This window comes from Caulobacter sp. SLTY (assembly GCF_009905535.1).
In the GTDB taxonomy this organism is placed as follows: domain Bacteria; phylum Pseudomonadota; class Alphaproteobacteria; order Caulobacterales; family Caulobacteraceae; genus Caulobacter.
Genome location: NZ_JAAALA010000033.1, coordinates 1 through 48,501 on the forward strand (window position 1 = coordinate 1; position 48,501 = coordinate 48,501).

Here is a 48,501-nt window from a genome sequence, read left to right on the forward strand (position 1 = left end):
CGACAACAGCTCGATGCAGACCGTGGACCGCGCCGGCGTTCAGTTTGACATGTGTCCCACCTGCCGCGGTCGAGCCAGACGCCGCGGCAGGTGGGACACATGTCAAACTGAACGCCGGCGCGGTCCACGGTCTGCATCGAGCTGTTGTCGTTGGGGCAAAGGAGAAGAGGCATCACGATTTCCTTCTGGGCAGAGAGCGAGGGCGTCGGCCGTCTCGCCACGGGGCGATGGAGTACGTCCGACATCATGACCGCCGCAAAGGGTCGGTCACCAGAGGGGCCCGGTCCGCCCCAGGAACATGGGCGCCGGATGGGCGCCCGACAAGGTCTGTCGTTCCGCCGCCTTGACGGGTTACCCTGCCTTCGAACCCGGACGTGAGGGCCGCGGCGCCAGCAGGAGACCAAGGTTGATCGTTGTGCAGGTGTTCAGCGCGGAGGAGGTCCTGGCCATCGGGCAGGGCCTAGCGTCCGCGTCCTTCCGCGACGGGCGGGCGACCGCCGGGGCGGCGGCGGGGTCGGTGAAGCACAATGAGCAGGCAAACGGCGCGGACCCGGTGGTCATCGATCTCGGCCGTCGGGTGCGGCTGGCGCTGGAGACCCACCCCACTGTTCGCGCCCTGGTGCGGCCCGTGCGCTGGTCGAATCTGATGTTCTCCCGCTACGGCCCCGGGCAGCAGTACGGGCTGCACGCCGACAATGCGGGCATGTACGACTCATCCGGACGGCCCCTCCGGACCGACGTCAGCTTCACCCTGTTTCTCTCGGACCCCGACACCTACGGGGGCGGCGCCCTTCTGCTGCAGGACCTGGCCAGTGACCGGGAATTTCGGCCTTTGGCCGGCCATGCGGTCTTCTATGCCACCAGCCAGCTCCACCGGGTCACGCCGGTCACCCATGGGTTCCGCCTGGCCTGCGTGGGTTGGGTGCAGAGCCTGATCCGGCGCGCCGATCAGAGGGAACTCCTGTTCGACCTGGAACGGGCCAGGAGCAGACCCGAGGCCGAGGACTCAGCCCTGCTTCTCGACAAGGCCATCGGCAATCTCCTGCGCATGTGGGGGGAGGACTGATCACCGCCGCCCGCGCCTGACCAGCGCCAGCGGCGGAGCAGTCATGCCAATTGTAATGGGGCTCTCCTCCCGGGCGACCCGCGTTGACTTCCACCCCGCCGCGCCCAGGATGCCCAGCAGGGGGATTTTCGTATGAACATCAGCAAGAGAGCTGTCCTGACCGGCGGCGCGGCCGCGCTCGGCCTCGGCCTGGCTGCCCAGAGCCGACCGCTGCGGATTCGCCGGCCGGTCTCCAGCCTGCGCCGCGACGATCCGAATCTGGAAGCCTTGCGTCGCGCCATCCCCCTGATGAAGCGGGCCGGGGTCTGGGACGCCCAGATCGCCCTGCACGCCGACATGCGCCAGCGGCACCATTCCTCCTGGCGGTTCCTGCCCTGGCACCGGCTGCAGCTGGTCTGGTTCGAGCGCCAGGTGGCCCGCTTCTCAGGGTACGCCGCCTTCGCCCTGCCGTTCTGGGACTGGGACGACGACCGCATCCCCGACATCGTGGCGGACGATCCGGCCTTCGTCATTCCGGGACGGGAAGCGCGCAAGGGCGAGTCGCTGGCCGCCTTCATGCGCAACAGCGGCCAGACCTTCCGCGGCCGCATCACCGACGACTTCAACACCTTCTTCGGCCGGGCCCGCAACGTCGGCGTGGGCGCCGGTCCCGGCTATTCCGGCTCAGCGGAGTGGAGCGGCCACAACCTGATCCACGGCTTCGTGGGCGGTCAGATGGGCATGCTGAACCGGGCGCCGAACGACCCGCTGTTCTGGATGCACCACTGCAATATCGACCGCATCTGGTCCCACTGGCACGCTCGCAAGAACGACCTGATCTATCCCCGCCAATGGCGCGAAGAGGTGATCCAGGGCTTCACCAACACCGCCGGCCGGATCGCGCCCGCGGCCACCGCCGCCTCCACCATCTCCACCGCCGCCTTCGGCTACGACTATGAGCCGGACAGAACACCTCCCATCGTCTTCGCCGCCCGCCCGACCCGGCAGCTGCGCGAAGAAACCCTGGCCTGGGCCGCCGAGGTCACCGCGCCGGACACTGCGAAGCTGATCGTCCCGGCCGACGCCATGGCGGGCAGCAAGGTCTCCGCCGTCGGCTACCTGGAGGTGGCCCCCGATCCTGAGAGCACCTCGGTGGTCAAGATCACCGCCTCGGACCGCAACGGCGAGATCGGCTTCACCGACAGTATTTTCCTTGTGCCCTCGGCCTTCTGCGAATCGCGCCAGGGGTTCCGGATCGCCATGTCGGGTCTTTGGGGTTTCGCCAGCGAAGGGGACGTGACCCTTACCCTGAAGGCCTCGCCCCTCGCCGGCCGGGGCAAGCCGGTGACCGCGACTCGCGTTGAAAGTTTCATCCTCGACGCCGAAATCATCTGGAACGAGTAACGCGACCGCCGGCGGGCGATCCCGCCGCCTGGAAAATCCCCATTCAGGCGAAAGTGGCATACTCTTGTTCGTCAAGGCGCTCTGTTGGGCTACACATGGTTAACGGCCAACCACGAGGGTCGGCCGACCATGGGCCTGAGGGGGCTGTTGATGAATAGGTCGAAACTGTTTGGGGCCGTCGCCGCGGGCGGCCTGCTGCTGTCAGCCTCGGGGGCGCTGGCTGGCGACTATGGGAGCGGCGACTTCCCGCCGAACGCCCAGCCCGGCAAATGCTATGAGAAGGTGCTGATCCAGCCCGTCTACGAAAGCTACACCGAGCAGATCGTCGACATTCCCGGCCGCACCGAGACCCGGGTCATCCCGGCCGTCTATGGCGAAGAGGTCCGCCAGGTTCTCGTGCGCGAGGAGCGGGTCGAGTACATCACTGTGCCGGCCACCTACCGCACCGTCACCGAAACCATCGTGATCAAGGCCGCCTCGGTGCGGACCGAGACCATCCCCGCCGTCTACGAGACGATCACCGAACGAGTGCTGGTCCGGGCCGAGCGATACGAGTGGCGCCGGGGCGTGCCGCCCTCTCAGCGGCCCACCGATCCCACCAAATACAAGGTCCTGGCGACCGGCGAGGTGCTCTGCCTGGTGCTGGTTCCCGCCGAGTATTCCACGGTCACCCGTCAGGTCCTGAAGTCGCCGCCGCGCACCATCCAGATCGACGTGCCGGCCGAGACCCAGGTGGTCACCCGCCAGGTCATCGATCAGGACGCCCGTGTCGAAAAGCGCGTGATCCCAGCCGAGTACAAGACCATGCGGGTCCGGGTGGTGGTTACCGCCGAGCGCACCGAGACCTACACCATCGCCCCGGTCTACAAGACGGTGACCAAGAAGCGGATGGTTACCGACACCCGCTTTGAATGGCGGATGATCGAATGCGAGACGCCGCCCGGCGGCTACCGCCCGGTGTCCGAGCCCGCGCCGTCCTATGCGCCGCCGCCGTCCAAGCGCGCCGCGACCGGCCCTCGCCCCTACGTCCAGGAGGCCCCGGCCCCGCAGGCCGGCTACTCCAGCGGTCCGCGCCCCTACATGGCCGACTCGTCCCAGGACGTTCAGCTGACCCCGCGGGTGATCCGTGACATCCAGGATTCGCTGGGCGTGCGCGGCTATTACAAGGGCAAGCGCGACGGGACCATGAACCACCAGACCAAGCTGGCCCTCTACCGCTTCCAGGAAGACAACAACCTGGATCCGGCCCTGCTGACCAGCCGCACCCTGCTGGCCCTGGGCGTGCCGCTGCCGTGATGACTGAAGGGGACGCCTCTTAGCCGGCGTCCCCACTCAGGGCCCAGGGCGGCCCGCCGATATCCTCATCTGTCGCGACAACTGGATCGGACAGACAGCCTATTAAGCCGACAATCGAACCTTCCGGCGCGGCAAGCGCTGACTCCCGCGCGAGGTGGCGCTAGACCGGGGGCGGCTGGCATTTGAGGAGGCTCCATGGCTGATCCCGCTCCGGTTCTGATCCTGCTCGGCGGTGCGGGCGATCTGTCCATGCGGATGTTGCTCCCCTCCCTCCTGCACCTGGAGGCGGACGGCCTGCTGCCGGAGGGCCTGCGGATCATCGCGGTGGGCCGTGCCGAGGGCGACGCCAAATCCTACCGGCGCGACGTCGCCGCCCGGCTCAAGGAAAAGGACGAACTGGCCGAGGCCTGGAAAGCCCTGTCCGCCCGTCTCGATTATGCTGCGGTGGACGCGGCCACGCCGGACGGCGCCAAGGCCCTGAAGGAGCGGATCGGCGAGGCCAGCCTCACCGTCTTCTACTACGCCCTGTCGCCCAGCCTGTTCGCCCCGGTCACCCAGGCGCTCAGCGACGTCGGCCTGATCGGCGAGACCACCCGCCTAGTGCTCGAAAAGCCGATCGGCCGCGACCTGGAGACCAGCCGCCAGATCAACGCGGTCATCGCCGACGCCGCCAACGAGCGGCAGGTGTTCCGCATCGACCACTACCTGGGCAAGGAAACGGTCCAGAACCTGATCGCCCTGCGCTTCGCCAACGCCCTGTTCGAGCCGCTGTGGAACAACCTGGCCATCGACCATGTCCAGATCACCGTCGCCGAGACCCAGGAGGTCGGCGAGCGCTGGCGCTACTACGATGACTACGGCGCCATCCGCGACATGCTGCAGAATCACATGCTGCAGCTGCTCTGCCTGGTGGCCATGGAGCCGCCGTCGGACCTGGAGCCCGACGCGGTGCGCAACGAGAAGGTCAAGGTGCTGCGCTCGCTGCGCCGCTTCACCGCCGAGGCAGCCCGCGAGGACAGCGTGCGGGGCCAGTACACGGCCGGCACGGTGGAGGGCCAGCCGGCCGAGTCCTACGAGGCCGAGGTCGGCCGCCCGTCCGGCACGGAAACCTTCGTCGCCCTGATCGCCTGGATCGACAACTGGCGCTGGAAGGGCGTGCCCTTCTATCTGCGTACGGGCAAGCGGCTGCCGGCCCGCCGAACGGAGATCGTCATCCAGTTCAAGGCCGTGCCCCACTCGATCTTCGGCCCCTTCGGCGACCGCGATATCCAGGCCAACCGCCTTGTGATCGAACTCCAGCCGCACGAGGACATTTCCCTTACCATCATGAACAAGCGTCCGGGCCTCAACGGCGAGCACATGCGCCTCCAGCCCCTGCCCCTGTCGCTCAGCCTGGCCAAGGCGCTGGGAGAGGAGGGCGGGCGGCGTCGGATCGCCTACGAGCGGCTGTTGCTCGACGTCATCCGGGGCGATCCCACCCTGTTCGTCCGGCGGGATGAGGTGGAGGAGGCCTGGCGCTTCGTCGATGGTGTCGCCGACGCCTGGGCGGAAGCGGGGGTGGAGCCCAAGCCCTACGCCGCCGGCTCGCCCGGGCCGGCCGGGGTCTCAGGCCTGATCGAGCGCAGCAAGCGGCAATGGCATGACTGAGCGCCCCCCCGTCGAGGTCTTCGCCAGTCCCAAAGCCGCGGCGACCGCCGCCGCTGTGGCCATCCTCAAGCATCTACAGACCGCCCTGGTCGAGCGGGGCGAGGCCCGGCTCTGCGTCACCGGTGGAACCTCGCCGGGGCCGGTCTACGACATCCTTTGCGACTTCGAACTTGACTGGCAGCACGTCTCCATCACCCTGTCGGACGAGCGCTGCGTGCCGGAGACCTCCGACTGGTCCAACGCCCGGCTGGTGCGCGAGCGGCTGCTGACCGGCAAGGCCGCCGCCGCCCGCTTCATCCCGCTGCGCGGCGATGGGGAGGATCAGGAGCATGACGCCTGGACTGCCGACCTCGCCATCGCCCCCCTCGTACCCTTCGACGCCGTGCTGCTCGGCATGGGCGAGGATGGCCATATCGCCTCGCTGTTCCCCGGTAATCCGGTCCTAGACCAGGGCCTCGACCCCGCCGGCTCCCGCTTGGTCCTGTCCGTTCCTGCCGGTGATCCCCTGCCGGCGCAGGATCGTATTACCCTGACCCTGCCGGCGCTGATCTACGCCCCCCTGATCCTCATCCTCTGTCGGGGTGAGGCCAAGCGGGCCCTGCTGGAGCGGGACGGGGACGAGCCCGTGCACCACCTGATCCGCGCGGCAAACCGGGGCGAGGTCCGCCTGCTCTGGACCGCCTGAAGGAGGCGCCCATGCATCCCGTCGTTGCCGAAGTCACCGCGGCCATCATCGAACGCAGCAAGGACAGCCGCGCCCGCTATCTCGCGCGCATCGAGGCCATGCGCGAAGAGGGGCCAGGGCGGGGCAAGCTTTCCTGCGCCAACTGGGCCCACGCCTTTGCCGCCTCGCCAGGCGAGGACCGGATGCGGGCGCTGGACCCGAACGCCTCCAACCTCGGCATCGTCTCGGCCTACAACGACATGCTCTCGGCCCACCAGCCGCTGGAGCGCTACCCGGCCATCATCAAGGATGCGGCCCGCGCCGCCGGCGCCACGGCCCAGTTCGCCGGCGGCGTGCCGGCCATGTGTGACGGCGTCACTCAGGGCAAGCCAGGGATGGAGCTGAGCCTGTTCTCCCGCGACGTCATCGCCCTGGCGACAGGAGTGGCGCTCAGCCACGACGCCTTCGATGGGGTCATCATGCTGGGGGTCTGCGACAAGATCGTTCCCGGCCTGGTGATCGGGGGCCTGGCCTATGGCTGGCTGCCGACCATTCTGATGCCGGCCGGGCCGATGACCAGTGGCCTGCCCAATGCCGAGAAGGCCCGCATCCGCGCTCTCTACGCCGAAGGCAAGGTCGGCCGCGACCAGCTGCTGGCCGCCGAACAGGCCAGCTACCACGGCCCAGGGACCTGCACCTTCTACGGCACCGCCAACTCCAACCAGATGCTGATGGAGCTGATGGGCCTGCACCTGCCGGGCTCGGCCTTCGTCACCCCGAACACCCCTCTGCGCGACGCCCTGGTCGGCGAGGCGACCCGCCGGCTGGCGGCCATTGGCCTCAAGGGCGACGACTGGATTCCCATGGGCCACGTCATCGACGAGAAGGCGATCGTCAACGGCGTGGTCGGTCTGATGGCCACCGGCGGCTCGACCAACCACTGCCTGCACCTGCCGGCCATGGCGGCCGCCGCCGGCATCAGGCTGACCCTGGAAGACATGGACGCGCTCAGCCGCGTCACCCCGCTGATGGCGCGGGTCTATCCGAACGGAACGGCCGACGTGAACCACTTCCAGGCCGCCGGGGGCCTGGCCTTCGTGACCCGGGAGCTGCTCGCGGCCGGTCTGCTCCACGAGGACGTGCTGACGGTGATGGGGCCGGGGTTGTCCCGCTATACCCGAGAGCCGACGCTGGAGGGCGACGCCGTGGTCTGGACCGAGGGCGCCGCCGAGTCGCTCGACCGGGACATCCTGCGCCCGGCATCCGATCCGTTCGAAAGGGAAGGGGGGCTGCGCCTGCTACACGGCCCGCTCGGCCGGGCGGTGATCAAGGTCAGCGCGGTCAAGCCCGAGCACCGCGCCATCACCGCCCCTGCCGTGGTGTTCGACAGCCAGGACGACTACATGGCCGCCTTCAAGCGCGGCGAACTCGACAAGGACTGCGTGGCGGTCGTCCGCTTCCAGGGACCGCGGGCTAACGGCATGCCCGAACTGCATAGCCTGACCCCGCCCCTGTCGGTGCTGCAGGACCGTGGCCGCAAAGTGGCCCTGGTGACCGATGGTCGCATGTCCGGCGCCTCCGGCAAGGTTCCGGCCGCCATCCATGTGACGCCGGAAGCCCTGGCCGGGGGGGCTTTGGCGCGAATCCGGGACGGCGACCTGATCACCCTCGACGCCGAGGCCGGAACCCTGACCATCGCGGTGGACGAGGACGAACTGGCCGGCCGTCTGCCGGCGCAGCCCCCAGTTCTCGGCCCCGGCCATGGCCGCGAACTGTTCGCCTCGCTGCGGAGCCTGGCCGGGGCGGCCGACGCGGGAGCGTCCGTACTCTTCGAAAACTGATGGACCGACGTTCCGTGAACGTCAACGTCATGCGTCATCCTGCCGCACGGCCTAAATATCACTGCGGTTTCAAACATGTGACGATCTGAGGTCAGGCCGGTTGACGTAGCGGGAAAACATACCGCATCATCGAACAGTTGTTTGCCGACCGCGTCGGCGAACGGGCGGACTGTTCGAAGGGGGCGTGTTGGCGAGATCGCCGATCCCGCGTGAGATGACCGAACGCCGGACCAGGGTCCGGGCGTGGTGCGGTCGCGACTTCGAATTTTCCCAAATCCTGCTTGCCGCCGCGGCTCCTTTGGCCGGTGCGGCTCCACGGCTGCTCGACGGAGGAGACACCCCCGGAGGCGGATAGATCCAAACCAAACCGGCCACCGACGCTCGACCACAAGAAGCGCGGGGCCACTCAAGATAAACAGGGAGGGAGTATATGCGTAGGATGGCGTATCTGGCCGGCGGTTCACTGCTGGCGATGAGTTTGGCGTTTGGTCTCAGCGGCGTCGCCGCAGCCCAGGACGAGCCGACCGAGGTCGGCGAAGTCGTTGTCACCGGTTCGCTGATCGCCGGCACCCCCGAGGACGCGGCCCTGCCGGTCGAGGTCATCGGCGCCGAAGAGCTTTCGAAGCAGGGCTCGCCCAGCACCGTCGAACTGCTGAAGGCGCTGTCCGTCAGTTCCGGCGTGCTCGGCGACACCAACCAGTTCGACGCCCGCGCCCAAGGGTCGGAAGGCTCCGGCTCGGTCAACCTGCGCGGCCTCGGCGCGACCCGCACCCTGGTGCTGCTGAACGGCCGGCGGTTGACGCCCAACCCGTTCGGCCAGGTCGGCACCGGGATCGTCGACACCAACACCATTCCCGTGGCCGCCGTGGCCCGGATCGAGGTGCTGAAGGACGGCGCCGCGGCCATCTACGGCTCCGACGCCATCGCCGGGGTGGTGAACTTCATCACCCGGAAGAACTATGAGGGCGCCGAGCTGTCCGGCAGCTATACCGCCATCGACGGGTCCGACGGCGACTGGACCGGCAGCATCGTCTACGGCGTCGGTGGCGACCGTTGGAACCTGATGCTGAGCGGCGGCTACCAGCACCGCTCCAAGCTGGTGACGACCGAGCGCGACTGGGCGATCGGCGACTTCGACTACAATCCGCAGGGCGGTTATTCGGGCGGTAACGCCATCAGCCGCTTCCTGCCCGTGTTCAGCCCGGCTCCGGGCGTCTACAGCCCGGCCGCCGGTCTGCAGACCGACTCAGGCTGTGTCCCGCTCGGCGGCACCCTGGTCCTGAACGGCGTCCCGGGGGGCAACCTGGCGACCGGCACCTGCAACTGGAACTACACCGCCTACGACAACCTCACGGAAATCGAGAACCGGTTCCAGCTGTTCGGCTCGTTCGATTTCGAGTTCAACAACGAGCACAGCTTCCACGCTGAAATGCTCTACGCCAAGACCGACGTGCCCGAGTGGAACACCTCGCCGTCCTATCTGGCGCTGCAGGTCCCCACGGCGCTCACCAACCCGACCCGAGGCGCGGGCTCCTCGGCGACTCTGAGCGCCGGCTACTTCGTGCCCTCCACCAACCCAGGCTACCAGCTCTACGCCGCCCAGAACCCGGGGGCCTTCCCGGCCTTCGCGAACGGGGCCTATTTCCCCGGCGTGCTCTATCGGCCGTTCTCCGTTGGCGGCAACCCGCTGTTCGACAACGGGCCGTCGAAGGGCGCCCGGACCTATGAGGCCTTCCGGGTCAACTTCGGCTTCAAGGGCAGCTTCAACGAGTACCTGAACTACGACCTCGCCTACACCTTCTCCGAACAGACCGGCAATCGGACCGGCTACGACACTGTCGTCAGCCGCTTCCAGCTGGCCCTGCGCGGCTTGGGCGGCGCCAACTGCAACGGCATCGTGGCGGGCAATCCGGGCTCGACCTGCGAGTACTTCAACCCGTTCTCCAACTCCACCCAGCGCAACACCATCACCGGGCAAACCAACCCGAACTACAGCGCCGCGGTGTCCAACTCGGCCGAACTGACCCGCTGGTTCTTCCAGAAGCTGGAAACCGATCAGCGGCAGTACATCTGGGTGGTCGATGCGGTGTTGAGCGGCAAGACCGGCATCACCCTTCCCGGCGGTGATCTGGCCTGGGCCCTCGGCGCCCAATACCGGAAGAACGGTTTCCGCGCCCAGTACAACGCGCTGAGCGACCTGACCCGCAATCCCTGCATCGATACGCCGATCAACGGCTCGACCGCCTGCACGGTGCGCAACGGGCCGTTCATGTTCCTGGGTGGCGGCACCCCGTCGCAGCTGAACGGTGACAACTACTCGGTCTTCACCGAGTTCAGCATCCCGGTGCTCGACAACCTGCAACTGCAGCTTGCCGCCCGATACGAGGACTACGGCGGTGAGGTCGGCTCGACCTTCGACCCGAAGCTGTCGGGCCGTTGGCAGGCGACCGATTGGCTGGCCTTCCGCGGGTCGGTCGGCACCACCTTCCGGGCCCCTCCGATCACCAGCCTGGCGCCCGGCCAAGTGACCTCGCTGCAGTTCCTGTTCGGCTCGTTCCGGGCGGTGGACATCGGCGGCAACCCCAACCTCGAACCGGAAAACGCCGTCACCTACAACATCGGCGTGCTGGTCGAGGCGGGCGGCTTCCGCGGCAGCATCGACTACTGGAACTTCGACTTCGAAAATCCGATCGTCGCCGAGCCTGTCGGGCCCATGGTCAACGCCTTGTTCCCGACCGCCGGGGTGGGCAACTGCGGCAATCCGGCCTTTGCCGGCCTGCAGGCTCGCTTCACCTTCCAGGGCGCCTGCAACTCGGCCAACATCAGCCGCGTCTCGACCTTCTCGGTCAACGGCGCGGGGGTGAAGACCTCCGGCATCGACTTCATGGGCGAATATGAATTCGACATGGGCGACGTCGGCAGCCTGACCTTGGGCGTCGGCGGCACCTACACCATCGAGTACGCCCAGGACGCCTTCAGCGTCGAAGGCGTGGTGGTGCAGCCGGCGTTCGACGCGGTCGGGTTCCTGAACTATCAGCAGACGGCGACCCCGCTGCCGCAGCTCAAGGGCCAGGCCTTCGCCGAGTGGAACAGTGGACCGCATAACCTGCGCTTCACCGCCCGCTACTGGGATGGCTACGAGGATCAACGGACGACGATCTTCCCGCCGGCCGTGCCCTATCCGCAAGGCAAGCAGATCGATTCCTGGACCGTCTTCGACCTGGCCTACCGCGCCTACCTGCCGTGGGACATGACCGGGGTGATCGCGGTGACCAACCTGACCGACGAGGACCCGCCGTTCGCCCGGCTGGACCTGAACTACGATCCCTTCACCCACAACGGGCTGGGCCGTACGGTCAAGGTCAGCCTGACCAAGAAGTTCTGATCGGAACGATCCGACCAGACGGAAGGGGCGGCCCTCGGGCCGCCCCTTTTTCGTTGTGGGGACCGGTTGGCCGCGCAGCGGCCGACATGTCCCCGCTACCGCGTAAACAGCCCCAGCATCAGCGGTCGCACGAACAGCTGGCTGGCCTCGGACCTCTCCAGCCCGGTCACCCAGCTCCCCAGCGAGGTGGCGGCGTTGAGCAGGGCGTTCAGCATGTGGGCCGCGACCAGCGGATCGACCGGCCGGATCGAACCCTCGGCGATGCCGTCCGCGACCATCCCGGCGAACCGATCGGAAACGCGGGCGTAGCGGTCGCTCATCTCATGGCGGATATCGACGGGCAGGGCGCCCATCGCCGAACCGCGCAGGAGCGGCCCCTCTTCCGACAGCTGGAACTCGGTCAGGGCCGAGGCGGTGGCGGCCAGCCGGGTCCACTGGTCGACGGGCAGGTCCCGGGCCGCCAACTGAGCTGCCCGCAGCACCGCGAAGGTGCGCTGGAAGCAAGCGACGACCAGCTCATCCTTGTCTTCGTTGTGATGGTAGAAGCTGCCCTTGGTAACGTTCAGCGCCGCCGAGATGTCCTCCACCGATGCGCCGCGATAGCCCTTCTGGTTGATCAGCCGGGTCGCGGCGGTCAGGAAGGTGGCGCGGGACACATCGCCCACCGCCGTCTGGTCGCCATCCTCGGTCAGCGGCCCCAGCGCCGGCGGGGTCCAGGAGCGGCTGCGGGCGGCCAGGCCCCCGGTCAGAATATCACTCATCCGCTCGCGCAGGCGCGGATAGTCCTCGATGTCGTAGCGGCGCAGCCAGGTGAAGGTCCAAAAGGCCTGTTCCAGCAGCAGGTGGGTGCGGGCATTGGCCTCCGCCCGGCTGAGCCCCGCGAACTCCGGGGCGTCGAAGAAGCCGCGCACCCGGCGGAACATGTCGGCGAAGGCGCCGCCGACCTCGGCGCGATGGGGCTCCTTCAGCGAGCGCATCTCGCTGAAGCTGACCATCGGCGGCGCCTCCTTGCGGCGGATCCGGCGCGACAGGTCGAAAAAGAGCTCCAGGAACAGGTCCAGCCTCGCCCGCGCGTCCGGCGCCTTTGCCGACTCCCGCACCAGCCCTTCGAAGGACTCGATCCCGCGCAGGAAGCAGGCGGCGGCAAGGTCTTCCTTGCGGCGGAAATAGTAGGTCACAGAGGTGGTGATCAGCCCGACCTCGGCCGCCACATCGGCCAGGGTCATGCCCTTCACCCCCTGCCGGTTGAGGATGCCGGTGGCGGCCGCCAGAATGGACTCCCGGCGCGCCGCGAAGCGGGTGGTGGCGGGCGTCTCTGGAGCGGCGAGTTCGGTCATTGGCCGGACAGTCTAAAGTGACGCTGGCGTCATCCGCTACTCGGAATTGACCCGAAGGCAACCGGGACCGCCGCTCAGGCCGCCGCCTCGACCCACTCCTGGGCCAGCACCTGGACGATGGCGCGCACCAGGGCGGCCGGCGACAGGGGTTTGGCGACCCAGCCGTTCATCCCGGCCTCCATGTAACTTTCCACCTGGTGGGCCATGGCGTTGGCGGTCATGGCGATGATCGGGGCGGCGGCAGCCGGCCCTTCCAACGCGCGGATGGCGGCGCTGGCCGCCAACCCGTCCATCACCGGCATCTGAATATCCATGAACACCAGGTCGAACACCTGGGCCTGCATGGCCGCGAGGCCCAGCGCCCCGTCGTCGGCCGTGGTCACGCTGGCGCCCAGTTGCTCCAGCATCCGGGTGGCGATCAGCCGGTTGGTGGCGTTGTCCTCGACCACCAGCACCCGCAAGCCGTCGAGCAGGCCCTCGGACGCCTCGTCCTCAGGCGCGGCATGTCCCTCGGCGGCGACCGGCGCCAGGACCTCGACCCAGAAGGTCGAGCCCTCGCCCGGCGTGCTCTCCAGCCCGATGGCGCCGCCCATCTGCTCGGCCAGCCCCCGCGCGATGGCCAGGCCCAGGCCCGAGCCGCCGAACCGCCGCGTGGCCGAGCCGTCGGCCTGGCGGAACCGTTCGAAGAGGCGGCCCTGGGCCTCGGGCTCGATGCCGATGCCGGTGTCGGAAATCTCGAACCGCAGACGGCGATCGGCTGCCTCGCCCAAGGTGGTCATCCGCACGCTGACTCCGCCCCGGGGCGTGAACTTCACGGCATTACCGATCAGGTTGAACAGGATCTGGCGTAGCCGCACCGGGTCGACCATCGCCCAGCCGTCAGCGCCGTGCGCCGTGCGCAGGTACAGGCCCTTGGCCTCGGCCTGGGGGGCGAGCAGGGCGGTGACGCTGTCCAGCAGTTCGGCCGGCTGGATGGCCTCCGGATTGAGGTCCAGCTTGCCGGCTTCCAGCCGCGAGAAGTCGATGACGTCGTTGAGCAGCTCGGCCAGCATCGCCCCGCACCCAAGCGCCTCGTCCAGCAGCCGCCGGCCGTCCGCCGACAGGGCCTCACGCTTGAGCAGGTGCAGGACGCCCAGCACGCCGTTCATCGGGGTGCGGATCTCATGGCTCATGTTGGCCAGGAACCGGGCCTTGACCTCGGCGGCCTCCAGGGCCGCGTCCCGCGCCTCGGCCAGTTCGGTGACATCCTGGGTGATGCCCAGCACTTCCCACGGGCCGTTCTGAACCTGGGCGATCCCGCGCCAGGCGGCGCGCAACCGGGCCCAGCCGCCCTCGGCGCGGAAGTGGCGGTATTCCACCACCTGGGGCTCGCCGCTCATGACCGTGGCGATGAAGGCTTCCGACACCCGCTGCCGGTCTTCCGGATGAATCTCGGCCGTCATCTCCTCGGCGGTCAGGCTTCGCCGGCCGGAGGTCCCGCGCGTGCCGGTGCGGGTCAGATCGGAATCGACCGTATACCGGGTCGTGCGCGGGTCGAACCGCCAGACGAACACCCCGGCCTCTTCGCGCAGCAGGTCGTTGGTTCGCACGGCGGCAGTATCCTGCTCCTCGCGCATGCGGGCCTCGGTGATGTCCTGCAGCACGATCATCGCCACGCCGTCGTCCCGGAGCCGCGATTTGGCACGCACCCACATCCAGCCGCCGTCCTTCAGCTTCAGCCGGTGTTCACACTGGGCCTGGCCGCTCGCCAGCAGCTGGCGCACGGTCTCGGCGATCAGCTCCCGCTCGTCGGGATGGCCGAGGTCGGTGAAATGCTGGCCCAGGCTCTCCTCCGCGGTCCAGCCGGTCAGGCTGGTCCAGGTCGGGTTGAGCCGCTCGATCACGCTGTCGCGCAGGACCACGAAGATATCCTCGCTGCTGGCGAAGAACCAGCGGGCGGCGTCCGCCTCGATGTCGCCGTGCGGTGCGGCGGGCGTGTTTCCGTTTCCCATGGAGAACGACGATCCGGCAATCAGGTAAAGTTTGAGTTGCCCCATACCGGCCATTCGATAAGGGATTGGGAAACAGGCGATGGGAGCGCGGGATGGCCAAGGCGGAGAAGTTGGGGTTTTCGTCGGAGCGGCTGGGGCGGATCGCCCCCTTCCTGGACGAGCGCTACATCCAGACCGGCAAGCTGCCCTGCGCCCAGGTTCAGGTCTGGCGGCGCGGCAAACTGGCCTATGAGAGCGTCCAGGGCCTGGCGGACCGCGAGCGGGGCCGGGCGCTCAAGGCCGACGACCTGTTCCGCATCTATTCGATGACCAAGCCGGTCACCTCGGTGGCCCTGATGATGCTGGTCGAGGAGGGCCTGGTCGCGCTCGACGATCCGGTGGCCGAGTATATTCCGGAATGGGCCGACCTCGGCGTCTTCAACGGCGGCTACCTGAAGACCTTCCAGACCAGACCCTGCGATCGGCCGATGCTTGTTATCGATTTGCTGCGCCACACCTCGGGCCTGACCTACGGCTTCCAGCAGCAGGGCAACGTCGATGCAGCCTATCGCGAGCTGAAGCTGGTCGAGGACCTGCGCGCCGGAACCCTGGCCGAGACCATGAAGGCCTTGGCGAAAGTGCCGCTGCAGTTCTCCCCCGGCGAGGCCTGGAACTACTCCATCTCCACCGACGTGGTTGGCCATCTGGTCGAGGTCATCAGCGGCCAGACCCTCGACGCTTTCTTCGACGAGCGGATCTTCAAGCCGCTGGGCATGACCGACACCTTCTTCACCGTGCCCAAGGACAAGGCCGACCGCCTGGCCGCCCTCTATGCGGTCGGCGCGCTCGGCTCGAAGCTGCCGATCGCCGCCAAGCCGGACTTGGTCGAGGCGCCGGAGAAGAGCGCCTACCTGAAGCCGGCCACCTTCCTGTCGGGCGGCGGCGGCCTGGTCTCCACGGCCGCCGACTACATGCGGTTCGCCCGCATGCTGCTTAACGGCGGCGAACTGGACGGGGCGCGGCTGCTCGGCCCCAAGACCATCCGGCTGATGGCGTCGAACCATCTGCCGGACGGCAAGGACCTGACCCAGATGTCCCGCTCGCTGTTCAGCGAGGCGACCTATGCCGGCGTCGGCTTCGGCCTGGGCTTCGGGGTGACCATCGACCCGGCCCGCACCATGCTGGCCGGCAGCGCGGGCGACTTCTTCTGGGGTGGTGCGGCCAGCACCTTCTTCTGGGTCGATCCGGAGGAAGACCTGGCGGTGGTCTTCCTCACCCAGCTGCTGCCCAGCTCCGCCTATCCGGTGCGCCGCGAACTGCGCACCCTGGTCTACAGCGCCATCACTCATACGGGACGCGCCTGAGGCCGGGGCCTAAGGCGCGACGTCCGCCGCCTCGGCCGCCTCGGCCTTGGCGGCGATGATCCGCAGGTTCTCGGTGTGGGTCTCGCGGCTGATGTTGTAGAGTTGCATGATCGCCAGGGCCGTTCCGTAGAGGATGGCCAGCACAGGCATGTAGACCAAGGCCATGTTGGTGATGATCTCCGCATCGACCTCGCCGGGCTTGGCGTTGCGCGGGAAGTTGATCAGCACCAGCAGGAAGCTGGCCGCCATCACGCCGACACCGCCCACGGCCTTTTGCACAAGGCTGGTGAAGGCGAAGAACAGGCCTTCCGACCGGCGGCCGGTCTTGACCTCCGAATGTTCGACGACGTCCGCCAACATCGCGGTGATCAGGATGGCGGCGGTGATGCCGAAGATCCCGCGGATGACACCGTCCAGGAAGAGCCAGGGAACGATGGCGGGGATTTCGCCGTAGTTGTCGGCATTCTCAGGGAACCAGCCCAAGAGGCGGAGCATCAACGGCAGGAAGCCGGTGAGCACCGAGGCCGCCAGGAGGATGGTCCCGGCCTTCTTCTTCCCGGATCGTTTCGAGAGCATCGGCGCGGCGACCAGGGCGATCGCTGAGGAGATGTAGCTGTCGAGGACCAGAACCCCGGTCCAGAATGAATTGAGCTCCCAGAAGTAGGTGGAAAAGTAGAAGGCGAGGGTGAAGCTGACCCCCTGGGCGATGGCCGCGACCAGCCCGACCATGGTTATGACCACGAATGGGCGATTGGACAGGGTGTCCCTCATCTGACCCAGTGTCTGCATCAGCGTGCGGGTGGTCTGCACCGGCGCTCGTCGAAGCCAGGGAATAAAGCGGTGCGTGCCGGCAGCCGAGGCGATGATGGATACGAACATCAGCACGGCGCCGACGTAGCCGTACATCTGGTAGGCGGCCGGGTTCAGCTGGCCATTGGGGATCTCCGGCGTGGGCCGCATGAACACCCAGAACATGATCACCGTCAGGGTCAGGCCGCCCCACCAGGCGAAGAAGTAGCGCCAGCCGAGGATGGAGGCGCGCTGGTCGTAGTCTTCGGTCAGTTCGGCGGCGAGGGAAGACGACGGCACCTCGTACATGGTGATGAAGCTGCGACCGAGCACGGCGACCGCCACCAGGTACCAGAACAGGGCCTGTTCGCTCCAGCCGGCCGGGGGATTCCAAAGAAGCAGGAAGGACAGGGCGATCGGCAGGGCCGAGGCGTACATGAACGGGTGGCGCCGGCCCCAGCGCGAGCGCCAGTTGTCGGACACCTCGCCAAGGATCGGGTCGATGACACAATCGATGATCAGCGCGAGGGTGATCGCCAGGCCGACGGCCCGGGGGTCCATGCCGACCACCTGATTGTAGAACAGCAGCAGGAAGACGCGGTAGCCGTTGTCCTTGATGCCGAAGGCCACGGACCCAAGTCCGTAGAATATCTTCGTTCCAATCCCCACGCGGGGGCGCGGGCCCAGCGGCTTTGCGGCGTCGGTCATGCTGTCTCCACCCGATGGACTGGCTCTGCGGCCAATTTTTTCGAAAGTGGGGTATGTTCTGAGGCGCTGTCAATCGGTCGTTTGAATCATGACGCCGGATTCATCCGCGACCGCTGCAGGGCGCAGGCGTCCCAGGACGGCTCTCCGCCGAACCGCTCGGCCATCCGGTCGATGAACACCCGCACCTTGGCCGAGGCGGGGCCGGGCGGGCGCACCACATAGAGGGCCGCGTCGCCGGCCGGCTGGCCCAGGTGCAGCGGCTCGAGCGTCCCCGCCTCGATCGCGTCGGATAGCAGGAAGGTGGGGAGCAGAGCGATGCCGAGGCCGGCGATGGCCGCCTGCAGCACCGCCTGGCCGTTGTCGGCGCGAAAACGGGGCTCCGGCCGGACGGTGATGGTCCGCTTGCCGTCCTCGAACCGCCAGGCCTCGCCCTGGCGCATGCCGGTCTGCAGCACCGCGTCATGGTCCGCCAGGTCCGCCAGGGCGGTGGGGCGGCCCCGCCGGGCCAGGTAGTCCGGGCTGGCGGCCAGGGCGGCGTGGATCGGGGCGATGCGGCGGGCGACCAAACTGGAATCGGCCAGGACTCCTAGTCGCACCGCCGCGTCGAACCGGTCGGCGACCAGGTCGACCACCGCGTCGGCATAGCTGGCTTCGATCTTCAGCCGGGGATGCTCCAGGGCCAGTTCGGTCAGCAGCGGCTGTACATGGCGCAGGCCGAACGAGAGGGGCAGGGCGACCCGCAGGGTTCCGACCAGGGACTCGCCGGTCTGGACCACCGCCTCGCGGGCGTCCTCAAGGTCGGCCAGGATGCGCTCGGCCCGCAGCTTGAACTCCAGCCCCGCCTCGGTCGGGCTGACCCCCCGGGTGGTGCGGACCAGCAGCCGGGCGCCCAGCTCCGCCTCCAGGCTCGAGACCCGTCGGCTGACCAGCGAGGTCGAAACCCCGATCCGTCCGGCCGCGCGACTGAAACCACCGGTCTCCACGACCTCGACGAAGGCTCGGATGGCGTCCAGATCGAGCATCGATCGGCTCCTTCAAGCAACAATGATCGATAAGAGCCTAGGCCGCGTTGCAAATTCTGCAACATAGAACTGCAACTCAAGCAGCTACCGAATGAGGCCTCCCGGTCGCATCTCCTCGCCACGGCCAACGGGCCGAAGGAGATCACATCATGACGAAAGTTCTCGTCCTCAACAGCAGCGTCAGCGGCGAAGCGTCCGCCAGCCGCGCCCTGGTCCAATCCCTGGTGGAGCGGCTGAGCCGCCCCGGGGTGGCCGTCATCGAGCGCGACCTGGGCGCCGACCCCATCCCGCACCTGACCCCCGAAACCATGCCGACCATCCGCGGCGCCGACCCGGTCACCCCGGTTCAGCATGAGGCCCGCGCCCTGGCCGACGGCCTGATCGCCGAGCTGAAGGACAGCGACGTCCTGGTCATTGGCGCGCCGATGTACAACTTCGCCATCCCCACAGGGCTGAAGGCCTGGTTCGACCATGTGCTCCGCGCCGGCGCGACCTTCCGCTATTCCGAGGCCGGCCCCGAGGGCCTGGTCACCGGCAAGAAGGCGATCGTCGTGCTCTCGCGCGGCGGCCTCTACAGCGAAGGCCCCGCCGCGGCAGTGGACTTCCAGGAGCCGCACCTGCGCCAACTGCTTGCCTTCATGGGTATAACCGACGTGACCTTCGTCCGGGCCGAGAAGCTGGGCTTCGGCCCCGAGGCGCGGGAGCAGGCCCTGGCCGACGCCCGCGACGAACTGGGCCGCCTGGCCAACGCCGACCTGCCCAAGGCTGCCTAAACTGGAAGGGCCATCACGGATGGCCACAGTTCTTGGACCCCCCTCCCTGAGGGAGGGGTAGGGGGAGGGTTTACGGCGCTCGAAGGTGTGTGTGAGGGGACATCTGGGGCTGGAGTCGCCGGGATAGGGTGGGACATGGCGGCACACCGTGGGACGGTCCTTTGATATTCCAAGAAAAATTTGCCACGCGGCCGCCTTCGACGAAGCTAAGCGATGTCTAGAGTGCCAGGCGAATTAGACAAGGGTGGGACGGCGGGAGCTGGAGTCTGGTCCCAGTTCGTGCGGGGGGTTCTGAGGAGGGGCTCAGGGGGCGCTTAGCGCCTTCTCAGCGGGGCTTTCCGGGCGTTCGGAAGGCTGGAGAATGGGTCTGGCGGCCGTTCTCAGGGGGCCTGGAAGTGGGACCTGGGCGGTCCCAGTTCGCTGGAGGGGGCCCCGTTTGGAAATACGCCCGGTTTATCGGCGTTTGCGGCCCGTGCGGCTCACTGGGGCGGCCGGACGGCCCGCGCTGAACTGGGACCGTTGTTGGGCGTCGAAATCGGCGGCGGCCTGGTGGTCGGCTAGCTGCTCGGGCGTGAAGTAGCACTCGGCCGGGAAGCCGAAATTGGCGCTGAACCAGAGCCAGTCGGTGCGCCCGTGCTTGTTGCAACTTTTGCAGTTCAGTCGGCGGCGGATCGTGTCCGCGTTGGCACCCTCGCCGAACTTCAGGACAGCCTGTAGGCCCGTAAAGCCTGCCCGATGGCGGCAGCCCTTGCAAATCAGCGTGAGAGTTCCCCCCAGCCTTTCAAGATCACTGCAGACGGGATCGTCGGGCGGCTTCGGCATGGCCGAACCCTTACCTAATGTTCTTTATTTGTTCTAGCGCCGTCGGTTGGATTGTCGGAGCCATACTCTCCCGCCGCACTTGGTCGATGAGTTTCCGGAGGATGACGGCTGCTGCGTCGGGACCGTCTTCGATCGCAATGGCGACCGAGCCACAAACGACAATGAAGACCGCCTTCCGCTCTATTTTGCCTCCTACCGAGTTGGCGCTGTCACCAATCAAAGCTGAGACCACATCCCACACCTCGGGCATCGCGAATGTGATCGGCTTCCTGGAATGAGCAGCGGCGTTCCGTAGCTCTCTCACGATGTGGGCGCTGTCCCGCTCTTCTCGTCGTATCAGCTCGAACCCGTAAGCAATATCGATCATGGCTGAGAACGCTCCGAGCGGCCCGTTAAAGGCAAAGAGTCGGTCGCGCTGATCGTTTGTCAGGTGAGCCATACGGGCCTGCAAGACCGCTTTCAGGCGGTCTTCGACCATAGTGGCCGCAAGTATGATCGTCGCGCGGTCGCTTTCGCCGGATAGCTCCTCCCAGGCTCCGTCCTGAACTTCCTGCGACGGGTCCGGGCTAATCGCCTGCTTGAGCCGCTTGATTGCCTTTTCTCCCCTCATCGGCTCATCCCGGCTTCCTGTGATCCCGATGTAACTCTCCTTCGCTGCGCCGCTCGACGATCAGCGCCCAGATCAGGGCGCCGACCCAGCCCAGCACGGTCCAGCCGAGCAGCAGGTTCAGCGCGCCGATGGCGAGGGCCTGCCGGTTGCCCCGGCCATAGGCGATCAGGGTCGGCAGCATGTAGAGGGCAAGGCCGCCTAGCAGCGGGCCGAAGTCCGGCAGGTCCATAGCCGGGCGCCAGGTCGCGGCCGAAGTCGCTCCCCATTGGATCCCCAGGCCGATCAGGACAGCGCCCGCGAGAAGCGCCGCCCCTGTCAGGATCCGGTTCCAGCGGATGCCTTCCTGCTGATCCCCCATGTAGCCTCCCTAGAACACCTGCAGGCCGAGTAGCGGGCGGCCGATGATCTGGAGCTTCTCGGCGGTCGCGCCGGCGACTTCCTCAGGCTCATACGCCGGGTTGTCGCTGATCAGGGTGATGCCATCCATGCGCTTGCGAAACCGCTTCACCCGGGCGTCGCCGTCGAGGACGAAGGCGAGGATGCCGTCGACGATCCGGGTGTCGTCCTCGTCCACCACCAGCAGCTCACCGTCGTGGATGGTCGGAAACATGGAGTCGCCCTTGGCCTCCAGCACGACGAGGCCCTTGGTCGAGGTCCGGTTCAGCTTCTGACGCAGGAAGTCGCTGGTGAACGGCATGTAGTCGAGCAGCTGCCGGCCCTCGTTCCAACTGCCCGCTCCCGCCGCCAGCGTTCCGGCGTAGCGGGGTAGCCGAATCACCGAGGCGTCGCTGATCGGTCCATCGCCCTTCCCCCAAACCAGCCATTCGAGGGTGCAGTCGGCCGCTTCCGCGAGCCGGGCCGCCAGGTCCAGGCGGGGCGCAGTTCCCTGCCCCCGGACGTACTTGGACACTGTCGGCTGAGGCACGCCCGCTCGCTGCGCGAAGGCCGTCAGCTTCTCCGGAGAGATCGCCTCCGCAAGCCGCTGGCCGAAGCCGGCATAGTCGAAGTCTGGGAGGGTTAGCGGCTCGTTCATAATGAAACGCCCACGAGCGACTTGACGGTTCATTACGAACCGGGCCATATCATCACGAACGTGATGAAAGGCGACCGAGCGTAATGGCGACCGATATGATCGGCACCGGCGAAGATGAGGAGCCGAAGGCTCCGCATCCGGAAGAGATCAAGGCCATGATCCGCATGCGCGGCATGACGCTCAGCCGCTTGGCCACCAAGAATGGCCTGAGCGAGAGCGCCTGTCGCGCGGCCCTGATCCGCCCCCAGCCGGAGGCCGAAAAGGTCATCTCGAAGTTCCTGGGCGTGGCTCTCCATGAGTTGTGGCCGGATCGCTATGACGAAAGCGGCGGCCGGGTTCGTCACGTTCGTGATGAGAATAATCACGAACGTGACGACTGTCATCGTCTATCGGCGGGGGCGGCGTAGACATGACCGCTCTCGCCGTCATCGAGACTGAAGCGCCGGCCTTCGCCGAGCAGACCTTCGACATCCCGATCAGCAAGATCCGCGTCGGCGTCCGGCTGCGTGAGCTGGACCCGGTGTGGGCTGCGGCGCTCGGCGGGATCATGGACGACGAGGGGCAGCGGACGCCCATCGACGTCTACCCGGTGCCCGGCACTGACGAGTACGAACTGGGCCCAGGCCTTCACCGGACAATGGGCCGCAAGGGCCGGGGCCACGCCACCGTCCGCGGCTTCATTCGCCAGGGCGTGGACGCCCTGGAGCGGCGGTCGCGGGAGGTGTCGGAGAACCTCTGGCGCCTGGGTCTCGAACCGCTCGACCGGGCCGCCCACGTGGCCGAGCTATACCAGCTGCTGCGGCTGAAGGCCGGGGTCGAGGAACAGGCCTCGCTGCAGTCGGTGGCAGCCCGGGCCAGGTGGGAGAAGACCGCCAAGGCGGATGCCGAAGATGCGAGTCGCAGCGTGCGACTCGCATACGGGTTTGCAGAGGAAGCCGCCGAGCGGCTGAAGCTGGACCGCGCCACCGTCTATCGAGACCTCCAGCTGCACCGGGGGCTAGCGCGGGATGTCGCCGCCTCGCTGAAGGGGCTGCCGGTCGCCACGAACGCCGCCCAGCTGCGAACCCTCGCCAAACTGCCACAGGACGAACAGCGCCGCGTCGCCGAGCTGCTGACCAGCGGCCACGCCAAGGCGGTCGGCGACGCGGTTGCGACCATGAAGGGGGCGGTGAAGCCCTCGGCCGAGGCCAAGAGGCTGTCAGCCTTCATCGGCGCGTATTCCCGGATGGGGCTGGCCGAGAAGAAGGCGGCGCTGACCGCCCTGCAGGGGCTGGAGCTGCCCAAGGGCTGGAGCCTCCAGCATGGGTAAGCGCAAGCCCGCCTTCGACCTGGGCCAGATGAGCCTGGCGCTCGGCGTCCCTGAGACGGTGAGCAGCGACGGCGCCCTGGCCATGCTGCGCCGGCAGACCGCCTCGGCGGTCGGGGCGATCCTGAAGGGCGAGCCGCGCAATCGCTTCGAGGTGGCGGGCGCGGTGTCGGCCCTGACCGACGACGAAGTCACCAAGCTGATGCTGGACGCCTACGCCAGCGAGGCGCGGGAGGCCCATGCGATCTCCTTTGACCGGATGCTGGCGCTGGTCGCCGCGACCGGTCGCTACGACGTCCTCAAGGGGCTCCTGAGGACCATCGGCTGTGACCTGCTGGTCGGCGAAGAGGCCTTCCTGGCCCGGGTCGGCGACCTGGAGGCCCGCAAGCGCGGCATCGAGGCCGAGCTGAAGCGGCTGAAGGCGGTGATCGAGCCCCGAGAGCAGGGGGAACACCGCAAATGATCGGCCAGGGGGGCGTCCCGAAACTCTGGTGGACCGCGCAGGAGCTGGCCAATGCCAAGCTTCCGGGCCTGCCCACCGTCAAGCGCAAGGTCAACGAGTTCGCGCAGAAGCGCGGCTGGGCCTTCGAGGTCGACGCGGCGGGCCTGCCGCTGGCGCGGGCCCGCGCCGGCCGAGGCGGCGGGCTGGAGTACCATCGCAACCTGCTGCCGCCGGCGGCGATCGCGGCGCTGATCAAGCGGGGCCTGGACACCCCGGCCGAGGTGGAGCCGGCGACAGAGCGGACGCGCGACCAGCTGTGGGGCTGGTTCGAGAGGCAGCCGGAAAAGGTCCAGGCGGAGGCCCGCGAGCGGCTGACCACCCTGGACGCCATCGAGCAGCTGGCGGCAGCAGGCCATACGGTCACTTCGGCCTGCGCCATCGTGGCGGCCGACCGGAAAGTCGGCGTCTCGACCCTCTACGAATGGCGCAAGCTGGTCCGGGGCGTGGCCCCGTCCGAGCGGCTGCCCAGGCTGGCGCCGATGCGGCAGGGCTGCACGGAGACGGCGGAGATCCATCCGGACATCTGGACGATCTTCAAGTCCGACTACTTGCGGCCCGAAAAGCCGACCCTCAACAGCTGCTGGCGCCGGGCCCGCGACGCCGCGTCCAAGGCGGGGATCGAGGTCCCCTGCGCCAAGACCTTCCAGCGTCGCATCGAGCGCGAGACGGACGCGCTGGTGCTGGCCCGCCTGCGCGGCGGCCCCGAAGCCCTCCGGCGGATGGTTCCGGCGCTACAGCGGTCGGTTCTCGATCTCCACGCCCTGGAAGCGGTCAACATCGACGGCCACGAGTGGGACGTGCGGGTGGATTTCGGGCCGAAGGAAGACGGCTCACCCGACATCGGCCGGCCGATGATGGTGATGATCCAGGACGTCTACAGCCGGAAGGTCCTGGCCTGGCGGATCGGACGCTCGGAATCGGCGGGGCTGGTGCAGCTGGCCTTCGCCGACCTGTTCCGGAACTGGGGCATCCCCGGCCATTGCGTGTTCGACAACGGCCGCGCCTTCGCCAGCAAATGGATCACCGGCGGAGCGCCCTACCGGTTCCGGGGCAAGGAACTTCCCGGCGATCCGCTCGGCCTGATGAACAGCCTGGGCATCCAGGTCCACTGGACAACGCCCTATCGCGGCCAGTCCAAGCCGATCGAGCGCGCCTTCGGCGACCTGGAGCGCAACGTCGGCACCCACCCGGCCTTCGCCGGCGCCTACACGGGCCGCAGCCCGCTCCACAAGCCGGAGAACTACGGCGCCAAGGCTGTCCCGCTGGAGGCCTTCATGGCGGTCCTGGAACAGGGGCTCGCCGAGCACAACGCCCGCGCCGATCGGCGCACCGAGGCGGCCAAGGGCCGCAGCTTCGACATCGCCTTCGAGGAGAGCTATCGCGCCTCGATCATCACCAAAGCGACCGACGCGGATCTGCGCCGGGCGCTGCTGGCGGCGGAGAAGGTGCGGGCCGACAAGCCGCAGGGCGCGGTCACCGTCTTCGGGAACCGCTACTGGGACGTCTGGCTGACCGACCACGCCGGCAAGGCGCTGACCGCCCGGTTCGATCCGGAAAACCTGCACCAGCCGCTGCACCTCTACGACCACCACACCGGCATCTACCTGGGCACGGCCTCGGTGGACGATCCGGCCGGCTTCTTCTCGGCCGAGGCGGCCAAGCGGCAGGCCAAGCGGGTCGCAGACGCCCGGAAGGCGGCCGCGATCGCCATCGAAAAGCAGAACCTGGTCGACGCCGCGGCTGTGGCCCGCGCCTACGCCGGCGAAACCCCAGAAACCGAGGCGCCGTCGCCCGCCGCCACCCGGCCGGCGCGCGTCAAGGGCGGGGCTGCGCTGGCCAGGATCGCCGAGCCGGCCCGCCGCCCCCTGATCGATCGCCTGAACCTCGAAGACCTCGCCCCTCAAAGGGCGGCTCGACCGGCCTTGCGCCTGGTCGAGGACTGAATGGCCGGCGGGGCGCTGCGAACGCCCCGCCGGCCCAACCCGGCCCGCAAGGGCCAAGCCGTGACGAAGGAAGACTAGCATGACCGAGACGCCAAACAGAACCTTCAGCCGCGAGGAGATCGACACCCTCCGCGCCCACATGGAGGCCTATCGCAACGAGACGACGCCGCCGCGCACCTGGAAGCGACTGGCCCAGGACACCGGCGCCAACGAGAAGAGCATCGCCGCCTGGGTGCCCGGCACCTACGACAACGGCGAGTATTGGAAGAACCAGGTCATCCCCGACCTGGTCGAGCGCTTCCTGCGCAGCCGCCAGGAGCGCGCCCAGCTCACCGCCCGGGTGCCGGCCATCCCCGGCTTCCATGCGACCACGACCTCCGGCCGGATGATGAGCGTCTGCTCCGTGGCCATCGCCTTCGGCGGCATGGGGATGATCTCGACTGCCCCGGGCTGCGGCAAAACCTGGGCGGCCAAGGAATTCCAGAAGACCCGCAGCAACGTCTTCATGACCACGCTGTCGAAGGGCTGCGGCGCCCCGAACGACATCCTGACCGGCCTGCTCGAGTCGATGGGCGAGGTTGGCCAGAAGGGCGTGATCGGCCACCTGAAGAAGCGCGTCATCGAGCGGATGAGCGGCATCAACGGTGGCCTGCTGGTCGATGAGGCGCAGTTCGGCACCGCCTCCGGCCTGGAAGAGCTGCGGGCGATCCATGACGCCACCGGCTGCGGTGTCGTCCTGATCGGCGATGAGCGGCTGCCGGGCGTCCTGAAGGGCCATCCTCAGCTGCACAGCCGGTTGGTGGTCTCTCACGCCGGTCAGAAGCTGCCGGAGGCCGACGACGTCGACACCCTGGCGGCGGCCTGGTCGATCAACAACCCGGCCCTGGTCGACTACCTGCGCACCACCGCCGCCAAGCTGTCGGTGGGCGGCCTGCGCCGCATCACCCACGGCATCCGGCTGGCGGTCATGGGCGCCACGGCCGAGGGCCGCGAGCTGACCGTCCAGGACCTGAAGGACGGCCTCGCTCAGCGCTTCATGGAGGGTGCGTAATGGACCGGCTCACCTGCATCAGGGAGGGCCGCAGCGCGGCCCGTCACCTGCGTCAGCTGGCCCGCACCGGCGACGTCACCCCGGCCGACCTGGACCGCCTGCTGGGCAAGATCGACGACGGCTTCGAGACGGCTCTCGACGTCGAGCAGCTGCGGGCGACTGGCGACCTGCCGGAGACCCTGGCCCGGATGGCGGCCGAGGGCCTGCGGGTCACCCGCGGCTCTTTCCTGACCCGGCCGGTCCCGCCCCCGCCCAGCGTGCTCGACTGGAGCGGTCCCGACCGCGTCGTCGGGGCTGAGTTCCAGGACGATCCGCATGTCGTGGCGGCCGCCAGGCTGATGCTCGGCCTGGACGACGCCGGACCCAACCGGCTCCGCACCGTCAAGGGCCTGGGCGTCATCGAAGGAGGCCGGCCATGAGCCGCCTTGTTCATAGCCAGGGACCCCTGACGGTCTACGGCGGCAGCGACTGGTACGTGGTCGATCAGCACCGGAACACGATCGCCAAGTTCGGGCCCGGCATCGGGTTCGGCGCGAGCAACGACACCGCCAGGGGGAACGCCCAGCTCTTCAAGGCCTCACCCGCGCTGATCCGCGCCGCCCGAATGATCGACGATGCGTTCGGCGACGCACCCAACGAAGCGATCGCCGCAGCCTTCGGTCAGGCCATGGTCGATGCGCTGGAGGCGACCTGCCAAGCGCTGGCGGAGGTCGGCGAGTGACCCGGCCCGGCTTCCTCTCCCGCTGGCTGTTGTTCCTGGCCCTGATCAACGGCGGCGGCCGGCTCGCGGATCTGCGCCGGCCGTTCGACCCCGCCAGCCAACGCCAGCGCCAGCGCTCGGCTGCCCACCAGGCCCGCCTTTCCACCCTTCCGCCCGACCAGCGCGCGCTGGTCGGGCTCAACTACGGAGACCACCGTTGACTACCCGCAAGACCAAGACCCTCGCCAAGCCCGCCGCCCAGTCGCGCGAGGAGACCGAGGCCCTGATCGCCCGCATCGGCGACCTACAGCGCGACCTGCAGCGCCGGGAGGCCGACCACGGCGACGCCGTCGCCCGGCTGAAGGAGACGGCCGAGGCCGCCGCCAAGCCGTTGAAGGAGGAGATCGCGGAAGCCGAGGACCGCGTCGCCCGCTGGTGCGAGGCCAACCGCGAAGCTTTGACTAAGGGCGACAAGCACAAGACCGTCCGGCTGCTGACCGGGGTCATCTCCTGGCGCCATCGCCCGCCGAAGGTGTCGATCAAGGGGCGCAAGCCCGAGGACGTAGTCCAGCACCTGCTGACGCCCGGCGATGCGGCGCTGCTGCACCTTCGGCGGCTGTTCGTGCGGGTCAAGTACGAGCTGAACAAGGAGGCGATGCGCGACCATCCGGAGGATGCCGCGAGCCTGCCCGGCGTCTCGATCGGCTCGGCCGGCGAGGACTTCATCATCGAGCCGTTTGGGGCCGAGGCGGAAGGGGCGGCGGCATGACGCCGACGTCCGCCCTGACCGACCATGAGCTGGTCAGCCTGATCAGCATGTGGCGCGACTTCGACCAGGACCTCTCGGACTTCGAGAAGGCCCTGGCCGATGAGGTGATGGTCCGCTTCCACGGGACCGATCGCGCCGCCTTCCGGCTGACCGCCAACGAGCGGGCGGCGCTGGAGCCGGTGTGGGACGCGATCGAGGTCCGCGCGCGGCTCGACGACATCGAGGCCGCCTGATGGCCCGGGCGATCCCCAAGGAGCATCCGGCCTTCGCGGCGTTCTGGGCGGCGTACCCCACGCGCCCCTGGAACCCGCGCACGGCCGCCTCGGCTGTGTTCGCCCGCCTGGTGAAGGCCGGCGTGGACCCGGAGGCCCTGGTCGGGGCTGCCGGCGTCTTCGCCGCGTCCTGCCGGCAGCGCGGCATCGAGGACAAGTTCATCCCCTACGCCTCGACCTGGCTGAACAAGCGCCAGGACCTGGACTTTCCGGCCTCTCCGCCCAGCGCGGCGAGCCCCGAAGGCCCAGCCGCGCCCGGTCCCGCCTGTGACCCGGCGCTGGCCTTCCTGCAGCTGCGGATGAGCGACGCAGATTTCGCCATCTGGATCGCGCCGCTGCGCGTCCAGGGCCCGCCCGACGGCCGCCCCTGCATCACCGTCATCGCCCGCACCACCACCGCCCTGGACCGCGTCCGCCGCGACTGGGGCCGCCTGATCACGGCCCAGCTGGGGCCGGTCGCCTGGACTGTCGAAAGGAACCAACCATGAGCGAAGGGCCAATCCCCCTGACCGCCAACCTGGCCGCCGTGGCGATCGTCGCCTCGGCAAAGGTCTATGGCGACGATCCCGCCCGGGCGCTGAGCCCGGAGGGCAGCAACCAGCATCGCCGATCGGTCGCGCCCGCGGCGGCCGCCCTGATCGGCCACACGGGCCAGACGGCCAAGGCGGTCTGCGGCCTGCTGCAAATCGTCGACACCAGCTTCTACACCGCCCGCACCAATTCAGTCGGCCCGTTCGCCGCAGCGACGGCCGCCGCGGCCGCCGCCCTGGCCGGTGTCTGCCCGCCCTATGAGAAGCCGGAGCGGGCCCGTCGCACGCCGGCCGCCAAGCCCGTCTCGCAGGACCATCTGAAGCCCGGCCGGCTGACCGCCGACGCCACCCTGCTGCCCAACATCCCGATCAAGGCCAGCCCGGCCCTGAAGGCCGCCACGGCGGCCATCCACCAGCTGCCGCCGCCGCCGATCGCGCGGCGGACCCGGGCGGCGCGTGCCGGCTCGGCCTATGGCCGGGCCACCACCGTCCGGCTGAAAGAGCTGACCCCGCGCAAGCTCCGCTACTGCAGGCGCTTCCTCAACGCTGGCTGGGCGCTGGACGAGGTCGCCGACCTGTTCGACGTCTCGGCCGACGCCCTGGCCATCCAGGCGCGCGGATACGCGGCATGACCCGCCCCCGCCGCCAACAGCGCCGCCGTCCGGCCAAGCTGGTGACCCTGCCCTGGGTCGCCGTCATGGAGGAGGTCTTCGACCTGCCGCGCCGGCTGGGCATGACCCCGCCCGCGCGGATCGTCGTCGCCCAGAGCGCCGATGGCCGGCGTTCGACCTGGACCGGCCAGTTCATCACCAAGGAGGGCCTGCCGGCCCGCTGCGTCGTCCGCATGAGCCACCTGGCCAGCGGCGACTATGAGGCCGACCTCGGCACGCTGAGCTTCCGGTTCGTGATGGGCGGCGCCCCGGCCGAGGAAGCCGCCGGCTGATGGGCTGGGCGCGCGTCAAGGAGCGGCCGATCGCGCCGCCGGCCGACACCCGCAAGCCGCCCTGCGACGGCTGCGGGGCCGTGGCCTGTTTCTTCCTACGCGCCAACCCGATGGCCCCGCCCGAACTGGCGATCTTTCTGGAGCGGTGGTGCCCCAGCTGCGTCCCGGCCGACTGGCTGCCCGGGAGGGCCAGCTGATGGCCAGGCTTGCCGCCGACACCGAGGCCGCCCTCAAGGCCCGCGCCATCGCCCTGCACCAGGCGGCCGATCGGCTGACCAAGCTGAACGGCGAGCTGATCTACGTCGTGTTCCCGACGACGGCGCGGGCCTTCGTCTGGGCGACCTTTCGTGGGGCTGATCCGACGCCGGCGGTGCTGAAGACGGTCTACGGGACCGACCACGGCCTCGGCCCGGCGGCCCACGCCCACATCGCCGCCCTGGTGGCGCACCTGATGGCCTGCTCGGCCGGGGCGGCGACCCGATGAGGACTGGATCGATCAGCTCGACGGCCGCCGAGCGGGCGCGGCTGCGCCAATGGCTCGAGCACCTGGCCCAGGAGGCAATCGACTGGCTGGACGTCCTCGATGCCGAGGAGGCCGACCGTGAAGACGACGAACTGGGCGACGACGAGAGCGAGGAGGCTCTGAGGGCATGAGCGAATTTCGACTTAGGCGCACCACAAGGAGAGACTGTCGCCACGCCGTCGCTCACGTCGCGATTTCAATGCGGACAACACCGCTTTCTTTCGGCCGAGCTACCGACCGATCAGTTAGCTTTTGTCTCAGCGTCACGCGCCAGTTCCGCCTCAAACTCTTCAGGCTCATGCATCGCGTAGGTCAGGCGACAGTACTTTCGTGCGTTGTCGACCAACATGTCCAGACTTTCGGCCGGATCGAGCCCCCCAAAGCCGTCGCGAATATAGCGTATCGCTCGCGACACGAGGATACGCATTGCCAGTACATGCAGAGCTTCTCCCGGGCTGATGTCGCCCCGCCGAGCCGCAATCTCAAGCAACTCGCGCACGGTTGTCAGCCAGTCCGCAAAACCCTCAGCGATCTCTGGCAGATTCTCACCTTTAGGACCTGCGTCCCTACGGAACTGAAAAATCTGAAAAGCGGCGGTTGCAAGAAGCGCGTTGAGGTCAGCCGTCACCTTGGCCTTTTCACCCTCCGTTGCTGCAACGGCATCGCGACGGCCCTTGTCGGCCAAATGCAAAGTCACGGCCACCACGATTATGTTGACGGCGGCCGCAGCCCACTGTGCTGCGCTGCCGAACGAAATCGCTTCGATCTTTCTGTCCCAGAGGAACCCGGTGGCGGCAGCCAGGGCAAGGGCAAAGCCAGCAAGCGCCAGAAGCGGGATGATGATCCAAAGGCGAAGGCGAGTGAAGTTCAGCATGCGCGGGAGCCTGCCACAGCTCCGGGTGGTCTGTCATGACCGCCCGCAACCCCCGCCTGGCCAAAATCCATATCGCCCGCAAGGAGCTGGCGCTGGACGATGGCGCATACCGGAAGATGCTGCACAGGCTGACCGGCAAGACCAGCTCGGCCGACTGCAGCGACGCCCAGCTCGACGCGGTCTTGGAGGAGTTCAAGGCCAAGGGCTGGAAGCCTTCGGTGGTGGCCGGCTCGGCGGTGACCAGGCCGGCGGCTGGCAAGGCTCGCCGGGCCGCCGCCGACCACCCGGTCGCGCGGAAGGCGCGGGCGCTGTGGATCTCGCTGCACCAGCTGGGCGTGGTGCGGGATCGGTCGGACAAGGCGCTTGAAGCCTTCGCCCGCCGGCAGCTGCAGGTCGAGGCCTTCCAGTGGGCCGACCAGGGCCAGGGCTACAAGCTGATCGAGGCGCTGAAGGCCATGGCCGAGCGCGAGGGCTGGTCGCAGGACACGACCGGATACAAGGGTCAGGCCGCCATCCAACTATTGAAGAGCCGGCTGGCCGCCCTGATCGCCAAGCGCCAGGCGGAGGCGGCCGACTGACCATGGCCCGCCCCGCGACCACCGGACCCGACCTGTTCACCGTCACGGCCCTGGCCGAGGCGGAGCGGGCGGCTGTGGCGGCGGAGGCGGCGCGGGCCGAGGCGCAGCGGAAATACAGGGTCGCCCCGCATGGGGAGCTGAAGGCGCGTCTAAGCACCCTCCAAGAGGCCGCTCAGGAGGCCCTGAGAGCTGACATCGCCTGGCAGCGGGCCAAGGCGGAGGTGGGGCTTTGAGCGCCGCCCGCAAGAGCCCGGCGGGCCCGCCGCGCGAGGGGGCCTGGGCGACGGCGGCCGAGGTCCTCGATGCTGAGGCTCTGGACCTGCTGTCCCGGGATTTCGGCGGCCGGCGGATCTACATCCCCCGCGCCCTGGGCGAGGACCACCCCCTGGTGGTGAGCATCGGTCTGGACGCGGCCCGGCTGCTGGTCGAGGCCCTGGCCGGCGAAGAATTGGAACCGCCATTGACCGGCGGCAAGCGTCTGCGCATCCTTGAAGCCCTCGATCGCGGCGAGAAGCCCGAACAGATCGCCCGCGCCCTGGGCGTCTCGCGCAGCTGGATCTTCAAACTGAAGAAGCGGCGGGACGACGCGGCCAAAGAGGCCGAGCAACCCACCCTGTTCTGACCCGGCCGGCGGCCCCGGTGGACCTGTCCACCGTGAGGCGGCCGCCCGGCCTCCCGTACCTTGAACCCCATGGTCGGGACCCCATCCATCACTCTGCGTGACGCCGCGATCCTGCGGCTGATGTCCGTGCGCGCGACGCTCGACGCCGCCGTGCGAGCCGATGGCGACGCCCTCCCGCCGGGCTCGCTGGAAGCGGCCCCGACCAGCCAGCCCAACCCCCAGACCGCCACCGGGCCGCGCCCGGTCGGCAAGCGAGCCTGACCGCCATGTGGACCTATCGCCAGCGCACCGGCCACCTGCTGAAGGACGGCGTCTTCGTGGCCAAGGGCTACAGCGGCGACGGCCCGGCATTCGCCGAGGGGCGCAACAACCCCGACATGGAGCACATCAAGGGCAAGGGGCCGATCCCGCGCGGCCGCTGGACGATCTCCAAGCCCCGCAACAGCGTCAACGTCGGCCCCCATGCGATGGACTTGGTCCCCGTCGGCCACGACGCCCACGGCCGCACCGCCTTCATGATCCACGGCGACAACAAGGCCCAGGACGCCAGCCGCGGCTGCATCATCCTGCCCCGGAACATCCGTGAGAAGATCAGCGCCAGCGGCGACCGCAAGCTGACGGTGGTCGAATGATCGCCGCCGCCGACACCCTGACCGGTCTGCTCGCCCAACTGACCGACGAGCTGAAGGCCCGGGGCATCCCGCTGCCGCCGGCCGTCACCCACCAGTGGGGCACGGTCGGACGCTTCATCCGTGGGGCCTGGCGCGCGATCGCCGCCTGGGTCTGCGTCCTGGCCCTGCTGGTCAACGGCGTGATCCTGCCGCTGGCGCGCCTGTGGGGCTTCGTCGGCGAGCCGCTCGACTGGCAGGGCATGGCTGCCCTCGTCGCCGGTCTCGGCGTCCTCGCCCACTACCGCAGCAAGAACCTCGCCGAAGGAGTGACGACGTGACCCTGAAGGGCTGGATCATCCTGGCCGTCGCCTCGGCCTTCACCGGCATCATGGCCGTCGCCGCCTACCAGGGCGGCCAGGCGGCCAAGTACCGCAAGCTCGACACCGCGCATCGCGCCTGCGTCGCCTCGATCACCCCGGGCGCCCGGGCCGACCTCCAACCGCGCCTGCTCTGTGATGACGTGACCGCCGATCACTGGGCCGCCTCGGTCAAGGCCGCCGCCTGCGACCGCGCCCTCAACGCCGTGCCGCAGGACCTGCACGGCGCCCGCGCCGCCTGCTCGGCCCCGGTCATGCGGCTGCACGCCGAGCGGACGGCCGCCGACACCAACCTGAAGAACAAGACGGACGAGCTGGTCCGGGAAAAGGCCAGCCGCCAGGCAGCCATCGCCCGCGCCGCCGCCGACGCCCAAGTCAAAGCCGAAAGGACCGCCCGCCGTGAAGCCGTTGATGCAAGGACTCCGCGGGGTGCTGATGGTCGCGCTGTTTGCGACGCTCAGTGCCTGCGCGACCGGCGCTGACAAGCTCCGGCCGGAAGACGGGCCGGCCCAGGCGCCGGTGATCGAAGTCCGGACGGAGACCATCCTGGTCTGCCCGGACGAGATCTATCGCGACATCGGGCCGGAACCGGAGGTCCCCGATGATGCCGAGGTCAGTTGGACTGACGCCGGCAAGGCCTGGATCGATCGACAACTGGACCGAGGCGCCGACGCGGTCGCCGCCCTGGTCGCCGCAAGGAAGGCCTGCGACGAGCAGGGAGTGAAGCGTCCGTGAGAGAGTTCCTGCCCTATGCGGCGTTCCTGGTGTCGGTGATCGCCTGCGGGCTGTCGCTGTACGTGGTCATTCGCGCCGGCCGCTGGCGCGACAGCGACGACGCCAAGGCGCTGGACCTGCGTCTCACCACCATCGCCTCGACCGCCAACGCCGCCGCCCCGGGCGCCGCCCTCACCGCCGTGGCCACCCGCGTCACCACCCTGGAGAAGGGCATGGAAAGCGTCGCCACCAAGGCCGACATCGCCAAGCTGACGGCCGAGGTTCGGGGCGTCGAGAAGACCATCGAGAACGTCGACAAGGGCGTCACTCGGATCGAGGACCACCTCATGGAGATGGCCCGTGACGGAGTCCGGACGTGAGTTTCCGTGACCGCGTCGAGGCCGACCGCCGGCTGATCATCCTGCGCCTGCTGTTCGAGAACGGCGGGGCGGCCAGCGAGAGCGTCATCGAGCGCGGCCTGCTGGACCTGGGCGAGCGCGTGGGCGTCGATCGGGCCGCCGTGCGCGGCTTCATCAAGGACCTGGAGACCGCCGACTGCGTGGTGGTCACCCACTACCGCGACCAGATCATGGTCCCGGAAATCACCAAGCGCGGCGTCGCCGTGGCCGAGGGCCGCATCACCGTCGATGGCGTGTCCAAGCCCTCGCTGGGGGTCTGACCATGGCCAGGCCGCCGCGCAAGAAGCGCCAGCCTTCCTCGATCGACCGCCTGGAGCCGGAGCTGCAGGAGGCGCTGGCCGCCCTGAGGCGCCAAGGCAAGACGGTGACCGAGATCCACGCCGGCCTGGTCGCCATGGGCGCGGAGGTCTCCCGCTCGGCGGTCGGCCGCCACGTCAAGTCGATGGCCGAAGTCGGCGAGGAGCTGAAGAAGACCGAGGCGATGGCCCGCTTCCTGGTCGAAGAGTTCGGCGAGAACCCCGACGAGCGGATGGCGCGGGCCAGCATGCGCATCCTGCAGGGCGGCATCCTGCGACTGCTGACCGAGCGCCCCGTGGGCGAGGACGGCGCCGTCATCGAGATCGACGCTGGCGAGGCCAAGGAACTGGCCCTGGCGCTGCAGCGGGTGGTCAACAGCCAGGCGACCGACACCTCGCGCAACCTGCGGGTCCGCAGGGAAGTCGTCGCCACCGCCGCCGACGAGGCCGAGAAGGCCATGAAGGAACGGGGCATGTCGGCCGACACCATCGCCGACATCCGCCGCGCCGTGCTGGGGGCGGCGGGATGAAGCTGCGCCCGGCCGATCCGCCGCCGGCGGTCGAGCGCGAGATCGCCGAGGCCAGCTTCGAGCAGCTGCCCCCCGGCGATCTTCTCCTCGGCTACCAGGCCAAGACCATCGAGACCCTGTTCGACGGCGTCTCGCTGCTGTGCATCGAGAAGAGCCGGCGGATCGGCCTGACCTGGGGCCTGGCCGCCTATGCGGTGCTGAAGGCCGCCGCTCAGCCCAGCGCCGGCGGCATGAACGCCTGGTACATGGGCTACGACCTGGAGATGGCGCGCGAGTTCATCGACGTCTGCGCCATGTGGGCTCGCGCCTTCGGCATCGCGGCCGAGGCGGCCGACGAGGAAGTCCTGGACGACGACGGCGAGGGGGTGAAGGCCTTCCGCATCCGCTTCGCCTCCGGCTTCAAGATCGTGGCGCTGCCGTCCGTGGCCCGCGCCCTGCGCGGCAAGCAGGGCCTGGTGATCATCGACGAGGCGGCCTTCCACAAGGACTTAGCCGAGGTGCTGAAGGCGGCGCTGGCCCTGCTGATGTGGGGCGGCCAGGTGGTGGTGGTCTCGACCCACGACGGGATCGACAACCCGTTCAACCTGCTGCTCGATGAGATCAAGGCCGGCCGGCGCAAGGGCCGGTTCCTGACCATCACCTTCGACGACGCCCTCGATGCCGGCCTCTACGAGCGCATCTGCCTGGCCGCCCGGATCAAGGGCGCCACCGTCGCCCCCAAGGACGAGTGGGTGGCCAACATCCGCGACACCTATGGCGACGACGCCGAGGAGGAGCTGGACTGTATCCCCAAGGCCGGGTCCGGCTCGCTGATCAAGCCGCAGGACCTGGCGGCGGCCGAGCATCCCGACGCCGGCAAGCCGGAGCTGTACGGCGGCGGCCTCTACTACATCGGCCGGGACGTCGCCCGGCGGATCGACGGGGCCATCATCTGGGGCTTCGAGCTGGTCGGCGATGTGCTGTGGCTGCGCGACCGATACGAGGAGCGGGGCGTCACCTTCCGCGCCCAGGACGACGCCATGGATGCGCTGTTCGTCCAGCGCCGGGTGACCGCCTGCTGGATCGACCAGACGGGCATGGGCGAGAAGGTGGTCGAGGACGCCCAGGGCCGGCACGGGAACTATCGGGTCAACGGCGTGCTGCTGACTGGACCCAACCGACTGGACCTGGCCACAGCCCTTGTCGATCGGTTCGAGCGCGGCCTGATCCGCATCCCGCCCGACCCGGTGATCCGCGCGGATCTGCGCGCCATCAAGAAGGCCAGCGGCGCCCAGGGCCAGGTGCGCCTGGTCAACGAGGGCACGGTCCACGCCGACCGGTTCTGGGCGGCGGGCCTGGCCTGCCGGGCGGCCGACACCCCGGCGATGGCCTACGCCCACCACCGCGTCCCCAAGCGCAGCCCCTTCGACGGCCGGCCTGGCGACGACGACGACTTCAGCAACCGTCACGGCGGGGCCTTCGCCCGTGACGACGACACGCGCCGGTTCCGACCCGGCAGGGGGACCTTCTGATGCCTACGCCGCAGCTGCTCGATCACCTCGGCCGGCCGGTCTCCACGGCCGCCCTGAAGGGCGTCGAGGCGACCGCCCAGGTCAGCGGGGTCCGGTCGGTCTGGCAGGGGACGGCCGCCAACGGCCTGACGCCCCAGCGCCTGGCCGGCATCCTGCGGGCGGCCGAGAACCGCGACATCCAGGCCTACCTGGAGCTGGCCGAGCAGATGGAGGAGCGCGATCTCCACTATCTGGCCGTGCTGGGCACCCGGAAGCGGGCGATCAGTCAGCTGCCCATGCGGGTCGAGGCCGCCGGCGACGACGCGGCCGGCCAGAAGCACGCCGACTTCATCGACGACTGGCTGCAGCGCGACGCCCTGCGGATGGAGCTGTTCGACATCCTGGACGCCATCGGCAAGGGCTTCTCGGTCAGCGAGCTGGTCTGGGCCACCTCGGAAGGCCAGTGGGTGGTCGACCGGCTGCAGCTGGTCGATCCGCGCTGGTTCGACCTCGACCAGGTCGACGGCCGCACCCTGTCGCTGCGCGGCGAAGCCGAGATCGGCCGGCCTCTGACGCCGTTCAAGTATTTGGTCCATGAGCATGGGGCCAAGTCGGGCCTGCCGATCCGGGGCGGCCTGGCCCGGCCGGTGTCCTGGGCCTGGATGTTCAAGACCTACGGGCTGAAGGACTGGGTGGCCTTCGCCGAGGTCTACGGCCTGCCGATGCGGGTCGGGAAGTATGGCCCCGGCGCGACGCCGGCGGAGATCGCGACCCTGATGGGGGCAGTGGCCGACATGGGCGGCGACGCCGCCGCCGTCATCCCCCAGTCGATGGTCATCGAGTTCGTCGCGGGCGCCGGCCAGGCCAGCCCCGACATGTTCGAGAAGCTGCACGACAAGATGGACCAGCAGATCTCGAAGGGGGTGCTGGGCCAGACCACCACCACCGACGCGATCAGCGGCGGCCATGCGGTGGGCAAGGAGCACAACGACGTCCGCGGGGACATCGAGCGCTCCGACGCCCTGCAGCTGGCGGCGGCGCTGAACGTCCAGCTGGTCCGGCCGATGATCGACCTGAACTTCGGGCCGCAGAAGCGATACCCGAAGATCGTGATCGGCCGTGAGGAGGCCATCGACCTGCAGGTGCTGTTCACCGGGCTGCAGGCGATGATCCCGTTCGGCCTGGAGGTCGAAGAGTCGGTGATCCGCGACAAGCTGGGGCTTCCCGAGCCGGTGAAGGGGGCCAAGCTGCTGACCCCGCAAAAGCCCGCCCAGGAGCCGCCTGGACCCGGGGGGGCGCTCCCGTCGCCCGCCAATGACGCCCGACCCCCTTCTAAGGCTTCTCAGGGGCTCTCAGGCGGCAAGGGCAAGCCGACCGACGCCCCCGCCGATGAGGCTGCGGCCGCCGCCGCCCAGATTGCCACGCCCGCCACGCCCGACCCGATCGACCGGCTGGCCGATGACCTGGCCGGCGACGGCGACTGGTTCGTCGCCCCGCTGGCCGCCGCCGCCCTCGCCCTGCTCGATGACGCCGGCGACCTGGCGACCTTCCGCGAGCGCCTCGCCGAGCTGGCCGACGCACCCGCCGCCGGCGGCGCGGTCCAGGCCGCCGCCGACCGGCTGGGCCGGGGGAACTTCAACGCCTTCCTGGCCGGCGCCGCCGGCCAGCGGCTCAACCCGTCCGAGGACGATGCATGACCAGCCCGGCCGTCGCCGAATTTCCTTTCTACAGCGCCAACGGCAGCTTCCTGGGCTACGCCGGCTTCGCCGCGTCCCTGGTCATCACCCTGTTCCAGACCCAGGAGGAAGGGCCGGAGGTTCCGCAGGACCTGACCGGCCGGCTGTTTCAGCAGCGGATCCTGACCGAAGCCGGCGACACCCTGCTGACCATCGTCGGGGCCAACCGGTCCGGCGGCCAGGTGGCCTTCACCCTGACCAAGGCCGACAACGAGGTCATCCTGCCGCCGGGCGGCGTGGTGGTCGCCCGCGACCTGGTCCACGTGGTCGAGGAGCTGGTGCTGGAGGGGCCGGTCAACATCCTGACCGCGCCCTTCGCCATCCGCCGCCTGCGCAAGGGCGTCGGCCCCACGGTGCTGAAGGCCGGGACCAACGAGGGGCTGGTGCTGATCAAGTACGCCGGCGCGCCGCCCCAGTCGCTGCTCGACGAGCTGATCAGCGCCGGGCTGCTGGAATCGGACGCCACCCACAGCGACATGCTGGCCCTGCTCTACAGTGAGGTGGACGGGGCGCTTGAGGACGCCCTGGCGGCGATCGCTGCCCGCGTCGGCCAGGCCATCAACACCGGCGGCGAGATCGACACCCGCGAGGACCAGGCGCTGGCCGCGATCGCCGGCCGGGAAGGTCAGGCGATTAACAACGGCGGGGCCATCGACCTGCGCGAGGACCAGGCGCTGGCCGCGATCGCCGCCCGCGAGGGGCAGGCGGTCAACGTCGGCGGGGCGATCGACGTGCGCGAGGACGCGGCATTGCTGGCCATCGAGGGGCGCGAAGTAGAGGCGCTAGCGGCGATCGCCCAGGAAGAGACCAACGCGCTGAACACCGTCGACGCAGCCGCCGCGGGGCAGGCCGGAGCGGTCGAGGCGATTGGTGATGCGAAGATCGCCGCCATTCAGGCCCTGGGGCCCGGGATCGCCTACGCAACGATCAACGCCGGCCTTGCCGCCGTTGCCGATACGCAGACGTTCGCCGTGCTGTCCAGCGACGGCAGGTCCATCGACATCTTCCGCGAAGAGACCGGCAAGGCCCGATATCTGGGAACATCTCCGTTCGGTGATGGGGTCGAGCTGGCCCATGCCCGGGTGGCCTCGCGCTCCCCACTGACGGCCAGGGCCAACCTGGTCGCGCCGCTGGTGGAGATCATGGGGATTGACGCCGTGTTCAACGGGGGCCGGATGCTCCCCAGCCGAACCACCGCCAAGCCCAGCCGCAACTTGGTCAGTCTCCAAAACTTCATCAGGCAGAGCGCCGTTACGCCCTTCTACGACGGGCAATGGCATCGGGTGGTGCTGCCCAACTCCGGTGTTGTCGTTAGATACGGCACACCGGCCAACGGTGTGATCGGCCGCAATGTCGTGATCGCAAAGTCCACCGCCGGAGCTGGTAACCAGACTGTCCGCATGGGCGGCGACCCTGGAGACCTCACCGATGTGGCTTTGACGGAAGGCGCAGAGACGATCTTCGACGATACGGTCACCGGCACCGGCGCTCGCCAGTTCACCTTGACCGCAGCCGCCCACCCCAGGGACTTCCTTGTGCGGTTCCCAACGGTGGTGGAGGAGAACGAGGTTCCGCCGGACCCTCTGACCGGGGCTCCGAACACCTACGCCATCATGCCTGCTGCCCTCAGCAGGGCGGGCCAGTACACCTTCTCGGATGGCGGTGTGATCGGGCCTGTCTCGCGGCTGCCGCTCACTTTGACCAACGGCAACAAGGTCTGGGCGCGGGGTGGATATGTGGTCGCCATCAAGCTGGGCAACGGCGCGCCCGGTGGTGATGGCAACTTCGGGGCGATGATTAACTCGCAGCAGACCTATACCCCGGCCGGGGCGAACGTCAGCTACGACACCTTGGCGGTGGGCGATGACGCCGGCCAGCTCTACATCACCGCGCCTGGAAGCAACGGCAACAGCGCCAAGGTCCCCGGCATCCGTGGGGAGGGCTACTATATCTGCGCCGGCCTATGGAGCGAGACTTACAGCGAGAGCATTCTGGAGGGAGTTTCGCTGCGGGAGGGCACTGGCTCTGGCGGGACCCCGCCTCAGCTCCCCTACCTGACTGTGTTTGGGGGGTTCACAGAGACCAGGCCGCCGCACGCTGACAGCCGCCTTGGCGGCCTACATCTGTTCGATGACACGCCCACGCGCGACCAACTGATGCACCAGGCCGAGGTGTTGAGAGACGCGGTGCGCCTGCAAGGCGGGGTGTTCCAAGAGCTTCGCGAGATGGTCTTCATGGTCGGCGACAGCAACAACGTCGCCTTCGGAGCCACCGTCACGTCCATCAAGGTCGCTTGCGAGAGCTTCGCCCGGAAGCCGAAGTACATCAACTTCGCCCAGGCCGGGCAGGGTGTCGGAACGTTCGTCACCAACCTGAACAGCCGCTTCAGCAACAAGACCTATCAGGCCGCCCTGTTCGAGCAGATCGAAAACGCGGTGGCGCACGGCTGGCGGGTCTATGTGATCGAGCAGCACGGTACGAACCAAACTTCAACGACCACAGCCGCGCTGCTGAACACCAACATCTGGGCTCCTTGTCGAGCGCGTGGGGCGCTGGTGGCGTCGGCTACCATCCTGAGCAGCGCCGAGGTGACCCATCGGACCCGGATCAATAACGAGAAGGTGGCGGCGGGCCCTGGGGGCACCGGACTGTTTGACGTTCTGATCCCGATCCATCTGAACGCGGAGATCGGCGTCAACGGGGCCTATGCCAATCCCGATGCCCTCAACCCGCGCTTTCAGGGTGACGGCGTCCACCTTCTGGACGCCGGGCAAACCGTCCAGGCCGGCCTGCAAGCCGCTGGCGTCGCCGCGCTCCGGCTGCTGACGCCACCGACGCCTACGATCTAGGAGGCACCGGTGCCCGTTATCCGCTTGAAGCCCGTTGTTGTGGCCCTACCAGGTCCGGAGGCTGCACGGCGTGCAGGTGTCGGCCACCACATCCCGGCGGGCTCGGCGGCAGGTCTGGCAGCGCTGCAGCGGCCCGTTGCCGCGATCCGTGTCGGGGTTGGCCAAGGAGGCCAGTCGGCGAAGAAGCTTCATCAGCGCCTGGGTCATGGGATCGTCCCGCCGAGGATTTCGAGGAGAGCCCTCAAAGTCATGAGCGTTTTGAGCCGAAGGCAGGATAGCCGTCAACCCGGACGGCTCGCCGCTCGCAGGGTCCTTTCGGCCCTGAAGCGTATTCAAGGGCTCCGCCAGCCGTTATGGCTGCGGCCGGGGGAGTGACCAATGAACCGCGAGATTGTCGGCATCCAGTATCTGCGGGGTCTGGCGGCGCTCGCCGTCGTCCTGGACCACGCCGCGGCGACGGTCGCCACGCACCTCGGCGAACCAATCCTCGGTGGCAAGCTCTACGCCGGCGCGGTCGGGGTGGATTTGTTCTTCCTGATAAGCGGCTTCATCATCACCGTGGTCAGTCTGGACAGCGACTGGCAGCCCAAGGTCAAGGTCGGCGCTTTCTTCAGGAAACGGTTCGTCCGGATCGTGCCGGTGATGTGGGTCGCGATCCTATCCTACGGCGCCTTGCGGATTGTTGGCCTAGGCGGGATCGATCCTGTTCCCTACCTGCGCGCCTTGGTCCTTTCGCCGGTCGGGCTCATGGAGCCGCTGCATATCTGGACGTTGCGGCACGAGTTCATTTTCTACGCCGTGTTCGCCCTGACCATGCTTGGCCCCCGTTGGCTGCGGCCCTTCTTGGTGGTCTGGTGTCTCCTGCCGATCGTCGGCGCGCTCGGTGAGTTTCCGGAGATTATCGAGAAGCTCGCCTGGCCCACGAACGTCGAGTTCGCCGCCGGGGTGCTGTTAGGGCTGCTGTACCTCAAGCGGCCCGCGGAGATCCGGTTGCCCGGCGGGGCCTTCGCGATCTCGGTCGCCCTGGTGACGGGCCTGGTGGTCGCCGCGGCGACCTTCGGCCATGCCTTCCACCTGCTGTCCAGCACCGCGCTGATGGCGCTGATTTGCGCCCCGATCCTGGCGTTCGGCGTTTATGTCCAGGGGCCGACGTTCGAGCCTGGACGCAGGCTGGGCGACGCCTCGTATGCCCTGTACCTATTCCACCCGCACATCTTGGGAGCTGGCGCCTTCCTGATCCGGGGCCTTCCGATCCCGCCGCTCCTCGCCTTCGCCGGTCTCGTCGTCGCATGTGTCGCCGGCGGGCTGGCTGCCCACTATTGGCTGGAGCGCCCTCTGCTCAGCTTGTTCAAACGGCGGACCACCCCGCCGCCCTCGACACCCAACCCATGACCGACGTCAACCTCGAACCCCTGCCGCCCGCCGAGGCGATCGCCTTCTTCCGGTCCAAGGGCCTGGTCGAGAGCTTCTCCTACCTGGACGTCTCGGCCGAGGAGCATGCGGTGGCTTTCACCGTGGCCAAGACCATGCGGCGGGACGTGCTGCAGGATCTTCGCGAGGGCGTCGATCGGGCGCTGGCCGAGGGCAAGACCTTCGAGCAGTTCCGCGACGAGCTGCGGCCGCTCCTCGAGGAGAGGGGCTGGTGGGGGCGGCGGGCGATGACTGACCCGCTGACCGGGCGCGAGCGGGAGGTGCAGCTGGGAAGCTCGCGCCGCTTAAGGACCATCTTCAACACCAACCTGCGCCAGGCCTATGCGGCCGGGCGCTGGGAGAGGATCGAGGCCACCAAGGCGGCGCTGCCGTTCCTGCGCTACACGGCCGTGGGCGGCAAGGAAGGCGACGGGCGGACCCGGCCGCAGCACCGGGCCTGGCACGGGACCTGCCTGCCGGTCGACGATCCCTGGTGGGACGAACACTATCCGCCCTGCGACTACGGCTGCCGTTGCTCGGCCGAGCAGGTCAGCCGGCGGACCATGGAGCGGCGAGGCTGGACGGTGGAGACGCCGGCGAAGTTTCCCAAAATCGCCCACGTGAACAAGCGCACCGGCCAGGTCAGTCTGGTCGAGGACGGCATCCAGCCCGGGTTCGACTTCAACCCGGGCAAGGCGCGGCTGGCCGGGCTGACGCCGTCGCCGGCGGCGACCCGGCCGCTGGCCGAGCTGGCGCGCGGGGGGACGCCGCCGATCGAGCGCCGCACCGTGGACTTTCCCCGCGGCGAGCGGACCCAGGACGACGCGCGGGCCGACTTCTTCGCCCGCTTCCGGGTGGCGCCCGGCGAGGAGCGGATCTTCACCGACCTGGGCGGCGAGCCGTTCGTGGTCGGGCCGCGGCTGTTCGCCGAGGCGGAAAAGCCCCGGCCTTCGCGGGTCACCGGCCTGACGCTGGCGGCGCAGGCCATCCGCGATCCCGACGAGATTCGCTGGGTGTGGACCGCCGGCGAGCGGCCCCAGCTGCTGCGCCGCTATGTGCGGGCCGGGCGGAGCTGGCGCGGGGAGGTCGATATCCTGGTCGATGCGGCGGTCGGCGGCGGTGCGCCGGCCTGGCGCTGGCGCACCAGTCTTGAGGGGCCGCTGGATCTCGACGCCGAGCGGGTCGGAGTGCTGGCCTGGCGGCGGGCGCCGCCGGAGGTGATGGCGGCGGTTCATAGCTACACCGGCGGGGACTTCTACGACATCAACAGCTGGCTGCGGTTCGGAGAGGGCGACGAGGACGAGGTCGCGCCGCTGATCGCCGGGCTGGACGACCTGCTCGCCGATCGGCGGCTGCCCCGCGACCAGGTCGTCTGGCGCGGCCTGCCGGCGGTGGTGTTCGAGGGGGTGTCGATCCGGCCCGGCGACATCGTCGAGGACCTGGGCTTCATGAGCACCTCGACCCGCCAGGCCGAGGCCCAGCGGTTCGCCGACGGCTATCCGGACGGCATCCTTCTGCAGATCCGCGCGCGGGCCGGGACGGTCGCCCTGGACATCTCGCGGATCTCCGGCGCGGGGACGGCCGAGTACGAGGTGCTGTTCGCTAGAGGGACCCGCCTGAAGGTGGTAGACTTCGAGCAGAGCAACCGAACGCTGACCCTGGAGACGGTCGTTGACCCAGCCGAGGACTGACGAGGAAGACATCCGCCCGCTGTCGGGCCGGTTCGTCTACAGCCGCCCCGGCGAGCTGAGGCTCGTCCGCGTCGGCGACCCGGACGCCGAGCCGATCGACTTTTCCCCGCTGCCGGCGGCCGAGGCGGACGCCGACTGACATGGTCGCCGGGGGGCGGGAGCCGTTCAAGCCGGGCGCCTACTCACGCTCTCGCCGACAGACTGGGCCGCGTCCGGGGCGGGATGAACACGATCGGATCACGTTGTGGGTGGCGGTATCCAGCGTTCTGCTCGTCGTGCTCTCGACGGGGTTCGCGGCCGTACAGACCCTTCTGATGCGCGAAGACTTGGCCGAAAGCCGCCTAGAGCGGAGGGCGTGGCTGAAGCTGAAGCCTGTCCCCAATGGTGATTTTCACCTCTTTCCGGAAGGTGGGCTTCATCACGAGCTCAAATTTGACATTGAGAATGTGGGTTCATTGCCAGCGCTCGATGTCTGGGTGGATTCCCGCTACGTGATCGATCCGGACCCTATGGAAAAACCTCCCTCTTGCGTCTTGGGGAAGTTGGCGGACCTAAATCTTAGGCCACGACGGACTGTTTTTCCCGGCGAGGTCGTACGGCTCGACGCTCCGTCCCAACTGGTTTCCCGGCTCGAGTATGACCAAAGGTTGGAGCCCGGCCAGACCCGCGCGCGTTTCGTCCTGAGAACCTGCATCTACTATCGCTCAGGCTCTGGCGCTGCCTATCATCAAACAGGTTCTGCGTATGAAGTGCAGGTCAAAACCAAGCGCGGTCAGGACGTCTATTTGAACCTTGCAGGCTTGACCGTTCGCGAGCCAAATATCTCGTTCGTCCCGGTTGGCGGCGACTACGCCGACTAGCCACCCCTCCCGGTGGACCTGTCCACCGTGAACCCCCACCCCTGACCCCGGCACATTGCGGACCTCAGCTCGGGGTCTCGCTTGTCTCTCGCCAATATCTGCTTTGCCGGCGTCCTCGCCGCCGCCTCGTCCAGCGACGGCGCGCCGCTGCGCGTGGTGAAGCTGTTTCCCATGGGCGAGATCGTCGCCCGGGACGGCCGGCGCTGGCGTCTGGACGACCGGTCGCATGCCGACCAGGTGGTGGCCGCCAGCCTGGCCGCCGCCGGCGGAACCGACCTGGTCTTCGACTACGACCACCAGAGCTTCTTCGGCGCCAAGGACGGTGTCGGCGGCCAGGCCCCCGCGTCGGGCTGGATGCGCAAGCTGTGGGCCGAGGATGACGGCATCTATGCCGAGGTCGACTGGACCGAACCGGCCGCCGCCCGGCTGAAGGCGCGCGAGTACCGGTACGTCAGCCCCCTGTTCACCCACGAGCGTGGCACCGGCCGGATCACCCGGCTGGTCAACGCCTCGCTCGTCAACACCCCGGCCATCACCGAATTGCCGGCCGTCGCCTCCCACCAGGAAGGCCTCACCCCCGAAGGACCATCGATGAAGTTCACCGACCAGCTGGCCGAAACGCTCGGCCTGCAGGCGGGCGCGACCGAGGCGCAAATCCTCGCCGCGCTCACCACGACCACCACCTCGGCGGCCTCGGCCGCCACCACGGTGATCGCCACGGCCCTGGGGCCCATCGCCTCGGCGCTGGGCCTGAAGGCCGACGCCAAGCCCGACGACATCGTCGCCGCCGCCTCGGCCGCCGTGGCCGCCAAGGCCGATCCGTCGAAGTTCGCGCCGATGGAAGTCGTCACCGCCCTGCAGGGCCAGGTGAAGGCGCTGACCGAAGGCCAGGCGGTCGCCTCGGCCTCGGCCGAAGTCGACGGCGCCATCGCCGCCGGCAAGCTGGCCCCGGCCCAGAAGGACTGGGCGCTGAGCTACGCCACCGCCGACCTGGCCGGGTTCAAGACCTTCGTCGCCGGCTCGCCGGTGATCGTCGATCCGACCCGTCGCACGGCCGCCAACCCGGCCGCCCCCGGGGCCGAGCCGGTGCTGACCAACGAGCTGCAGGCGGCCGCCGCGGCCCTCGGCGTCTCGGTCGAGGACGTGCTGGCCACCGCCAAAGAGGAGCAGCAGTAAGATGGCCCTGAGCGCCCCCCGCAAGATCGCCCGCCGTTCCGACGGCCTCCTCAGCCTCGCGGTGGCTGCCGCCGCCGTCTGCATCCAGTCCGGCCTGGCCATCGTCGATGACGGCTATGCCCGCCCGGCCCGCGCCGGCCAGGGCGGCACCGACTTCCTGAAGGCGGCCGACGCGGCCACCCAGCGGGTGGTCGGGGTGTTCGTCGAGAGCGTCACCGGCGGCGTCGCCGATGGCGATGCCCGCGTGAACGTCCAGACCGGCGAGTTCAACTTCGACAACTCCGCCGGCGCCGACGCCATCACCCTGGCCGACATCGGCAAGACGGTCTTCGTCGTCGATGACGAGACGGTGGCCCGCACCTCGGCCGGGGGCACCCGCGCCGCCGCCGGCATCCTGGTCGACATCGACAGCGCCGGCGTCTGGGTCCGGGTCGGGCCGGGTATCGGCCAGGGCCGCACCCTGGTGCTGCCGTTCGTGATCAACGAGACCGACCTGCTGGCCGGGACCGCCTTCGAGCTGGTCTCGCCGGTGGCGGGCGCCATCATCCGGGCCACCGGCATCGTCCAGAAGGCCGTGACCACCGGCGGGGACATCACCTTGGCCGTGGGCGTCACCGCCGTCGATGGCCTGACCCTGACCGTCGCCGACGCCGCGACCAAGGGCACGGTGGTGACCGACACCCCGACCAACGGCCACGCCAGCACCCTGGTCGCCCCGGGTAGCCGCATCCAGGTGGTCCCGGCGGCCGCCTTCAACACCGCCGGGGCCATGAACGGCACCGTCGAAATCGCCTACTGAAGGACCTGATCCCACCATGATCATCACCGTCGCCGCCCTGCAGGCGCTCCGGACGGGGTTCCGCACCCTGTTCAACAATGCCCTGAAGGAGGCCAAGCCGCTCTACGCGGCCATGACCACCACCGTGACCTCGTCCACCAAGGTCGAGACCTACGGCTTCCTGGGTGACTTCCCGATCTTCCGGAAGTGGCTGGGCCCCAAGCGCATCAAGTCGATGCAGGAGAAGGCCTACCAGCTCACCAACGACGACTTCGAAGCCACGATCGGCATCCACAAGAATAAGATCAAGGACGACAACCTGGGTCTCTACGGCCCGATGGTCAGCGGCTGGGCCCAGGACGCCGGCGCCCTGGCCGATCGCCTGGCCTTCGAGGCCCTGGCCGACGGCCACCTGCGGCCCTGCTACGACGGCCAGAACTTCTTCGACACCGACCACCCGATGGGGCCGGACGACACCGCCACCTCGAACATGTCGGGCGCCAGCGCCGTGCAGCCCTGGTACCTGCTGGACTGCTCCAAGCCGCTGAAGCCGATCCTCTACCAGGACCGGGAGGCGCCGCACTTCCACATGGTCACCGACATGGAGGACAGCCATGTCTTCCAGACCGGCGAGTACCTGATGGGCGCCGAGGCCCGCGGCGCGGCCGGCTACACTTTCTGGCAGCTGGCCCACCGCTCGACCGCCACGCTGAACGAGGCCAACTACGTCGCCGCCAAGGCGGCCATGGCGGCCCTGAAGAACGATGAGAACGAGTCCTTGGCGGTGAAACCGACGCACCTGGTCGTGGGGACGTCCAACGTCGCCGCCGCCCGGAACCTGATCGAGAAGGCCAACCTGGCCGGCGGCGAGAGCAACATCTACTTCAAGGATGTGATCCTCGTCGAAGCGCCGAGGCTGCCGTAGTGGGGGGCGGGGACACCGAAGCCCGGGCCCGCTTCAAGGCGACCCGGCCGGTCTATCGGCGCGGCGGCCTGCTGCTCAACTCGGCGACCTGGGTGATCGCCCAGGCGCAGGAGATAGAGCTGAAGGACGTCCTGGCCCTGGTCGAGGACCCGAATGTGGTCATCGAGCTGGAAACCGAGGTGGACGCCTGGGCCAAGCCGCCCGCCGGCTGGCGCGTAGAGCTGGCCGGCGAGCTTCGCCGACGGCTGGATGGCAAGGGCGCGGAGGAGGCGGAGGAGGAGCCGGGGGCGGAGGAGGAGGCGGCGGAGGAGGCGGA

57 protein-coding genes and 1 pseudogene are annotated in these 48,501 nt (G+C 68.7%); 47 read left to right on the forward strand and 11 right to left on the reverse strand.

Going from position 1 to position 48,501, the window contains the following annotated elements; translation table 11 throughout:
- Nucleotides 1–62 precede the first annotated feature (62 nt).
- Nucleotides 63–173 (reverse strand): annotated as a pseudogene (locus tag GVN21_RS21005) (zf-TFIIB domain-containing protein); the annotation flags it as partial.
- Nucleotides 174–415: 242 nt separating this feature from the next.
- Here GVN21_RS21005 and GVN21_RS16625 point away from each other — a divergent pair.
- The 7 genes from GVN21_RS16625 to GVN21_RS16655 all read left to right on the forward strand — a co-directional run bounded on the left by GVN21_RS16625 (nucleotide 416) and on the right by GVN21_RS16655 (nucleotide 11,282).
- Nucleotides 416–1,066: a Fe2+-dependent dioxygenase gene (locus GVN21_RS16625; RefSeq protein ID WP_346764283.1), complete on the forward strand. Its 651-nt coding sequence runs from the start codon at nucleotides 416–418 to the stop codon at nucleotides 1,064–1,066.
- Between the two features lie 132 nt (nucleotides 1,067–1,198).
- Entirely contained in the window at nucleotides 1,199–2,449 is a 1,251-nt protein-coding gene (locus GVN21_RS21255) for a tyrosinase family protein (RefSeq protein WP_166575859.1), read from the forward strand.
- Between the two features lie 150 nt (nucleotides 2,450–2,599).
- Nucleotides 2,600–3,745, forward strand: a complete 1,146-nt coding sequence (locus GVN21_RS16635; RefSeq protein ID WP_166575860.1) for a putative peptidoglycan binding domain-containing protein — start codon at nucleotides 2,600–2,602, stop codon at nucleotides 3,743–3,745.
- A 195-nt stretch (nucleotides 3,746–3,940) separates the two neighbouring features.
- Complete coding sequence (gene zwf / locus GVN21_RS16640; RefSeq protein WP_166575861.1) at nucleotides 3,941–5,392, forward strand: glucose-6-phosphate dehydrogenase; 1,452 nt, start codon at nucleotides 3,941–3,943, stop codon at nucleotides 5,390–5,392.
- Complete coding sequence (pgl, locus tag GVN21_RS16645) at nucleotides 5,385–6,077, forward strand: 6-phosphogluconolactonase (protein WP_166575862.1); 693 nt, start codon at nucleotides 5,385–5,387, stop codon at nucleotides 6,075–6,077. The genes zwf and pgl overlap by 8 nt, the downstream gene beginning before the upstream one ends.
- Before the next feature lie 11 nt (nucleotides 6,078–6,088).
- Nucleotides 6,089–7,897 (forward strand): phosphogluconate dehydratase, encoded by a 1,809-nt coding sequence (gene edd / locus GVN21_RS16650; protein ID WP_166575863.1) that lies wholly within the window; start codon nucleotides 6,089–6,091, stop codon nucleotides 7,895–7,897.
- 430 nt (nucleotides 7,898–8,327) lie between these two features.
- Nucleotides 8,328–11,282: a TonB-dependent receptor gene (locus GVN21_RS16655; protein ID WP_166575864.1), complete on the forward strand. Its 2,955-nt coding sequence runs from the start codon at nucleotides 8,328–8,330 to the stop codon at nucleotides 11,280–11,282.
- A 95-nt stretch (nucleotides 11,283–11,377) separates the two neighbouring features.
- Here the strand turns inward: GVN21_RS16655 and GVN21_RS16660 are convergent, their stop codons facing one another.
- A complete protein-coding gene (locus GVN21_RS16660; protein WP_166575865.1) occupies nucleotides 11,378–12,619 on the reverse strand; it encodes a TetR/AcrR family transcriptional regulator in 1,242 nt (413 codons plus the stop codon).
- Between the two features lie 74 nt (nucleotides 12,620–12,693).
- Nucleotides 12,694–14,610 (reverse strand): PAS domain-containing hybrid sensor histidine kinase/response regulator, encoded by a 1,917-nt coding sequence (locus GVN21_RS16665; RefSeq protein WP_166575866.1) that lies wholly within the window; start codon nucleotides 14,608–14,610, stop codon nucleotides 12,694–12,696.
- A gap of 92 nt (nucleotides 14,611–14,702) precedes the next feature.
- On the opposite strand from GVN21_RS16665, the gene GVN21_RS16670 reads away from it, so the two are divergent.
- Nucleotides 14,703–15,953 (forward strand): serine hydrolase domain-containing protein, encoded by a 1,251-nt coding sequence (locus tag GVN21_RS16670; RefSeq protein WP_166575867.1) that lies wholly within the window; start codon nucleotides 14,703–14,705, stop codon nucleotides 15,951–15,953.
- A 9-nt stretch (nucleotides 15,954–15,962) separates the two neighbouring features.
- Here the strand turns inward: GVN21_RS16670 and GVN21_RS16675 are convergent, their stop codons facing one another.
- On the reverse strand, nucleotides 15,963–17,450 hold the full coding sequence (locus GVN21_RS16675; RefSeq protein WP_166575868.1) for an MFS transporter: 1,488 nt from the start codon (nucleotides 17,448–17,450) through the stop codon (nucleotides 15,963–15,965).
- Nucleotides 17,451–17,536: 86 nt separating this feature from the next.
- Nucleotides 17,537–18,472, reverse strand: a complete 936-nt coding sequence (locus GVN21_RS16680; RefSeq protein WP_166575869.1) for a LysR family transcriptional regulator — start codon at nucleotides 18,470–18,472, stop codon at nucleotides 17,537–17,539.
- A 149-nt stretch (nucleotides 18,473–18,621) separates the two neighbouring features.
- Here GVN21_RS16680 and GVN21_RS16685 point away from each other — a divergent pair, with 149 nt between their 5' ends.
- Complete coding sequence (locus tag GVN21_RS16685; RefSeq protein WP_166575870.1) at nucleotides 18,622–19,245, forward strand: FMN-dependent NADH-azoreductase; 624 nt, start codon at nucleotides 18,622–18,624, stop codon at nucleotides 19,243–19,245.
- A gap of 453 nt (nucleotides 19,246–19,698) precedes the next feature.
- Here the strand turns inward: GVN21_RS16685 and GVN21_RS16690 are convergent, their stop codons facing one another.
- From GVN21_RS16690 to GVN21_RS16705, 4 genes are read right to left on the reverse strand one after another with little or no spacing between them, the layout of a single operon-like run.
- Complete coding sequence (locus GVN21_RS16690) at nucleotides 19,699–20,067, reverse strand: hypothetical protein (protein ID WP_166575871.1); 369 nt, start codon at nucleotides 20,065–20,067, stop codon at nucleotides 19,699–19,701.
- 10 nt (nucleotides 20,068–20,077) lie between these two features.
- The gene (locus GVN21_RS16695) at nucleotides 20,078–20,677 is read right to left on the reverse strand and encodes a hypothetical protein (protein WP_166575872.1); all 600 of its coding nucleotides are present in this window, start codon (nucleotides 20,675–20,677) and stop codon (nucleotides 20,078–20,080) included.
- Between the two features lie 4 nt (nucleotides 20,678–20,681).
- Complete coding sequence (locus GVN21_RS21015) at nucleotides 20,682–21,035, reverse strand: superinfection immunity protein (protein ID WP_240902991.1); 354 nt, start codon at nucleotides 21,033–21,035, stop codon at nucleotides 20,682–20,684.
- A 9-nt stretch (nucleotides 21,036–21,044) separates the two neighbouring features.
- A complete protein-coding gene (locus GVN21_RS16705; RefSeq protein WP_166575873.1) occupies nucleotides 21,045–21,710 on the reverse strand; it encodes a LexA family transcriptional regulator in 666 nt (221 codons plus the stop codon).
- A gap of 83 nt (nucleotides 21,711–21,793) precedes the next feature.
- Here GVN21_RS16705 and GVN21_RS16710 point away from each other — a divergent pair, with 83 nt between their 5' ends.
- From GVN21_RS16710 to GVN21_RS16785, 16 genes are all read left to right on the forward strand, one after another.
- The gene (locus GVN21_RS16710; RefSeq protein ID WP_205690134.1) at nucleotides 21,794–22,117 is read left to right on the forward strand and encodes a helix-turn-helix domain-containing protein; all 324 of its coding nucleotides are present in this window, start codon (nucleotides 21,794–21,796) and stop codon (nucleotides 22,115–22,117) included.
- A 2-nt stretch (nucleotides 22,118–22,119) separates the two neighbouring features.
- Entirely contained in the window at nucleotides 22,120–23,019 is a 900-nt protein-coding gene (locus GVN21_RS16715) for a hypothetical protein (protein ID WP_166575874.1), read from the forward strand.
- Nucleotides 23,012–23,479: a hypothetical protein gene (locus GVN21_RS16720; protein WP_166575875.1), complete on the forward strand. Its 468-nt coding sequence runs from the start codon at nucleotides 23,012–23,014 to the stop codon at nucleotides 23,477–23,479. The genes GVN21_RS16715 and GVN21_RS16720 overlap by 8 nt, the downstream gene beginning before the upstream one ends.
- On the forward strand, nucleotides 23,476–25,461 hold the full coding sequence (locus GVN21_RS16725; RefSeq protein WP_166575876.1) for a transposase domain-containing protein: 1,986 nt from the start codon (nucleotides 23,476–23,478) through the stop codon (nucleotides 25,459–25,461). The genes GVN21_RS16720 and GVN21_RS16725 overlap by 4 nt, the downstream gene beginning before the upstream one ends.
- Nucleotides 25,462–25,540: 79 nt before the next feature.
- A complete protein-coding gene (locus GVN21_RS16730; RefSeq protein ID WP_166575877.1) occupies nucleotides 25,541–26,512 on the forward strand; it encodes an AAA family ATPase in 972 nt (323 codons plus the stop codon).
- Nucleotides 26,512–26,931 (forward strand): hypothetical protein, encoded by a 420-nt coding sequence (locus GVN21_RS16735; RefSeq protein WP_166575878.1) that lies wholly within the window; start codon nucleotides 26,512–26,514, stop codon nucleotides 26,929–26,931. Before GVN21_RS16730 ends, GVN21_RS16735 begins: the two co-directional genes overlap by 1 nt.
- Nucleotides 26,928–27,233 (forward strand): hypothetical protein, encoded by a 306-nt coding sequence (locus GVN21_RS16740; protein WP_166575879.1) that lies wholly within the window; start codon nucleotides 26,928–26,930, stop codon nucleotides 27,231–27,233. The genes GVN21_RS16735 and GVN21_RS16740 overlap by 4 nt, the downstream gene beginning before the upstream one ends.
- Nucleotides 27,230–27,433 (forward strand): hypothetical protein, encoded by a 204-nt coding sequence (locus tag GVN21_RS16745; protein WP_166575880.1) that lies wholly within the window; start codon nucleotides 27,230–27,232, stop codon nucleotides 27,431–27,433. Before GVN21_RS16740 ends, GVN21_RS16745 begins: the two co-directional genes overlap by 4 nt.
- A complete protein-coding gene (locus tag GVN21_RS16750) occupies nucleotides 27,430–27,981 on the forward strand; it encodes a host-nuclease inhibitor Gam family protein (protein WP_166575881.1) in 552 nt (183 codons plus the stop codon). Before GVN21_RS16745 ends, GVN21_RS16750 begins: the two co-directional genes overlap by 4 nt.
- The gene (locus GVN21_RS16755) at nucleotides 27,978–28,214 is read left to right on the forward strand and encodes a hypothetical protein (RefSeq protein ID WP_166575882.1); all 237 of its coding nucleotides are present in this window, start codon (nucleotides 27,978–27,980) and stop codon (nucleotides 28,212–28,214) included. Before GVN21_RS16750 ends, GVN21_RS16755 begins: the two co-directional genes overlap by 4 nt.
- On the forward strand, nucleotides 28,214–28,741 hold the full coding sequence (locus tag GVN21_RS16760; RefSeq protein ID WP_166575883.1) for a hypothetical protein: 528 nt from the start codon (nucleotides 28,214–28,216) through the stop codon (nucleotides 28,739–28,741). The genes GVN21_RS16755 and GVN21_RS16760 overlap by 1 nt, the downstream gene beginning before the upstream one ends.
- Nucleotides 28,738–29,415 (forward strand): hypothetical protein, encoded by a 678-nt coding sequence (locus tag GVN21_RS16765; protein ID WP_166575884.1) that lies wholly within the window; start codon nucleotides 28,738–28,740, stop codon nucleotides 29,413–29,415. The genes GVN21_RS16760 and GVN21_RS16765 overlap by 4 nt, the downstream gene beginning before the upstream one ends.
- Nucleotides 29,412–29,726 (forward strand): hypothetical protein, encoded by a 315-nt coding sequence (locus tag GVN21_RS16770; RefSeq protein ID WP_166575885.1) that lies wholly within the window; start codon nucleotides 29,412–29,414, stop codon nucleotides 29,724–29,726. Before GVN21_RS16765 ends, GVN21_RS16770 begins: the two co-directional genes overlap by 4 nt.
- A complete protein-coding gene (locus tag GVN21_RS16775) occupies nucleotides 29,726–29,923 on the forward strand; it encodes a hypothetical protein (RefSeq protein ID WP_166575886.1) in 198 nt (65 codons plus the stop codon). The genes GVN21_RS16770 and GVN21_RS16775 overlap by 1 nt, the downstream gene beginning before the upstream one ends.
- Nucleotides 29,923–30,210 carry a hypothetical protein gene (locus GVN21_RS16780; RefSeq protein WP_166575887.1) on the forward strand — a complete coding sequence of 96 codons (288 nt, stop codon included), beginning with the start codon at nucleotides 29,923–29,925 and terminating at the stop codon, nucleotides 30,208–30,210. Before GVN21_RS16775 ends, GVN21_RS16780 begins: the two co-directional genes overlap by 1 nt.
- Nucleotides 30,207–30,380 (forward strand): hypothetical protein, encoded by a 174-nt coding sequence (locus tag GVN21_RS16785; RefSeq protein ID WP_166575888.1) that lies wholly within the window; start codon nucleotides 30,207–30,209, stop codon nucleotides 30,378–30,380. The genes GVN21_RS16780 and GVN21_RS16785 overlap by 4 nt, the downstream gene beginning before the upstream one ends.
- A 110-nt stretch (nucleotides 30,381–30,490) precedes the next feature.
- Here GVN21_RS16785 and GVN21_RS16790 read toward each other — a convergent pair whose 3' ends face one another.
- Nucleotides 30,491–31,123, reverse strand: coding sequence for a hypothetical protein (locus GVN21_RS16790; RefSeq protein WP_166575889.1), 633 nt, complete (start codon nucleotides 31,121–31,123; stop codon nucleotides 30,491–30,493).
- 35 nt (nucleotides 31,124–31,158) lie between these two features.
- Between GVN21_RS16790 and GVN21_RS16795 the strand changes: the two genes are divergently transcribed.
- The 14 genes from GVN21_RS16795 (at nucleotide 31,159) to GVN21_RS16860 (ending at nucleotide 41,345) form a co-directional block, all read left to right on the forward strand.
- Nucleotides 31,159–31,701, forward strand: coding sequence for a regulatory protein GemA (locus tag GVN21_RS16795; RefSeq protein WP_166575890.1), 543 nt, complete (start codon nucleotides 31,159–31,161; stop codon nucleotides 31,699–31,701).
- 2 nt (nucleotides 31,702–31,703) lie between these two features.
- Entirely contained in the window at nucleotides 31,704–31,934 is a 231-nt protein-coding gene (locus tag GVN21_RS16800) for a hypothetical protein (protein WP_166575891.1), read from the forward strand.
- Nucleotides 31,931–32,323: a helix-turn-helix domain-containing protein gene (locus GVN21_RS16805; RefSeq protein WP_166575892.1), complete on the forward strand. Its 393-nt coding sequence runs from the start codon at nucleotides 31,931–31,933 to the stop codon at nucleotides 32,321–32,323. The genes GVN21_RS16800 and GVN21_RS16805 overlap by 4 nt, the downstream gene beginning before the upstream one ends.
- Before the next feature lie 69 nt (nucleotides 32,324–32,392).
- Nucleotides 32,393–32,584 (forward strand): hypothetical protein, encoded by a 192-nt coding sequence (locus GVN21_RS16810; protein WP_166575893.1) that lies wholly within the window; start codon nucleotides 32,393–32,395, stop codon nucleotides 32,582–32,584.
- Between the two features lie 5 nt (nucleotides 32,585–32,589).
- Nucleotides 32,590–32,955, forward strand: coding sequence for a tlde1 domain-containing protein (locus tag GVN21_RS16815; RefSeq protein WP_166575894.1), 366 nt, complete (start codon nucleotides 32,590–32,592; stop codon nucleotides 32,953–32,955).
- A complete protein-coding gene (locus GVN21_RS16820) occupies nucleotides 32,952–33,272 on the forward strand; it encodes a hypothetical protein (protein WP_166575895.1) in 321 nt (106 codons plus the stop codon). Before GVN21_RS16815 ends, GVN21_RS16820 begins: the two co-directional genes overlap by 4 nt.
- A complete protein-coding gene (locus GVN21_RS16825) occupies nucleotides 33,269–33,793 on the forward strand; it encodes a hypothetical protein (protein ID WP_166575896.1) in 525 nt (174 codons plus the stop codon). The genes GVN21_RS16820 and GVN21_RS16825 overlap by 4 nt, the downstream gene beginning before the upstream one ends.
- Nucleotides 33,747–34,046: a hypothetical protein gene (locus tag GVN21_RS16830; RefSeq protein WP_166575897.1), complete on the forward strand. Its 300-nt coding sequence runs from the start codon at nucleotides 33,747–33,749 to the stop codon at nucleotides 34,044–34,046. The genes GVN21_RS16825 and GVN21_RS16830 overlap by 47 nt, the downstream gene beginning before the upstream one ends.
- The gene (locus GVN21_RS16835; RefSeq protein WP_166575898.1) at nucleotides 34,043–34,405 is read left to right on the forward strand and encodes a hypothetical protein; all 363 of its coding nucleotides are present in this window, start codon (nucleotides 34,043–34,045) and stop codon (nucleotides 34,403–34,405) included. The genes GVN21_RS16830 and GVN21_RS16835 overlap by 4 nt, the downstream gene beginning before the upstream one ends.
- The gene (locus GVN21_RS16840; protein ID WP_166575899.1) at nucleotides 34,402–34,704 is read left to right on the forward strand and encodes a hypothetical protein; all 303 of its coding nucleotides are present in this window, start codon (nucleotides 34,402–34,404) and stop codon (nucleotides 34,702–34,704) included. Before GVN21_RS16835 ends, GVN21_RS16840 begins: the two co-directional genes overlap by 4 nt.
- A 2-nt stretch (nucleotides 34,705–34,706) precedes the next feature.
- Nucleotides 34,707–35,270 (forward strand): phage protein Gp27 family protein, encoded by a 564-nt coding sequence (locus GVN21_RS16845; RefSeq protein WP_166575900.1) that lies wholly within the window; start codon nucleotides 34,707–34,709, stop codon nucleotides 35,268–35,270.
- Nucleotides 35,267–36,781, forward strand: coding sequence for a hypothetical protein (locus tag GVN21_RS16850; RefSeq protein ID WP_166575901.1), 1,515 nt, complete (start codon nucleotides 35,267–35,269; stop codon nucleotides 36,779–36,781). The genes GVN21_RS16845 and GVN21_RS16850 overlap by 4 nt, the downstream gene beginning before the upstream one ends.
- Nucleotides 36,781–38,457: a DUF935 domain-containing protein gene (locus tag GVN21_RS16855; RefSeq protein WP_166575902.1), complete on the forward strand. Its 1,677-nt coding sequence runs from the start codon at nucleotides 36,781–36,783 to the stop codon at nucleotides 38,455–38,457. Before GVN21_RS16850 ends, GVN21_RS16855 begins: the two co-directional genes overlap by 1 nt.
- On the forward strand, nucleotides 38,454–41,345 hold the full coding sequence (locus GVN21_RS16860; RefSeq protein WP_166575903.1) for a hypothetical protein: 2,892 nt from the start codon (nucleotides 38,454–38,456) through the stop codon (nucleotides 41,343–41,345). Before GVN21_RS16855 ends, GVN21_RS16860 begins: the two co-directional genes overlap by 4 nt.
- Before the next feature lie 45 nt (nucleotides 41,346–41,390).
- Here the strand turns inward: GVN21_RS16860 and GVN21_RS16865 are convergent, their stop codons facing one another.
- The gene (locus tag GVN21_RS16865) at nucleotides 41,391–41,537 is read right to left on the reverse strand and encodes a hypothetical protein (RefSeq protein WP_166575904.1); all 147 of its coding nucleotides are present in this window, start codon (nucleotides 41,535–41,537) and stop codon (nucleotides 41,391–41,393) included.
- Nucleotides 41,538–41,723: 186 nt separating this feature from the next.
- On the opposite strand from GVN21_RS16865, the gene GVN21_RS16870 reads away from it, so the two are divergent.
- The 8 genes from GVN21_RS16870 to GVN21_RS16905 form a co-directional block, all read left to right on the forward strand.
- Nucleotides 41,724–42,737 carry an acyltransferase gene (locus GVN21_RS16870; protein ID WP_166575905.1) on the forward strand — a complete coding sequence of 338 codons (1,014 nt, stop codon included), beginning with the start codon at nucleotides 41,724–41,726 and terminating at the stop codon, nucleotides 42,735–42,737.
- Entirely contained in the window at nucleotides 42,734–44,446 is a 1,713-nt protein-coding gene (locus GVN21_RS16875) for a phage minor head protein (RefSeq protein ID WP_166575906.1), read from the forward strand. The genes GVN21_RS16870 and GVN21_RS16875 overlap by 4 nt, the downstream gene beginning before the upstream one ends.
- Nucleotides 44,427–44,585 carry a hypothetical protein gene (locus GVN21_RS16880; RefSeq protein ID WP_166575907.1) on the forward strand — a complete coding sequence of 53 codons (159 nt, stop codon included), beginning with the start codon at nucleotides 44,427–44,429 and terminating at the stop codon, nucleotides 44,583–44,585. The genes GVN21_RS16875 and GVN21_RS16880 overlap by 20 nt, the downstream gene beginning before the upstream one ends.
- A 175-nt stretch (nucleotides 44,586–44,760) precedes the next feature.
- Entirely contained in the window at nucleotides 44,761–45,306 is a 546-nt protein-coding gene (locus GVN21_RS16885; protein ID WP_166575908.1) for a hypothetical protein, read from the forward strand.
- 81 nt (nucleotides 45,307–45,387) lie between these two features.
- On the forward strand, nucleotides 45,388–46,482 hold the full coding sequence (locus GVN21_RS16890) for a phage protease (RefSeq protein ID WP_166575909.1): 1,095 nt from the start codon (nucleotides 45,388–45,390) through the stop codon (nucleotides 46,480–46,482).
- Nucleotide 46,483: 1 nt separating this feature from the next.
- Nucleotides 46,484–47,281 carry a hypothetical protein gene (locus GVN21_RS20615; protein ID WP_205690135.1) on the forward strand — a complete coding sequence of 266 codons (798 nt, stop codon included), beginning with the start codon at nucleotides 46,484–46,486 and terminating at the stop codon, nucleotides 47,279–47,281.
- A 16-nt stretch (nucleotides 47,282–47,297) separates the two neighbouring features.
- Entirely contained in the window at nucleotides 47,298–48,185 is an 888-nt protein-coding gene (locus GVN21_RS16900) for a Mu-like prophage major head subunit gpT family protein (protein WP_166575910.1), read from the forward strand.
- Nucleotides 48,185–48,501 (forward strand): hypothetical protein (locus GVN21_RS16905; protein ID WP_166575911.1); only part of this gene is annotated, 317 nt, incomplete at its 3' end. The genes GVN21_RS16900 and GVN21_RS16905, both read left to right, overlap by 1 nt.

Bases quoted from the DNA above. Each gene is read 5' to 3' on its own strand.
- GVN21_RS21255 (WP_166575859.1), top strand. From the start codon at position 1,199: ATGAACATCAGCAAGAGAGCTGTCCTGACCGGCGGCGCGGCCGCGCTC.
- GVN21_RS16635 (WP_166575860.1), top strand. From the start codon at position 2,600: ATGAATAGGTCGAAACTGTTTGGGGCCGTCGCCGCGGGCGGCCTGCTG.
- zwf (WP_166575861.1), top strand. From the start codon at position 3,941: ATGGCTGATCCCGCTCCGGTTCTGATCCTGCTCGGCGGTGCGGGCGAT.
- pgl (WP_166575862.1), top strand. From the start codon at position 5,385: ATGACTGAGCGCCCCCCCGTCGAGGTCTTCGCCAGTCCCAAAGCCGCG.
- edd (WP_166575863.1), top strand. From the start codon at position 6,089: ATGCATCCCGTCGTTGCCGAAGTCACCGCGGCCATCATCGAACGCAGC.
- GVN21_RS16655 (WP_166575864.1), top strand. From the start codon at position 8,328: ATGCGTAGGATGGCGTATCTGGCCGGCGGTTCACTGCTGGCGATGAGT.
- GVN21_RS16660 (WP_166575865.1), bottom strand. From the start codon at position 12,619: ATGACCGAACTCGCCGCTCCAGAGACGCCCGCCACCACCCGCTTCGCG.
- GVN21_RS16665 (WP_166575866.1), bottom strand. From the start codon at position 14,610: ATGGGAAACGGAAACACGCCCGCCGCACCGCACGGCGACATCGAGGCG.
- GVN21_RS16670 (WP_166575867.1), top strand. From the start codon at position 14,703: ATGGCCAAGGCGGAGAAGTTGGGGTTTTCGTCGGAGCGGCTGGGGCGG.
- GVN21_RS16675 (WP_166575868.1), bottom strand. From the start codon at position 17,450: ATGACCGACGCCGCAAAGCCGCTGGGCCCGCGCCCCCGCGTGGGGATT.
- GVN21_RS16680 (WP_166575869.1), bottom strand. From the start codon at position 18,472: ATGCTCGATCTGGACGCCATCCGAGCCTTCGTCGAGGTCGTGGAGACC.
- GVN21_RS16685 (WP_166575870.1), top strand. From the start codon at position 18,622: ATGACGAAAGTTCTCGTCCTCAACAGCAGCGTCAGCGGCGAAGCGTCC.
- GVN21_RS16690 (WP_166575871.1), bottom strand. From the start codon at position 20,067: ATGCCGAAGCCGCCCGACGATCCCGTCTGCAGTGATCTTGAAAGGCTG.
- GVN21_RS16695 (WP_166575872.1), bottom strand. From the start codon at position 20,677: ATGAGGGGAGAAAAGGCAATCAAGCGGCTCAAGCAGGCGATTAGCCCG.
- GVN21_RS21015 (WP_240902991.1), bottom strand. From the start codon at position 21,035: ATGGGGGATCAGCAGGAAGGCATCCGCTGGAACCGGATCCTGACAGGG.
- GVN21_RS16705 (WP_166575873.1), bottom strand. From the start codon at position 21,710: ATGAACGAGCCGCTAACCCTCCCAGACTTCGACTATGCCGGCTTCGGC.
- GVN21_RS16710 (WP_205690134.1), top strand. From the start codon at position 21,794: ATGGCGACCGATATGATCGGCACCGGCGAAGATGAGGAGCCGAAGGCT.
- GVN21_RS16715 (WP_166575874.1), top strand. From the start codon at position 22,120: ATGACCGCTCTCGCCGTCATCGAGACTGAAGCGCCGGCCTTCGCCGAG.
- GVN21_RS16720 (WP_166575875.1), top strand. From the start codon at position 23,012: ATGGGTAAGCGCAAGCCCGCCTTCGACCTGGGCCAGATGAGCCTGGCG.
- GVN21_RS16725 (WP_166575876.1), top strand. From the start codon at position 23,476: ATGATCGGCCAGGGGGGCGTCCCGAAACTCTGGTGGACCGCGCAGGAG.
- GVN21_RS16730 (WP_166575877.1), top strand. From the start codon at position 25,541: ATGACCGAGACGCCAAACAGAACCTTCAGCCGCGAGGAGATCGACACC.
- GVN21_RS16735 (WP_166575878.1), top strand. From the start codon at position 26,512: ATGGACCGGCTCACCTGCATCAGGGAGGGCCGCAGCGCGGCCCGTCAC.
- GVN21_RS16740 (WP_166575879.1), top strand. From the start codon at position 26,928: ATGAGCCGCCTTGTTCATAGCCAGGGACCCCTGACGGTCTACGGCGGC.
- GVN21_RS16755 (WP_166575882.1), top strand. From the start codon at position 27,978: ATGACGCCGACGTCCGCCCTGACCGACCATGAGCTGGTCAGCCTGATC.
- GVN21_RS16760 (WP_166575883.1), top strand. From the start codon at position 28,214: ATGGCCCGGGCGATCCCCAAGGAGCATCCGGCCTTCGCGGCGTTCTGG.
- GVN21_RS16765 (WP_166575884.1), top strand. From the start codon at position 28,738: ATGAGCGAAGGGCCAATCCCCCTGACCGCCAACCTGGCCGCCGTGGCG.
- GVN21_RS16770 (WP_166575885.1), top strand. From the start codon at position 29,412: ATGACCCGCCCCCGCCGCCAACAGCGCCGCCGTCCGGCCAAGCTGGTG.
- GVN21_RS16775 (WP_166575886.1), top strand. From the start codon at position 29,726: ATGGGCTGGGCGCGCGTCAAGGAGCGGCCGATCGCGCCGCCGGCCGAC.
- GVN21_RS16780 (WP_166575887.1), top strand. From the start codon at position 29,923: ATGGCCAGGCTTGCCGCCGACACCGAGGCCGCCCTCAAGGCCCGCGCC.
- GVN21_RS16785 (WP_166575888.1), top strand. From the start codon at position 30,207: ATGAGGACTGGATCGATCAGCTCGACGGCCGCCGAGCGGGCGCGGCTG.
- GVN21_RS16790 (WP_166575889.1), bottom strand. From the start codon at position 31,123: ATGCTGAACTTCACTCGCCTTCGCCTTTGGATCATCATCCCGCTTCTG.
- GVN21_RS16795 (WP_166575890.1), top strand. From the start codon at position 31,159: ATGACCGCCCGCAACCCCCGCCTGGCCAAAATCCATATCGCCCGCAAG.
- GVN21_RS16800 (WP_166575891.1), top strand. From the start codon at position 31,704: ATGGCCCGCCCCGCGACCACCGGACCCGACCTGTTCACCGTCACGGCC.
- GVN21_RS16810 (WP_166575893.1), top strand. From the start codon at position 32,393: ATGGTCGGGACCCCATCCATCACTCTGCGTGACGCCGCGATCCTGCGG.
- GVN21_RS16815 (WP_166575894.1), top strand. From the start codon at position 32,590: ATGTGGACCTATCGCCAGCGCACCGGCCACCTGCTGAAGGACGGCGTC.
- GVN21_RS16820 (WP_166575895.1), top strand. From the start codon at position 32,952: ATGATCGCCGCCGCCGACACCCTGACCGGTCTGCTCGCCCAACTGACC.
- GVN21_RS16830 (WP_166575897.1), top strand. From the start codon at position 33,747: ATGGTCGCGCTGTTTGCGACGCTCAGTGCCTGCGCGACCGGCGCTGAC.
- GVN21_RS16845 (WP_166575900.1), top strand. From the start codon at position 34,707: ATGGCCAGGCCGCCGCGCAAGAAGCGCCAGCCTTCCTCGATCGACCGC.
- GVN21_RS16850 (WP_166575901.1), top strand. From the start codon at position 35,267: ATGAAGCTGCGCCCGGCCGATCCGCCGCCGGCGGTCGAGCGCGAGATC.
- GVN21_RS16855 (WP_166575902.1), top strand. From the start codon at position 36,781: ATGCCTACGCCGCAGCTGCTCGATCACCTCGGCCGGCCGGTCTCCACG.
- GVN21_RS16860 (WP_166575903.1), top strand. From the start codon at position 38,454: ATGACCAGCCCGGCCGTCGCCGAATTTCCTTTCTACAGCGCCAACGGC.
- GVN21_RS16865 (WP_166575904.1), bottom strand. From the start codon at position 41,537: ATGAAGCTTCTTCGCCGACTGGCCTCCTTGGCCAACCCCGACACGGAT.
- GVN21_RS16870 (WP_166575905.1), top strand. From the start codon at position 41,724: ATGAACCGCGAGATTGTCGGCATCCAGTATCTGCGGGGTCTGGCGGCG.
- GVN21_RS16875 (WP_166575906.1), top strand. From the start codon at position 42,734: ATGACCGACGTCAACCTCGAACCCCTGCCGCCCGCCGAGGCGATCGCC.
- GVN21_RS16885 (WP_166575908.1), top strand. From the start codon at position 44,761: ATGCGCGAAGACTTGGCCGAAAGCCGCCTAGAGCGGAGGGCGTGGCTG.
- GVN21_RS20615 (WP_205690135.1), top strand. From the start codon at position 46,484: ATGGCCCTGAGCGCCCCCCGCAAGATCGCCCGCCGTTCCGACGGCCTC.
- GVN21_RS16900 (WP_166575910.1), top strand. From the start codon at position 47,298: ATGATCATCACCGTCGCCGCCCTGCAGGCGCTCCGGACGGGGTTCCGC.